Below are 57,671 nucleotides of genomic sequence, written 5' to 3' on the forward strand. Positions count from 1 at the left end.
CGGATCACCGTCGCGCCCAGTTCCGGCGCCGCAATCTTTGCCAGCGAGCCGCCGAATTTGCCGACCGCGGTCCGCGCAGCCGATACGATCACTACATCCGTCATTTCCCTTTCCTCCAGGCCCGCACGACACGGCGCGTCGTTACCGGCCCCGTTAAAAAACTGCGGTGCGCCGGACAGCGTGCGCCGCTGTCCGGTTTTCGTCAATCGCGCTGCAACACGTAGCGCCCGGGCGCCGGCTCGATCGCCGGGAATTGCGCTGAACCCGGCTGGGCCGGCGGCGCGACCTTACGGCCGCCGTACGCGTCGAGCCACTCGACCCATGTCGTCCACCAGCTTCCGGGCTGCTCGGTCGCCGCGGCGAACCAGTCGTCCGCGGATTCGGGCAGGTCGTCGTTGACCCAGTAGCTGCGCTTCTTCTTCGCCGGCGGGTTGATCACGCCCGCGATGTGCCCCGACGCGCCGAGCACGAACTTCAGCGGGCCCGACAGGATCGACGTCGATGCGTAGGCCGTCTGCCACGGCACGATGTGATCCTCGCGCGAACCGTAGATGAACGTCGGCACGTCGATCAGCGACAGGTCGACCGGTTCGCCGCAGACGGTCAGCGCCCCCGGCTCGCGCAGCTTGTTTTCGAGATAGGTATGGCGCAGGTACCACGCGTACATCGGGCCCGGCAGGCTCGTCGAATCGCTGTTCCAGTACAGCAGGTCGAACGGCGCGGGCGTGCGGCCCTTCAGGTAATTGTCGACGACGTAGTTCCACACGAGATCGTTCGGCCGCAGGAACGAGAACGTGTTCGCGAACTCGACGCCGCGCATCAGCCCCGGTTGCGTACCGTTCTTGCCGCCGATGGTCTGCTCGCGCATCTGCACGTGCGCCTCGTCGACGAACACGTCGAGGATGCCCGTATCGGTGAAGTCGAGCATCGCGGTGAGCAGCGTCATCGACGCGGCCGGATGTTCGCCGCGCGCGGCGAGCACCGCGAGCGCGGTCGCGAGCATCGTGCCGCCGACGCAGAAGCCGAGCGTGTTGATCTGCTCGCGCCCGCTGATCTGCTGCACGGCGTCGATCGCCGCGAGCAGCCCTTCGTTCATGTAGTCGTCCCACGTCTTGTGCGCGACCGATGCATCCGCATTGCGCCACGACACGAGAAATACCTGATGACCGTTCGACAGCGCATGCGCGACGAGCGAATTCTCGGGTTGCAGGTCGAGGATGTAGAACTTGTTGATGCACGGCGGGACGATCAGCAGCGGCCGCTCGAACACCTTGTCCGTCTTCGGCGTGTACTGGATCAACTGGATCAGGTCGTTCTCGTACACGACCGCACCCTCGGTACACCCGAGATTCTTGCCGACCACGAACTGCGATTCGTCGGTCTGCGAAATCTTGCCGCGCTGCAAGTCGCCGAGCAGGTTCATCATCCCTTGCCGCAGGCTTTCGCCCTGCGTTTCGAGGATCGATTTCTGTGCGTCGGGATTGAGCGCGAGGAAGTTGCTCGGCGCGGCGGCGGCCGTCCATTGCTGGACCGTGAAACGAATGCGCTCGCGCGTCTTCGGATCGGTCTGAAGCGCGTCGGCCAGCTCCTGCAGATAGCGCGCGTTGAGCAGATACCACGCGGCCGCGAAGGCATGCGCAGGCGATGCCTTCCACGCGTCGCCGCTGAAGCGGCGGTCTTTCAACTCCGGGGGCTCGAGCTTCGCGGCGGCCGCCTGCTGCATCAGCGTCATGCAGTCGCGCGCGTAGTCGGCCTGCAATGCCTGGAGCCGTTCGGGCGGAATCGCGGCAACCGGCAGCTTCAGCCCCGCGAACGGCGACGCCATCGCGCCGAGGTCGGGCATCGACGGCATCTGGAACGGAAACGACGTCGGGAACTGGAATGTCGCGAACGGGTTGACGGAGGCCGATGCCGTCGCGGCGCGTGCCGGATCGGCAAAACCGCGCCACGCGTTCAACCACGACTCGAACATCTGCTGCATCGGCTGGGCCGCCGGATCGAAGCCGGCACTGCCCGCGGAAGTGCCCGCATGAGCGGACGTCGACGAATTTTTCGATGCTGTCATTACCTGCCTTACCGGTGATTCGTGAGCGTCAATCGTGAAATCCTGCTCGCGCGCGGCGTGCCGGCTGCGAGCCGGGCCGTCATGCTCTGGAGAGGCGTCTCCAGATTCTGCCGCAGTGCGGTATTTTTATCATTATCGTTTTCCCCATGTGAAGCGCCCGGTCAAACCACTGAACATTTCCGCGCGGAGATAATCCGCGCACGATAGACGGGACAAGGGTTCCGGCGAAACATAAAATGTTTTGCCTGACTTGACGTCGGGATTTTTCATTCAGTCGCGCATGCAACGCCGCATTGCCGCCTCAATATCGAGATAACCCGATTTCGCGGCGCAACAAAACCGGCGCGCATGCGCATGCAATCAATCGGCCAGCCAGATCGCCGCGGCCATGCGGCCCGTCACGCGGTCGCGCCGATACGAATAGAAGCGCGCGCGCTCGGCGACCGTGCAGGCCGTCCCGCCGCTCACGTGCACCACGCCCGCACGCGCGAGCCGCAGGCGCGCGAGCGCGTAGAGATCGGCAAGAAACTTGCCGGGCGCGCCGTCTCTCGCGACGAACGCACGACGGGTTTCATCATGCTCCGACTGCGGAGCCGTGTCGAGAAACGCGTCGCGCACGTCGGCGCCGACCTCGAACGCCTGCGGGCCGATCGCCGGCCCGAGATAGGCATGCAGCGTGTCCGCCGTCCCGCCCGCGAGCGCCGCGACGCGCGCGGCCGTCTGCTCGACGATGCCGGCCGAGAGCCCGCGCCAGCCCGCATGCGCAGCGCCGACCGCGCGGCCCTGCGCGTCGCACAGCAGCACGGGCAGGCAATCGGCCACCATCACCACGCAGACGGCGCCGGCCCGATCCGTGACGCTCGCGTCGGCCTGCACCGGCGCCGTGGCGGCAGGCGCCGCGGCGATCACCTCGTCCGCCCGCACGATCTGCGCGCCGTGAACCTGCTCGAGCCATGCGGCGCCCGACTGGCCAGCGAGGGCGAGCAGGCGCGCGCGATTGACGGCGACATGGTCGGGATCGTCACCGGTATGCAGGCCGAGATTCATCCCGCCCGCCAATGCCGCCCCATCCTGCCAGCGCCCGTACGGGCCTTCGCTCACGCCGCCGTCGCGCGTCGTGATCAGCGCACGCACGCGCGGCGACACGCGCCAGTCGGGCTGCACGCAGTCCTGCCACGTCAACGGCGCCAGATTCGTCATCGGCACTCACTCCTCCTCATCGTCCAGGTACGGCTCGTCGTCGTGATACTCGCCGCCGAAATCGTCATCGTCGTAGGGATTGTCGTCGTCGAATTCCTCGTCGCCCTGCCCGAAGCCGAGCGCCGCGACCAGTGCGTTCATGTCGTCCGGCAGCGGGCAGCGCCACTGCATCGCCTTGCCCGTGACCGGATGCACGAGACCGAGCCGCCACGCATGCAGCGCCTGTCGTGCGAACCCGTCCGGCAGCGGCGCGACCGAGCGCTTGCCGCGCGCACGCCCGTAGACCGGATCGCCGAGCAGCGGATGCCCGGCGTGCGCGCAGTGCACACGGATCTGATGCGTGCGGCCGGTTTCGAGATCGCATTGAATCGCCGAAACCGGCTGACGTTGCCACAGACATGTGTCAACCGTGCGGAAATGCGTGCGCGCGGGCTTGCCCGAGGCGCCGGTGACCACGGCCATGCGCGTGCGCTCGCGCGGGTCGCGGCCGATCGGCGCGTCGATCGTGCCTTCCTCTGGCATCGTGCCCCACACCAGCGCGAAATAGCGGCGCTTCACCGTGCGGGCCTGCAACTGGCGCACGAGGTCCGTCTGCGCGGCCAGCGTGCGGGCGACCACCATCAGGCCGGACGTTTCCTTGTCGAGCCGGTGGACGATCCCCGCGCGCGGCAGGCCGGCCGCCGCGTCGCCGTAGCGATGCAGCAGACCGTTGAGGATCGTGCCGCTCCAGTTGCCGGCGGCCGGATGGACGACGAGACCGGCCGGCTTGTTGATGACGACGAGCGCGTCGTCCTCGTAGATCACGTCGAGCGGCACGGGCTCCGGCGTGAACGCGAGCTGCTCGGGCAGCAGATCGGGCACGAGCTCGATCTTCGCGCCCAGCGGCACCGGCTGGCGGATCTTCGCCGGCGCGCCATCGACGAGCACGCGCTGCGCCTCGATCCAGCTCTGCAGGCGGCTGCGCGAGAATTCGGGGAACAGTTGGGCGAGCGCCTTGTCGAGACGTTCGCCCGCGAGCGACAGCGGCACTTCGACGATGCGCGGCGCGTCGTCGTGCGCTGCGGACGGCACCACGGGCGGCTGCATGGCGTCGCCGGCCAGATCGTCATCGAGGGAATCCCCCGACGCAGCGTCGGCGGGCCGATCGCTTGGGCTATAATCTTCGCGATTTGGTGTGCCCGGCTGGGCATTCTGCGAACTTGAACGGGTCATTTAGACTGGGTCACCGAGACTTGAAGCTAGGACATGCGAGCATGATGAATTCGACCAAACGCACGGCCAGAACCGTCGCCGCCCGGGCTGCGGCGGTAGCGGCCGCGGCCCTCATCGCCGGCTGCCACGGCTTGCCGCAGAAGCAGGACGAGACGGCTACCTGGTCGAACAACAAATTATACTCAGAGGCCCAGGACGCACTGTCCGGCGGCGACTGGGGCAAGTGCGCGAAATATTTCGAATCGCTGCAAGGCCGCGATCCGTTCGGCCATTTCGCGCAACAGGCGCAGATCAACGTTGCATACTGCAACTGGAAGGACAACGAAGCGGCGGCCGCCGACCAGGCCGTCGATCGCTTCATCCAGCTCCACCCCGATCATCCGGATATCCCATACGCGTACTACCTGAAGGGGATGATCCACTTCAACGACGATCTCGGGCTGTTCGGTCGCTTCTCCGGCCAGGACATGAGCGAACGCGATCCGCAGGCGCTGCGCGAATCGTACGATGCGTTCAAGGTCGTCGTCGACCGCTTCCCGAAGAGCAAGTACGCGCCCGATGCGGCCGCGCGGATGCGCTATATCGTCAACGCGCTCGCATCGCACGAAGTGCATGCGGCCGACTACTACTATCGCCGTGGCGCGTATGTCGCGGCGATCAACCGTGCCCAGCTCGCGATCAAGGACTACAAGGGCGCGCCGGCGATCGAGGACGCGCTGCACATCATGATCCTGTCGTACGGCAAGCTGAACCAGCCGGAACTCGCCGAGGACACCAAGCGCGTGCTCGCGGGCACGTTCCCCGACAGCCCGTACGTGACGGGCCATGCGCGCCCCGGTGCGAAGAAGTCGTGGTGGCAGTTCTAACGCACGGCGCGCTGCAACACCCGTTGCGCATACGAAAAACCCGGCCATCGAGCCGGGTTTTTTATTGGCGCCGCATTCGGTTGACGCCAAGGCGTTCACGCGGCAAGCGCCGCGCGTGCGCTCACGCGCGCTTGTCCGCGCGGTGCTCGTCGAAGAAATCCTGCACGACCGCGATCTCGCGTGTGCGCTTGAACGGCGGCAGGCTTTGCCAGATCCGGCGCCCGTAAGGCTTGTCGACGAGCCGCGTATCGCAGATCATCAGCACGCCGCGATCCGTCTCCGCACGAATCAACCGGCCCGCGCCCTGCTTCAGCGTGATCACGGCCTGCGGCAGTTGATGCACGGCGAACGGACTCAGCCCCTTCTTCGTCAACGCATCGAGCCGCGCGGCCAGCACCGGATCGTCCGGCGGCGCGAACGGCAGCTTGTCGATCACGACCAGCGACAATGCATCGCCGCGCACGTCCACGCCTTCCCAGAAACTCTGGCTGCCGACCAGGATCGCATTGCCGTACGCGCGGAAGCGGTCGAGCAGCTCGGTGCGGCTCGCGTCGCCCTGCACGAGCAGCGGCATGTTCCAGCCGCGCGACTCGATCGCGTCGCGCAGCTTCGACGCGATCCGGTCGACCGCGCGCAGCGTCGTGCACAGCATGAACACGCCGCCGCCGGATGCCTCGATCGCCGGCAGCGCGGCATCGAAGACGGCGTCGGTAAATGCCGGCGAAGACGGCTGCGGGAGGTTGCGCGGCACGTACAGCAGCCCCTGCGACTGGTAATCGAACGGACTGGCGAGCGTCATCGAACGACGCGAGCTCAGGCCCATCTGCGCCGCGTAGTGCGTGAAATCGCCGCGCACCGACAACGTCGCCGACGTGAATACCCATGCACGCGGTACGCCCGCACGCTGTTTCGCGAAAATCGGCGCGACCGACAGCGGCGTTTCATGGAGCTGGACGGTATGCGCGAACACCTCGACCCAGCGCACCTTCTCGTTCGGATCGCCGTCGGCGGCCGCATTGTCGCCGGCCGCCGACGCATCGGCCTTCGCTGCCGCTTGCGCCGCGCCGGGCGCGACCCAGCCCGCCAGCAGGTCCTGCAGCTCGCGGGCGCGCCGCAGGCACGCGCCGAGCGATTCCGCGCGCTCGGCCTGGCTCGCGAGCGCCGATGCGAGCGCATCGAGCGCAACGTCGAGCGCGTCGAGCGCACCGAACATCGGGTGATCGTCGCCGAGCTGTGCGAGCGACATGCGCACGATCTGGTCGTTCGCGAACGCGAGACGCAAGTCGCGCGCCGCGCGCTCGAGATCGCCGCCGAGCTTCACCCACTCCACCGCGTCGCGCGCATGGCTCAGGCCTTCGGCGACCGTGTCGCGCGCGAGCTCGAGGATCTGCGTCGTCGACAGCGTCTCGCCGAAGAACAGCGTCGCCGTTTCCGGCAACTGGTGCGCTTCGTCGAAGATGATCGTGTTCGCGTTCGGCAGCAGTTCGGCCATCCCCGTGTCGCGCAGCATGATGTCCGCGAAGAACAGGTGATGGTTGACGACGACGACGTCGGCCTGCTGGGCCTCGCGCCGCGCCTGCATCACGAAGCATTCCTTGTAGTGCGGGCATTCCTGGCCGAGGCAATTGTCGCGCGTCGACGTGACCATCGACCACACGGGCGCCGTTTCCGGCACGCTCGCGAGTTCGGCCTTGTCGCCGCTCTTCGTGATTTTCGCGAAGCGGACGATTTCCTGCAGATACGCGGTATCCTGCCGCGACGGCAGCCGGCCGTTGTCGGCCGTGCGTTGCAGGTAGTAATGGCACAGGTAGTTCGAGCGTCCCTTGAGCATCGCGACCGTCACCGGCACCGCGAGCGCGTTGCGCACGGTCGGGATGTCGCGCTGGAACAACTGGTCCTGCAGGTGCTTCGTGCCGGTCGACACGATCACCTTGCCGCCCCACAACATGGCAGGCACGAGATACGCGTAGGTCTTGCCGGTACCCGTGCCGGCCTCGACGATCAGCGTGTTGTCGCCTGCGTCGTTGTCGGATTCGGCCGCTGCGGCGTCATCCGCGGCCGGCCCGGCCGCCTTGTCGCCGTCGCCGAGGCGGCGCGCCGGCCGCTTGCGGGTTTCGAAGATCTCGGGATCGGGCATCCGGCGTGCGGACGCCTCCATCGCGGACGCGACCGCGCGCGCCATCTCGATCTGCGACGTACGCGGCCGATAGCCGTCGAGCGCGCGCGCCAGCAACCCGCCTTCGCCGAAGATCGTGTCGAGTTCGTCGACGCGCTTGCGGCTCAGCTCGAAAGTGCCTTCGGGCGCACGAACGCGCCCGGCGGACGTCGTGTCACGCCGGGCATCGGGGGTGGCTTCAAGCGGTGAATTCAAGGCAAGCGTTCCTGTGTCCAGCGCCCGAGCGGCGCCGGCGCTTGCCAGGCCGCGCTCAGGCGCGCTTATCCGGTTCGAGCTGCGATTGCAGCAAAATGATTTTGTCCTTGGCGGCCAGCTTTTCCTTCTTCAGCCGGTGCAGCGTGATGTCATCGATGTCGGAGTGCCCTTCCTTCAGCTCGATCTCCCGAGCGAGCTGCTGGTGCTGCTCCTGCAATGCAGCCAAACGGTTGTGCAATTCCTGCTGCTGTTCCGTGTGACGGTTTTGCATACCTGCCTCCTCATCGAAGCAGCGCGACGGCTGGCGTGCCGACGCGCCCGAGACTGAGCCCGATCAATTCAACACGTTACTGCCCCTGCTGTTGCTGCCTGGCCTTCTCGGCCGCTTCCTGCTGACGCCGCTCGACATCGGCCTTGTGCTGCGCGGCTGCCTTCTGCTTCTGCTCGTAGCGCGTGGCGTTGTCCGCCCGCTCCTGCGCCTTCTGCGCCGCCTGCTGGTGCGCCTGGTCGAGCTTGCGCTGGAAATCCGCCTGCTTCTGGTCGTATGCCTGCCTGTTCGCCGCGCGTTGCGGGCCTTCCGCGCCGCGCTGCGCCTGCTTCAGTGCATTCTGCTCCTGCTTGTCGCGGAATGCAGCCGCGTTCGCCGCGTCGGTCGCCGCCCGCTGCGGCGCTTCCGCCGCGTTCCGGGCCTGCTTCAGCGCCTGCTGCTGGTCGCGCTGCTGCGCCCGCACCGCGCGCTGCTCGTCGTTGAGCGCAAGCTGCTCCTGGCGAATGCTCGCGCGCTCCTCGCGCATCCGATCGCGCGCCTTGCCGAGACAGTGGTTGACGAAGAACTTGCTGTAACAATCGTGCTCCGCCACCGCATAACGATAATCGTTTTCCGCGGAGCGTTGATTGAGCACTTTTTGACGGGCGTCGAAATCCGGGGCGGCGGAGGCTGCAACGGGCGCGGACGCGGCGGCGTCCGGCGCGCTGGCGCCCTGGGCCTGCGCGAATGCGCCGGAAGGCCCGGCAGACAAAGCCGCGGCGAGCGCTGCGCCGAGCGCGACGAGAGAAATACGGGAAGTTGGCAACGTCGTAGGAAAGCTGCGGGACATGTGTCAAATTCTATCACCCCCGGCTGGACGCTCCGCCATTTATGGCAAAATGCCCCGCTTCATTCACCCGCGGCCTCTGGCCCGGCGGGCCAGCCGGGCAGCCCGCCGCTCCGGGCCTGCCGGCCCGCGCCGCGATTTCAGCAGGCAGACCATCCACGACATGACGGAAACCGTAGCACTCAAGATCGTACAGCGCATCGCCACCGAACTGTCCGTCCAGCCGCGCCAGGTCGCGGCGGCCGTGCAACTCCTCGACGAAGGCTCGACCGTTCCGTTCATTGCCCGGTACCGCAAGGAAGTGACCGGCAACCTGGACGACACGCAGTTGCGCCAGCTCGAGGAACGCCTCCTGTACCTGCGCGAGCTCGAGGATCGCCGCGCCGCGATCCTGTCGAGCATCGACGAACAGGGCAAGCTGACCGACGAACTGCGTGCCGCGATCGACGCGGCCGACAGCAAGCAGGTGCTCGAGGACCTTTATCTGCCGTACAAGCCGAAGCGCCGCACGCGTGCGCAGATCGCCCGCGAGGCCGGCCTCGAGCCGCTCGCGCAGGCGCTGCTCGCGAATCCGCTGCTCGACCCGCAGACCGAGGCGGCCGCGTATGTCGATGTCGACAAGGGCCTCGCCGACGTGAAGGCCGCGCTCGACGGCGCGCGCGACATCCTGTCCGAACAGTTCGGCGAGACGGCGGAATTGCTCGGCAAGCTGCGCGACTACCTGCACGCCCAGGGCGTCGTGTCGTCGGCGGTCGTGGAGGGCAAGGAAAACGAGGAAGGCGAGAAATTCCGCGACTATTACGACTACGCGGAAACGATCAAGACCGTGCCGTCGCACCGCGCGCTCGCGCTGTTCCGCGGCCGCAACGCGGGCGTGCTGACGATCAAGCTCGGCCTCGGCGAAGAGCTCGACGCGCAGGTGCCGCATCCCGGCGAGGCGATGATCGCGCGCCATTTCGGCATCGCGAACCAGAATCGCCCGGCCGACAAATGGCTGTCCGACGTCTGCCGCTGGTGCTGGCGCGTGAAGGTGCAGCCGCATATCGAAAACGAACTGCTCACGCAACTGCGCGAAACGGCCGAAACCGAAGCGATCCGCGTGTTCGCGCGCAACCTGAACGACCTGCTGCTGGCCGCACCGGCCGGCCCGAAGGCCGTGATCGGTCTCGACCCCGGCTTGCGCACCGGCGTGAAGGTCGCGGTCGTCGACCGCACCGGCAAGGTGCTCGCGACCGACACGATCTACCCGCACGAACCGCGCCGCGACTGGGACGGCTCGATCGCGAAACTCGCGCGCCTCGCCGCGCAGACGCGGGCCGAACTGATCAGCATCGGCAACGGCACCGCGTCGCGCGAAACCGACAAGCTCGCGAGCGAACTGATCGCGAAACACCCGGAGCTGCGGCTGCAGAAGATCGTCGTGTCGGAAGCCGGCGCGTCGGTCTACTCGGCGTCCGAGCTCGCCGCGAAGGAATTCCCGGAACTCGACGTTTCGCTGCGCGGCGCCGTGTCGATCGCCCGCCGCCTGCAGGACCCGCTCGCGGAGCTCGTGAAAATCGAGCCGAAGGCGATCGGCGTCGGCCAGTACCAGCACGACGTGAACCAGCGCGAACTTGCCCGCTCGCTCGACGCGGTCGTCGAGGATTGCGTGAACGCGGTCGGCGTCGACGCGAACACGGCGTCGGCCCCGCTGCTCGCCCGTGTGTCGGGCCTGAACGCGACACTCGCGCGCAACATCGTCGACTATCGCGACGCGAACGGCCCGTTCCCGTCGCGCGAGCACCTGCGCAAGGTGCCGCGCCTCGGCGACAAGACCTTCGAACAGGCCGCCGGCTTCCTGCGCATCAATGGCGGCGAGAATCCGCTCGACCGCTCGTCGGTGCACCCGGAAGCGTATCCGGTCGTCGAACGGATGCTCGCGAAGATCAACAAGCGCATCGACGACGTGCTCGGCAACCGCGAGGCGCTAGCGGGCCTGTCGCCGGCGGAGTTTGTTGACGAACGTTTCGGCCTGCCGACCGTGCGCGACATCCTGGCCGAACTGGAAAAGCCGGGCCGCGATCCACGCCCGGAATTCAAGACGGCCACGTTCCGCGAAGGCGTCGAGAAGGTCTCGGATCTCGTGCCGGGCATGACGCTCGAAGGCGTCGTGACGAACGTTGCCGCATTCGGCGCGTTCGTGGATATCGGCGTGCACCAGGACGGCCTCGTCCACGTGTCCGCGATGTCGACGAAGTTCATCAAGGATCCGCACGAAGTCGTGAAGGCCGGCCAGGTCGTCAAGGTGAAGGTGATCGACGTCGACGTGAAGCGCCAGCGCATTGCGCTGACGATGCGCCTCGACGACGACGCGGCAGCACCCGGCACGTCGTCGCGCGGCGGCCAGGATCGCGGCAACGCGGGGCGCGGCGCAGCCCGTCCGCAGCGTACGCGCGAGCCGGAACCGGCCGGCGCGATGGCCGTGGCATTCGCGAAGCTGAAACGCTGAGTCGAAGGCGTCGAAGCAATAAAAAACCCGCCGAAAGGCGGGTTTTTTTATTGCTTCGGCGAAGCGCGCAGCCCGATTCGGCATGGGCCGCATACGCGGCCCGCTCGCGCCCGTCAGATCTCGATCTTCGTCCCGAGCTCGACGACGCGATTCGCCGGAATCGAGAAGAAATCGGTCGGTTTCGCCGCGTTCTGATGCATCCACGCGAACACGCGCTCGCGCCAGATCGACATGCCGGGCAGATGCGTCGGCACGACCGTTTCGCGCGCGAGGAAGAACGACGTGTCCATCAGCTCGAACGTCATGTCGTGCGTGCGGCCGAATTCCTCGAGCACGGCCTTCACGTCCGGCGTCTCGTTAAAGCCGTACTCGGCCTTGACGATGTACAGTCCGCCGCCCGCATCACGCGAACTCAGGCGCCTGTCGTCGCGCACGTACGGAATGTCGCGCGTGACGAACGTCAGGAAAATGGTCCGCTCGTGCAGCACCTTGTTGTGCTTCAGGTTGTGCAGCAGGCTGACGGGCACGAGCTTGTCGTTGCCGGTCAGGTAGATCGCGGTGCCCGACACGCGGTGCGGCGGATGCGCGAGCAGCCCCTGCAGGAACGGTTCGAGCGGAATACCGTCGGCCGCCGTGCGCTCCTTGACGATGTGACGCCCCTTGTACCAGGTCATCAGCAGGAAGAACAGCAGCGCGCCGATGCCGAGCGGCAACCAGCCGCCCTGCGCGACCTTCAGCAGGTTCGCGCCGAAAAAGCCGAGGTCGATCGCGAGGAACACCGCGATGATCGCGCCGACCAGCAGCCGGTTCCAGTTCCACACTTTCACCATCACGACGCACGCGAGCACGGTCGTGATCACCATCGTCGCCGTCACCGCGATACCGTACGCGGCCGCGAGGTTGTCCGAACTCTTGAAACCGACGACGATACAGAGGATCACGAACAGCAGCAGCCAGTTCACGACCGGCACGTAGATCTGGCCGATCGCGAGCTCGGACGTATGCAGCACCTTCATGCGCGGCACGTAGCCGAGCTGGATCGCCTGCGACGTCAGCGAATACGCGCCGGAGATCACGGCCTGCGACGCGATCACGGTCGCGACCGTCGACAGCACGACGAGCGGCAGCAGCCCCCATTCGGGCGCCAGCAGGAAGAACGGGTTTTCGATCGCTTTCGGATTCTGGATCAGCAGCGCGCCCTGGCCGAAGTAGTTCAGCACGAGCGACGGCATCACGAGCCCGTACGCAGCCAACCGGATCGGCTTTGCACCGAAGTGGCCCATGTCCGCGTAGAGCGCTTCCGCGCCGGTCAGCACCAGCACGACCGAGCCGAGCACGACGTACGCCTGCAGCAGGTGGTCGGCCATGAACGACGCCGCGTAATACGGATTGATCGCCGCGATGATGCCCGGCACGCGAACGATGTGGTACACGCCGAGCGCCGCGATCACGACGAACCACAGCACCATGATCGGGCCGAACAGCTTGCCGACCAGCGCGGTTCCGTGCCGCTGGATCCAGAACAGCGCGATCAGGATCACGATCGTGATCGGCAGCACGAGATGGGACAGGTGCGGCGTCGCGATCTCCAGACCTTCGACGGCCGACATCACCGAGATCGCCGGGGTGATCACCGCGTCCCCGTAGAACATGCACGCGCCGAATATCCCGAGCGCCATCAGCGCGCCCGCGACCCGCGTTTTCGAGTCGAGCGGCCGCAGCGACAGCGCCATCAGCGCGAGCACGCCGCCTTCGCCGTTGTTGTCCGCCCGCATCACGAACAGCAGGTACTTGACGCCGACCACCAGCACGATGGCCCAAAACAGCAGCGAGATCACGCCGAGAATCGACCCTTCGGTCAGCGGAATGCCGTGCGCGGGGCTGAACGCCTCCTTGAGCGAATACAGCGGGCTGGTGCCGATGTCGCCGAACACGACGCCGATGGCTGCTATCGCTAGCGCCCGCATCGAGTGTTGTTGCGTCGAATGCGGCGCGTGTGCGGCGTCGGTCGCGTGAGTCGTGTCGTTCATATGAAGCGTAATAATCGGGTCCGGGTCGGACAAAACGAGCGCTATTCTACTCGCGCCCCCGTGAAACGCCGCCCTGCCGTGTTGCCGTGGAGCCACGTGATCCACGCCGCGCATGCAATCCGGCGCGACCTGTGGCAGGGCTGCCATCATAGCCGGCGCCGCGCCGCCTGCCTATCGGGTCCGCGGCGCGGCCGCGCGGCGCCCCGGCGCGCCAATGAAAAACGGCGCCGCAAGCGGCGCCGTACAAGGCTTTCGTTCGATCGGCCGGCCGCTTACGCGCCCGAACCGTCGCGCTGCGCGCGACCGCGCTTGATCCACGCCTCGAGGTTGTGCGGCCGAACCGTATCCCACTCCTCGAACGGCTGATGAATCCACGGATTCGTCGGCAGGAACTGCGTGTGATAGTCGGGCTTGACCTTCGAGCAACCCTTGTACCAGAGCACCGCCGAACGCACGGCCGTCACGGACGGATAGCGCTCCTTCAGGTGCTCCTGCACGCGCGCGAGCGTGACGCCCGAATCGACGAGATCGTCGACCAGCAGCACGTTGCCCGCCAGGTTGCCGCGCGTCATCGTGATGTACTGCGCGATGTCGAGCTCGCCCTGCTCGGTGCCGGCCGCTTCCCGGTACGAACTCGTCGCGAGAATCGCGAGCGGCACGTCGTAGATGCGCGACAGCTGGTCGCCGACGCGCAGGCCGCCGCGCGCGAGGCACAGGATCTGGTCGAACTTCCAGCCCGAGGCGTGCACCTGGAGCGCGAGCAGCTCGATCAGCCGGTGGTACTCGTCCCAGCCTACCCACAGGTTCTTGTCGTCGTTGCGCGGATCGGTCATCAAGTCTGCCGCCGTCATCGTGATTTGCTGCGTCATCTGGGAATTACACCTTGAACGGATGGCGGAGCAGGATCGTTTCGTCGCGGTCCGGGCCCGTCGACACCATGTCGACCGGCACGCCAGCCACTTCCTGGACGCGGGCGAGGTATGCCTGCGCGTTCGCCGGCAGTGCGTCCCACGTATTGATCCCGACGGTGCTTTCCTTCCAGCCGGCGAACGTCTCGTACACCGGTTCGCAACGCGCGACATCGACCGCGCCGCGCGGCAGGATGTCGACGTCCTTGCCGTCGACCTGGTAGCCGACGCACAGCTTGACTTCGTCGAGGCCGTCGAGCACGTCGAGCTTCGTCATGCACAGGCCCGACACGCCGTTGATCTGGATCGAGCGGCGCAGCGCGGCCGCATCGAGCCAGCCGGTGCGGCGCGGACGGCCGGTGACCGAACCGAATTCCTTGCCGACGTTCGCGAGCGTGACGCCGATCTGGTCCTGACGCTGCGGGTTGTCCGCATCGTACAGTTCGCTCGGGAACGGACCCGAACCGACGCGCGTGCAATACGCCTTCGTGATGCCGAGGATGTAGTTGAGCTTCTGCGGACCGACGCCCGCGCCGGCCGATGCCGCACCTGCGACGCAGTTGCTCGACGTGACGAACGGATAGGTGCCGTGGTCGATGTCGAGCAGCGTGCCTTGCGCGCCTTCGAACAGCAGGTTCTGGCCCGCATTGTTCGCGTCGTACAGGCGGCGCGACACGTCGGCCACCATCGGCTTCAGGCGGTCGGCATAGCCGAGCATCGTGTCGAGCGTGGCCTGGAAATCGACGGCCGCGCCGCCCAGATACTGGGTCAGCACGAAATTGTGGAAATCGAGATTTTCGCGCAGGCGATCGGCGAAGGTTTTCGCGTCGAACAGATCCTGCACGCGCAGCGCGCGGCGGCCGACCTTGTCTTCGTACGCAGGGCCGATGCCGCGGCCGGTCGTACCGATCTTGCCCGCGCCCTTGCGCGCTTCGCGCGCCTGGTCGATCGCGATGTGGTACGGCAGGATCAGCGTCGTGGCTTCGGAGATGAACAGGCGGTCGCGCACGTTCACGCCGGCTTCTTCGAGCTCGCCGATTTCCTTGAACAGTGCTTCGGGGGACAGGACGACGCCGTTGCCGATGTAGCAGGCGACGCCTTCACGCATGATGCCCGACGGAATGAGGCGCAAGATCGTTTTCTTGCCGCCGATGATGAGGGTGTGGCCGGCGTTGTGACCGCCCTGGAAACGCACGACGCCCTGAGCGTGGTCCGTCAGCCAGTCGACGATCTTGCCCTTGCCTTCATCACCCCATTGCGTTCCCACGACGACGACATTGCGCCCGGGAGTCACGTTCACTGCGCTGGCAGACATGTTGATTCGTTAGCTGGTTAAAAACGTATTCTACCTATGTTCGCGGGCGATTCCGAATTTTTCCGTTTCGCTTCAACGATATGCACGCCGAAGCACGGCCCGCGAGCACCTCTTTATCGGGGTTCGACCACCCACGCGCCGTTGCGCTCGACGAGCGAACGATCGCACGCGAATTCGTCGAGCACGTGATCGTGGCCCGGCAGCGCCTGGATCACGACCTCGCCCGCATCGCGCAGCGCCGCGACGGCCGCGCCCAACGCATCGTCCTGCGCCCACGGCGCGAGGATCGCGGTGCCGCGCGCCTCGACCGGCGAGATTCGTGCGAGCTCGCGCAGGTCGAGCGAGAAGCCGGTCGCCGGACGAGCCCGGCCATAGGCCTGCCCCACGTGATCGTAACGGCCGCCGCGCGCGATCGCGTTCGGCACGCCGTCGATGTATGCGCTGAACATCGCGCCGCTGTGATACGCGTAGCCGCGCAGGTCGGCCAGATCGATCGCGACTTCGACGCCCTTCGCCTGCGACGCAAGCTGCGCGAGATCGTCGAGCGCCCGTGTGATTTCAGGCAGCACCGGCAGGCGCGTGCGCGCCTCGGCGAGCACGCTCGCGTCCCCGTAGAGGTTCGGCAGCGCGCGCAACGCGGCGCGCGTATCGGCGCCGAGATCGTCGGTGAGTTCGTTCAACAGCGGCACATCCTTGCCCGACAGCGCGTCGTACAGCGACTCGCCACGCTCGGCGGCCTGCGCGTCGCGCGCCAGCAGCGCCGCGAGCACGCCCGCGTGGCCGAGGTCGAGACGGATGCGCGACAGGCCCGCGAGATGCAGCGCGTCGAGCATCAGTTGCTGGATCTCGAGATCGGCTTCGAGCCCGGCGTGGCCGTAGATTTCGGCGCCGATCTGGATTTGTTCGCGCGTCGCGTGCAGGCCGCGCGGACGCGTATGCATCACGTGGCCCGCGTAGCAGAGACGCGTCACGCCCTGACGGTTCAACAGATGCGCGTCGATCCGCGCGACCTGCGGCGTGATGTCCGCGCGCAGGCCGAGCGTGCGGCCCGACAGCTGGTCGACCAGCTTGAAGGTGCGCAGGCGCAGATCGGCGCCGCCGCTCGTCAGCAGCGACTCGAGATACTCGAGCAACGGCGGCATCACCATTTCGTAGCCGTACGAACGGAAGCGGTCGAGCAGCCTGCGGCGCAGCTCCTCGATCTTGCGCGCTTCCGACGGCAGTACGTCGGCGATATTCTCGGGAAGTAACCAGGTCGACATCGGTACGGTCCTACGACGGGAAACGGCGCGCGACACGCGCGCCGCGAGTTGAATCGGAACTTCGAAATCGGGCGGAACGAACGGCGGATGCGCCGTCCGGATCGGGGCTACGGTCAGGTCGCGAGCAGCAACAGCGCGAGCCCGAGCACCATCACGATCAGCCCGCCGATCCGGATATGATGCGGCGGCCGCTCGGCTATTCTACGAAACGTGTCGCGCCAGGCGACGGGAAACACAAAGGGGAACGCCCCCTCGATGATCAGCATCAGCGCTACTGCGAGCAACAACGAGCCAGCCAGGTCCATGCGAGCGACGGCGCCGCTCGACGCGGCGCCCCAAGGTCAATGTTTGCGGGGAGCGGGCGCCGCCGGTGCGGCACCGCCCGTCGGGCTGCGCATGAAGCGGAAGAACTCGCTGTCGGGATCGACGACGATGATGTCGTTGCGCTTGAACGTATTCCGGTAGGCCTGCAGGCTCGCGTAGAACTGATAGAACTGCGGATCGCGGCCGAACGCATCGGCGGCGATCGTCGCGGCCTTCGCGTCGCCCTCGCCCTTGATCGTCTGCGCGGACTTGTACGCGTTCGCGAGCACGGCCTGCTGCTCGCGTTCGGCGTCGGCCTTGATCTGCTCGACGTCGGCCGCGCCTTGTGCACGCACCTGGGCCGCCTGATCGCGCAACGCGCCGATCATCCGTTGATAGACGGCGTCCGTCTGCGCAGCCGGCAGGTCGACACGCGTGAGCTGGACGTCGACCACGTCGACGCCGAAACCGGCCGCGCTCGCCTTCGCCGCATCGCGAGCCGCATCGGCGATCGCGCGCTGGCCGCCGATGGCATCGTCGAGCGCGCGCTTGCCGAATGCATCGCCGAGCGCGCTCTTCAGCGTACCGGACAGCCGTTCGCTCGCCGCCGCCGGGTCGCCGCCCGTCGCGGTGAAATATTTCATCGGGTCGCTGATCCGGTACTTCACCGCATACGCGACGAGCAGGTCGTGCTTGTCTTCGGTTGCCAGTTGCAGCGGATCGGACGACTCCAGCGATTGCAGGCGCGTATCGATCAGCGTCGCCGTCTGCAGCGGCGGCGGCAGCTTGAAATGGACGCCGGGGCCCGCGAGTTCCGGCTGCGTGCCGTCGCGGCCCGACAGCACGGCCGTATGGCGCGGATCGACGGTGAGGACCGTCGACGATGCCGCGAAGGCGACAATCACGATTGCGACGACGAGCGCAATGATTCGGTTCATGTTCTGCGCTCCCCGTTACTTCGTATCGTCTTCACGCGACCGGCTGCGAAACGCTTCGCGCGATCGCAGCACGTCGACACCTGACGCGGCGGCGGCCGATGCGGCGCTCGCCGGCGCGGCTGCAGCTGCCGACGGCGCCGTGACCGCCGGTGCCGACGCCGCATCGGCGGCGGACGCGCCGGCCGACGTCGCGGCGTTTTGCCGGCCCTGCTCGACGAGCTTGTCGAGCGGCAGGTACACGACGCTGTTGCCGCCCTTGTTGCCGACGAACACCTTCGTCGCGTTCGAATAGATTTCCTGCATCGTCTCGAGGTACATCCGCTCGCGAATGACCGCAGGCGCCTTCGAGTACTGCGCATAGACTTGCTTGAAGCGGTCCGCGTCGCCCTCGGCTTCCGTGACCACGCGATCGGCATACGCCTTCGCTTCGTCGACGAGCTTCGCCGCATCACCCTGCGCCTTCGGCAGCAGGTCGCTCGCATACGCCTGCGCGGCGCGCTTCGCGGCCTCGCGCTCGTCGCGCGCCTTCGCGACTTCGGCGTAGGCGGCCTGGGTCTGCTCGGGCGCCGCGACGCTCTGCATCGTGACGGCCGTCACTTCGAGCCCCGACTGGTAGCGGTCGAGATCGCGCTGGATCGCGCTGGAAAGCTGCTCGCGCAGCGCATCGCGGTCCTGGTTCAGCATGTCGGCCGCACTGCGCGTGCCGACGATCGCGCGCACCGCGGCCTGCGCGGCCTGCGACACGCTGCGCTCGGGATCGACGCTGCGGAACAGGTAATCGGTGGCGGAACGGATCCGGTACTGGACGATGAAGCGCACGTCGACGATGTCGGCATCGCGCGTCAGCATCGCGGCTTCCTTCACGTTCGCGAGGCGCACGACGTTATTGCGGCCGATCTCGATCGAGCGGACCTGCGACGTGTCGACGATCTCGTGCGACGCGAACGGATACGGTGCGCGCCAGTGCACGCCCTGGCCGACCGTGCCCGACACCTTGCCGAGCTGCAGCACGACGCCCGTCTGGCCTTCCTGCACGACGAACAGCCCGCTTCCCGCATAAACCGCGACCAGCACGCCGATCACGATGCCGACGCCGACCCGTGCGGCCCGGCCATTGTCGGGACGGAAGCCGTTGCCGCCCTTGCCGCCGAACAGGCCGCTCAGGCGCCGGTTGAAATTGCGCCACATCTCGTCGAGATCGGGCGGACCGTCGCCGTCGCCGCCTGGCGGACGCTTCGATTCGTTCGCGCGGGGGCGGGATCCGTCCTTGCCATTGCCTTCGCCGCGTCCCCAGCGGGGATCGTTGATCGACAGCAAGGCGCGCATCCGCCGCCAGGTACTCCGCTCGTTGTATTCGTTCACCAGAGTTTGTTCACCAGATTGGACGCCGGCGAACCGGCCGGGACCGGTTAGCGCCCGTGTTCGGAAATCGTGTGGTCTTCGTGCGATTCAGCGGACGTGCCATCGAGCGCGTCGGGCAACGTCGCGCTGGAAAGGTGTTCCGCGGAGGCGATTTCGGCGATGGCGGCACGCAACGTATCGAGACCCTGACCGGTGCGCGCGCTCAAAAAGACGCGCGAAATATTACCATACTCGTCCCGCTCGACCGCGTCGCCGCGGGCCGCCAGCTCGGGCACGGCGTCGATCTTGTTGAACACCAGCACCTGCCGGATCGTGTCCGCGCCGATCTCGTGCAGCACGCCGTTGACCTGCTCGATCTGCTCGAGCCTGACCGCGCTCGACGCGTCGACCACATGCAGCAGCAGATCCGCATGGATCGTTTCCTCGAGGGTCGCGCGGAACGCCGCGACGAGCTGGTGAGGCAGCTCGCGGATGAACCCGACCGTATCGGACACGACGATCTGCCCGACTTCGTCGCCGAGGTACACGCGCCGCGACGTCGTATCGAGCGTCGCGAACAGCTGGTCGGCCGCGTACGCCTGCGCTTTCGTCAGCGCATTGAACAGCGTCGACTTGCCCGCGTTCGTGTAGCCGACGAGCGACACCGACATCGTGCCGCTGCGCGCGCGCTGCCGGCGCTGCGTGCTGTGCTGGCGGCGCAGCCGGTCGAGCCGCGACTTCAGCATCTTGATGCGTTCGCCGATCAGGCGGCGGTCGGTTTCGAGCTGGGTTTCGCCGGGGCCGCGCAGGCCGATACCGCCCTTTTGCCGCTCGAGGTGGGTCCATGCGCGAATGAGCCGGGTCGACAGGTATTGAAGCTGCGCGAGCTCGACCTGCAGCTTGCCTTCGTGGCTGCGGGCACGCTGCGCGAAGATGTCGAGGATGAGGCTCGTGCGGTCGACCACGCGCCTGTTAAGCGCCTGCTCCAGATTGCGTTGCTGGGCGGGCGCCAGCGCGTGGTTGAAGATGACGATTTCGACGTTGTGCGCGTCGCACGCAAGCCGCAGTTCTTCGGCTTTGCCGCTGCCGATGAACATCTTGGCGTCGGGACTTGAGCGACGGCCCGTGAGGGTGACGGCGGGACGGGCCCCCGCGCTGGAGGCGAGAAGACTGAGTTCTTCGAGACTGGCTTCGAAATCGGTCTTGCCGAAATCGATGCCGACGAGCGCTGCGTTGATCAAATTATCGGGTGTCAAGATAAGGCGGCTGGCATCGGTCGCTCGCGGCGACCGGATGCCGGCCGCTGCAATTGGTTAGGACGAGGCTTCCGCGTCCGGGTGGAAATTCACCGGGCGCGCCGGCACGACCGTCGAGATGGCGTGCTTGTAAACCATCTGGGTCACCGTATTACGGAGCAACACGACGTACTGGTCGAACGATTCAATGTTCCCTTGAAGCTTGATGCCGTTGACGAGATAGATCGAAACGGGAACGTGCTCTTTGCGCAGTGCGTTCAAAAACGGGTCTTGTAACAATTGCCCTTTGTTGCTCATGGCGTACTCCATCTTTTTTTGCAGGTTGATCTGGATTGGCGACGAAGAAAAAGAGATCCGGCGCCAATCGCTACACTATAGCCGATTTTGCCTGCCCCGCCCGGGCATAGGCCATGCGGCCTGGCCGTTGCGGGACATGCGTCAGCCCTTGTCCGCGTACGGGTTGTTCGACGAACGGAACTCTATGCGCAATGGAGTCCCGGTCAGCGAGAAAGTTTCGCGGAATCGGTTTTCGAGGTAGCGCTTGTAGGTTTCCGTCACCGCGTCGAGCGCGTTGCCGTGGATCACGATGATCGGCGGATTCTGGCCGCCCTGGTGCGCGTAGCGCAGCTTCGGACGCACCGGGCCGCGACGGCGCGGCTGCTGGAATTCGACGGCCTCGATCAGCGCGCGCGTGAGCTTCGGCGTCGGCAGCTTCGACATCGCCGCCGCGTAGGCGTCGTCGACCGAGCGCATCAGCGCGCCGATACCCGTCTTCTTCGCGGCGGAAATGAAGTGCGATTTCGCGAAGTCGAGGAATTTCAGCTTGCGGGTCAAATCCGCTTTCGCGCGGTCGCGCGCGTGGTCGTCGAGGCCATCCCACTTGTTGACGCCGATCACGAGCGCGCGGCCCTGCTCGACGACGAAGCCGGCGATGTGCGCGTCCTGGTCGGAAATGTCCTGCTGCGCATCCAGCAGAAGAATGACGACGTTCGCGTCGGAAATCGACTGCAGCGTCTTCACGACCGAGAACTTCTCGATCGCCTCGAACACCTTGCCGCGGCGCCGCAGGCCGGCCGTGTCGATCAGCGTGTATTTCTTGCCGTTACGCTCGAAGTCGACGTAGATCGAATCGCGCGTCGTGCCCGGCATGTCGAACGCGATCACGCGGTCTTCGCCGATCAACGCGTTGACGAGCGTCGACTTGCCGACGTTCGGACGGCCGACGATCGCGATCTTGATGCCGCGCGACGGATCGTCCTCGTCCGCTTCCTCGGGCTGGCCCGCGTACGCGACTTCGAGCGCCTCGTTGATCATGTCGGTCACGCCGTCGCCGTGCGCGGCCGAGATCGCGCGCGGATCGCCGAGCCCGAGCTCGTAGAAATCCGTCGCGACCGCCGTGTACTTCATCCCCTCGGCCTTGTTGACGACCAGGAAGATCGGCCGGCCGGTCTTGCGCAGGTAGTCGGCGATCGACTTGTCCTGCGGCGCGAGCCCGTTGCGGCCGTCGACGATGAACACGACGACGTCGGCTTCCTCGACGGCCTGCCGCGTCTGGCGCGCCATTTCGTGCAGGATGCCGTCCTTCGCGACGGGCTCGAAGCCGCCGGTATCGACGACCAGGTACGGCCGCGCGCCGACGCGCCCTTCGCCGTAATGGCGATCGCGCGTGAGGCCCGGCAAGTCGGCGACCAGCGCATCGCGCGAGCGCGTGAGCCGGTTGAACAGCGTGGATTTCCCCACATTGGGGCGCCCAACGAGGGCAATGACCGGTTTCATCTGTGTTTTCTACGGTGAAGCGCAGCAGCGGGAGGCCCGCTGCTGCGGGCGGCTGCGCTGAATGAAAATATCACGAATTCGCGCCGCGCCGGATGCGCGCGCCCGGCGCGCGTTGCGCGCCGTCGTCTTTCGTCTCGAACTGCCTTTCAAATACCGAGCGGCCGGGAACACCGGCCGCTGTCAAGTCGCGTGGCCGCGGCGCGCGGGACCCGCCCGCCACGCCACGGCCACGCCGGTTTCCTGCGCGTCAGCGCGGGCGGAACCCGTACAGGCCGCCGTCCTTCGTCTGCACGACGAGCGTATTGCCCGCGAGGACCGGCGCCGCCGTAATCGCGCTGCCGTCGGTCTTCATCCGCGCGATGAAGCTGCCGTCCTCGCGCGACAGGAAGTGCACGAAGCCCTTGTAATCGCCCATCACGACCGCATGCCCGAGCAGGTACGGCACGCCGACGTCGCGGCTCTTCAGCTTGTCGTTGCGCCAGAGCTGGTTGCCCGTGGCCGCGTCGTATGCGGTCACGACCGACCAGTCGTCGCCGCCGGCGACCACCGAATCGTCCTGCGCGAGGCCGCTGCGGCTCGAGAACGGCTTTTCCCACAGCGGACGGCCCGAGTTCGCATCGAAGCAGCCGAGCTGACCCTGGAACGTCACCGCGCAGGCTTGCGCACCCACGAGCGTCGGCGGGCCGCTGACGTCATTGATGCGCTCGACCTCGGTCACGCCCTTGGGGAACGACACCGGAGTCTGCCAGAACGGCTCGCCCGTCTGCAGGTTGATCGCGACGAGCCCGCCGCCCGGGAAGCCCGCCAGCACGGCCGCGTCGCCCGCGAACGTCATGCCGGCCGACACGCGCAGGTTCAGCGGCACCGCACGGTTGCGGTAGGCCCACTTCTGCTCGCCCGTCTGCGCGTTGAACGCGATCACCTGGCCGTCGATCGTGCGGACGATCACGAGACCGTTACCGACGAGCGGCGGCGAGAAGATCTCGCCCTGCACGCTGGTCTTCCACAGCTGCTTGCCGTCCGGGCCCAGCACGAACACGCCGCCCTTCAACGCACCGACCGCGGTCAGGTTGCCATCGCTGCCGACACCGGCCGACAGGTCCGAACCGACCTTCGAGCGCCAGAGCGTCTGGCCCGTCTTCGCGTCGATCTTCTCGACCGAACCGTTTTCGCCCGCCGCATAGACGGCGTCGCCCACGGCTACCGGCGAGAACAGGTAGCGCCCGCCCTTGCCGACGCTCGCCTTCCAGACCTGTTGCACGTCCAGGACAGGCTTGAACTCGGTGAGCGGCGTCGGCACGCGGCGCGCGTCCTTCGACGACGAGCAAGCCGCCAGAGCGAGGACAGCCGCCGCGCAGGCAACGGGCACAGCGTAACGTTTCAGCAAATTCATCGGTTAGCGAAGCAGAGTTAAGAGGTTGAGGGGACCGGGATTCAGCCGCCGAGCGCGTCCAGCTTGAACTGCACGAGCTGGCGCGCGGACTGGTCGTCCTTCGACAGGCCGTCGAGCGCGAGCTTGTAAGCGGCGCGCGCATCGTCGGTCTTGCCTTGCGCGGCCAGCAGATCGCCGCGGCGATCGGCCACGAGGCCCTTGAATGCATCGACCGGCGTACCCGACAGCAGCGCGAGGCCCGCATCGTACGCCTTCTCGTCGAGCAGCAGCGACGCGAGGCGCAGCTTCGCGATCTGCTTGTACTCGTCGTCCTTGGCGTGATCGACGGCCCATTGCAGCTGCGCCTTCGCGCCTGCCGCATCGCCGGCCGCGTACAGCGTCTTCGCGGCCGCAAGCGCCGTCATCTGCGCATACGGCGTGCTGCCGAACTTGTCCTCCATGTCGGCAGCCGCGCGGGCCATCGTTGCCTTGTCGTTCGCGGCGGCAGCCTTCTGGACTTGCTCGTACAGCCCGGACGCCTCGGCAGCCTGACGGCGCTGCCAGTAATTCCAGCCGTTGAAACCGGCCGCGACGACGAGCGCCGCGAGCACGATCCACGTGGTGAGGTTGCCCCAGCGGGCCCACCACGCCTTGAGATTTTCAATCGATTCTTGTTCGTCGTGATAACTCATCGGCGAGCGATTCCTTCCTGTTCAGGCTTTTCTTGTCGAGCGAATGCGAGCGCGATCAGTCGTCGCCGTCTTCGGCGGATGCAACCATCGCATTGATTAGGAATTCGGTCAAGCTTTCGACCGGTACGGTCTGCTGAACGTTCTTTTCCCCTTCCGCACCCGCGCCGCGCAACGCTTTCACACCTACCGTGCCGTTCGCGACCTCTTCTTCGCCGAAGATCACCGCGAACGCGGCGCCGCTTGCATCGGCCCGCTTCATCTGCGACTTGAAACTCGCCGGCGCGCCGTCGGCGCTGCAGTGGAAGATCACGTCGAGGCCCGTGTCGCGCAGGCGTTCGGCCGCGATGAACGCCTGTTCGCGCGCGGTTTCGCCCTGATGCACCACATATACGTCGACGCCTTCCTGCTCGGGCGCCAGATCCTCTTCCTTCAACAGCTCGAGGATGCGCTCGATGCCCATCGCCCAGCCGCACGCGGCGGTCGGCTTGCCGCCGAGCTGCTCGATCAGCGGATCGTAGCGGCCGCCGGCCGCAACCGTGCCCTGCGCGCCGAGCTTGTCGGTCACCCATTCGAACACGGTCAGGTTGTAGTAATCGAGGCCGCGCACGAGACGCGGGTTGATCTTGAACGGAATATTGTTCGCGAGCAGCAGGCGCTGCAGCCCTTCGAAGTGCGCACGCGATCCGTCGCCGAGGAAGTCGATCAGCTTCGGCGCGTTCTGCGCGATTTCCTGCAGCGCGGGATTCTTCGTGTCGAGCACGCGCAGCGGGTTCGTATACAGGCGGCGCTTTGCGTCTTCGTCCAGCACGTCGACGTGCTGCTCGAGGTACTTGATCAGTTCGACGCGATGCGCGGCACGCTCTTCGGCGAGACCGAGCGAGTTGATCTCGAGCTTGATGCCGGTCAGCCCGAGGTCGTCCCACAGGCGCTGGCACATCATGATGATTTCGGCATCCGCATCGGGGCCCGCGAAGCCCAGCGCCTCGACGCCGACCTGATGGAACTGCCGGTAGCGGCCGCGCTGCGGACGCTCGTGACGGAACATCGGGCCGATGTACCACAGGCGCTTCGGGCCGTCGTACAGCATGTTGTGCTCGATCGCCGCGCGCACGACGGCCGCGGTGTTCTCCGGACGCATCGTCAGGTGTTCGCCGTTCAGCGCGTCGGTAAAGCTGTACATCTCCTTCTCGACGATGTCGGTGACTTCGCCGATGCCGCGCGTGAAGAGCTGCGTGTGCTCGACGATCGGCGTGCGGATGTTCTGATAGCCGTACGCGCGCAGCAGCGATTTCACGGTAGCTTCGAAGAATTCCCACAGGCCGGCATCCTGCGGAAGGATGTCGTTCATGCCTTTGACGCCGGTGAGCTTCTCGATCTTGCGTTTCTGTTCAGTCATCGTTCGTGTGTGTGGACGAATTAGTTCAGGGCCTCGGTGCGGCCGTAATTGCGCGCGACGTAGTCGCTGACGATCTGCTGGAATTCCTCGGCGATCCGCTCGCCGCGCAGCGTCTTGACCTTCTCGCCGTCGATGAAGACGGGCGCGGCCGGGTTTTCGCCCGAGCCCGGCAGGCTGATGCCGATGTTCGCGTGCTTCGACTCGCCCGGGCCGTTGACGATGCAGCCCATCACGGCCACGTTCATCTTCTCGACGCCCGGATATTCCTTGCGCCAGACCGGCATCTGCTCGCGCAGATACGTCTGGATCTGCATCGCGAGTTCCTGGAACAGCGTGCTCGTCGTGCGGCCGCAGCCCGGGCATGCGATCACCATCGGCGCGAACGAGCGCAGGCCCATCGTCTGGAGGATTTCCTGGCCGACGATCACTTCGCCCGTGCGCGGCGCGCCCGGCTCCGGCGTCAGCGAAATGCGGATCGTGTCGCCGATCCCTTCCTGCAGCAGCACGCCGAGCGCCGCCGTCGACGCGACGATTCCCTTCGAGCCCATGCCGGCCTCGGTCAGCCCGAGGTGCAGCGCGAAGCCGCAGCGGCGGCCGAGTTCGCGGTACACGGCGATCAGGTCCTGCACGCCGCTGACCTTGCAAGACAGCACGATGCGGTCGCGGCCGAGGCCAAGCTCCACCGCGCGTTCGGCCGAGCCGATCGCCGACTGGATCAGCGCCTCATACATCACGCTCTGCGCGTCCCACGGCTGCGCGCGCGCACCGTTCTCGTCCATCATGCGTGCGAGCAGATCCTGGTCGAGGCTGCCCCAGTTCACGCCGATCCGCACCGGCTTGTCGTACTTCGCCGCAGCTTCGATCATCTGCGCGAACTGCGTGTCGCGCTTCGCGCCCTGACCGACGTTACCGGGGTTGATCCGGTACTTCGACAGCGACTCCGCGCAGCCCGGGTAGTCACGCAGCAGCAGGTGGCCGTTGTAGTGGAAATCGCCGACGAGCGGCACGGTCACGCCCATCCGGTCGAGCTGCTCGCGAATCGCCGGCACGGCGGCCGCGGCCTCCGGCGTGTTGACCGTGATGCGCACCAGTTCGGAGCCCGCGTTCGCGAGTTCCTTGATCTGGATCGCCGTGCCGATCGCATCGGCCGTGTCGGTATTCGTCATCGACTGCACGCGCACCGGCGCGTCGCCGCCGATCGTCACGAGTTGCCCGCCCCAGCGGACATCCACCGCATGCGATACACGGCGCGGCTGATGCCCGCCGAACACCGGTTCGGTTGAACAAATCTGACTGCTGCGTGGGGATTGAGCTTCGGATTGCATCGATAGATCCATTTACGCGGAATGCGCCGCGACGCGGCGCATGAATTGAAAAAGCGCCGTGCCCTCACGGCCTGCCGATATGGACGGCAGGCCTTCGCCACGGCGCTTGACGTCAGGGCAACGTGAACCGCGCCACGTTACCCCGCGCTGCCGAATATTTTGCCGGATCGACCGGTTTTCCGTCGAACGCAACCGCGTCGAGACCGGCCTTGTTGCCGATCGTGACCTTGAACGGCCCGTCACCGGCAACCTGCTTCGTTTCGCCGGCACGCACCAGCGCCGAGAACAGCTCCTTGCCGTTCTTGTCGCGCACGCTGAACCAGCAATCCTGCTTGACCTTCAGTTCGACCATCGACTGGCCTGCCGCCACCACGACGCTCGCCGGCTGGGCTGGCGCGGCCGTGCTTGCCGCCGCCGTTGCCGCCACCGGCTGCGATGCGGCAGCCGTCGCGACCGGGGCCGCAGGCGCCGGAACAGCCGACGCAATCGGCTGCGCCGGGGCAGCCGATGCCGATGCGGCAGCCGGGGCCGGAACCTCATTCGCCACCGCCGCCGACGCGCCGGTCGCGGCCGCTTCTTCGGCAGACGACGATGCCGCCGCCGCACTCGCGGCCGACGCATGTTCGGCGTCGCCGCCCTTCAAGCGTGCGAGCAGACTCGACGAATCGCCGCCAGTGTGCCACATCAGTACGGCGACCACCGCGACGATGACGATCCCCGTTCCCCACAGCCACGGATGGTGGCGCGACGAGCCGCCCAGCGGAATCGACACGCGGCCGCGCGGCAGATCCGTGCCCGACGACGCAGGCATCGACAGATCGACTTCCGGCACCCCGCGCTCGCGGCGCAACGCCTGCGCGAACGGTTCCGGATCGACGCCGAGCATCTTCGCGTAGCTGCGCACGACCCCGAGCGCGAACGTCACGCCGGGCAAATGGCTGATGTCGCCGGCCTCGAGCGCCCGGAGCTTTTGCGGTGCGACCTTGAGTCGCGCCGACACGTCGTCGACCGACCAGCCCTTCGCCTCCCGAAGCTGCGCCAGCCGGCTGCCGACCGCCGCCAGCGATTCCAGTCCCGCCGGTGCCGGCTTCGCGGCATTCGTCTCTGCGCCGTTAGACGGCTGCGGCTCACTCATCCTTGTCCTCGCGTCGATTCTTCTTCACTGGCGGCTGCCGCCGGCTCCCGCCGGCCGGCATCCGCAACGGTTCATACCATGCGCGGCGCCGAGGCGCCGCGACCGATCGCTATTCGCGTGTTGCACCGCCAAAGGGTTCGGGCACCCCGGCCAGGCGCCCCCGTCAAACTGCCCGAACTTCGATGATTTTTCCTGCTGCGCCCGTTCGTTCCGCAAGGCGCGTACGATCCTTCACCGCGCCGGCCAGTTGCCCGCACGCGGCGTCGATGTCGTCGCCGCGCGTCTTGCGCACGGTCGTGACGACACCCGCGTCGATGAGGACCTGCGCGAAGCGCTTGATCTGCTCCGGCTTCGAGCGGATGAGGCCCGACTCCGGAAACGGATTGAACGGGATCAAGTTGAACTTGCACGGCACGTCGCGCGTGACGGCCAGCAGTTCGCGCGCATGCGCTTCGGTGTCGTTGACGCCGTCGAGCATGCAGTATTCGAACGTGATGAAGTCGCGCGGCGCGACTTGCAGATAGCGCTGGCACGCAGCCATCAGCTCGCGAAGCGGATACTTCTTGTTGAGCGGCACCAGCTCGTCGCGCAGCGCATCGTTCGGCGCATGCAGCGAAACGGCCAGCGCGACCGGCAACTCGGCGCCGAGGCGGTCCATCATCGGCACCACGCCGGACGTCGACAGCGTGACGCGACGGCGCGACAGGCCGTATGCGTTGTCGTCGAGCATCAACCGCATCGCGGACACGACCGCGCTGTAATTCAGGAGCGGCTCGCCCATGCCCATCATCACCACGTTGGTAACGACCCGTTCGGCCTTGCCGTTCGGACCGGGCGCGCGGCCCAGCGACGCTCGCAATGCAAATTCGGCCATCCGGAGCTGGCCGATGATTTCGGCTGTCGACAGGTTGCGGGAGAAGCCCTGCTTGCCCGTCGAACAGAAGCGGCAGTTCACCGCGCACCCGGCCTGCGACGACACGCACAGCGTGCCGCGCGTCTCTTCCGGGATGAACACGGTTTCGACCGCATTGCCGTTTCCGACGTCGATCAGCCACTTGCGCGTGCCGTCGGTGGAAACGTGATCGCTGACGATGTCCGGCATCACGATCGATGCGCGGCCCTTGAGCTTCTCCCTCAGGGACTTCGCGAGATCGGTCATGCCGTCGAAATCGCCGGCGTTGTACTGGTGGATCCAGCGCTGCAACTGCTTGGCGCGGAACGGCTTCTCGCCCAGGCTGCCGCAGTACGCGACAAGACCCTCGGCGTCGAAGTCGAGAAGATTGACGGAAGTTTCGCTCGTCATGATGTGCTGCCTTGCCGCGTGCGCTGAATCCTGCCTACTTGCTGTCAGCCAGGGCTTAACGCGAGTAAACGTTCATTTCCGGGAAGAAGAACGCGATTTCGACCGCTGCCGTTTCCGCAGCGTCCGAGCCGTGCACGGCGTTCGCGTCGATGCTGTCGGCGAAGTCGGCGCGGATCGTGCCCTTTTCCGCCTTCTTCGGATCCGTTGCGCCCATCAGGTCGCGGTTCTTCAGGATCGCGCCTTCACCTTCCAGAACCTGGATCATCACCGGGCCCGAGATCATGAAATCGACGAGATCCTTGAAGAACGGACGTGCTGCGTGAACTGCGTAGAACTTCTCTGCGTCGGCACGCGACAGGTGCGCCATGCGCGCTGCGACGATCTTCAGGCCGGCGCCTTCGAAACGGCTGTAGATCTGGCCGATCACGTTCTTTGCCACCGCATCCGGCTTGATGATCGACAGGGTGCGCTCGATTGCCATAAAAACTCCAAAAAATTAAGAAGTTACAGGTTCAAATGAATCCGCTATTGTAGCACGATCCCGTGTATCATTGCGATTGAACCCTTACACGAATGAAAGGTTCAGAATCCATATGTTTTGTGCCGCCGATCCATTGAAACCTCGCGGCACGGAACGTATCTTAGCCATAGCTGCCCCGGTTTGCTGCGCCGCACATCGCGCGCGCCGAACCGGCCCCGGACGCCCACGCGTTCAATGTTAGGAGAAACCATGAACGACTATCCGTACAATTTCGGCCGCGGCGGCTCCGTCAGCACCGCCGCGGTTCGCAACCGCGTGCTGCGGAACACGTACTGGCTGCTCGCGCTGTCGATGGTGCCGACCGTGCTGGGCGCCTGGGTCGGCGTCGCGACGGGCTTCTCGCTGTTCGCGGCCACGAGCCCGATGATGAGCCTGCTCGCGTTCTTCGCGATCGCGTTCGGCTTCATGTTCGCGATCGAGCGGACCAAAAACAGCGCGGCCGGCGTGTTCGTGCTGCTCGGCTTCACGTTCTTCATGGGCCTGATGCTGTCGCGGCTGCTGAGCTTCATCCTCGGCTTCTCGAACGGCCCGTCGCTGATCATGCTCGCGTTCGGCGGCACCGGCATCATCTTCGCCGCGATGGCGACGATCGCCACCGTCAGCAAGCGCGACTTCTCCGGGCTCGGCAAGTGGCTGTTCATGGGGGTGATCGTGATCCTGCTCGCCTCGGTCGCGAACATCTTCCTGCAACTGCCGGCGCTGATGCTCACCGTGTCGGTGCTCGCGATCGCGATCTTCTCGGCCTACATGCTGTTCGACGTCCAGCGCGTCGTGAACGGCGGCGAGACGAACTACATCTCGGCCACGCTCGCGATCTACCTCGACCTGTACAACGTGTTCACGAACCTGCTCGCGCTGCTCGGCATCTTCGGCGGCAACCGCAACTGACGTTCGCGGCGCACCATGAAAAAACCGGCCCGCGGGCCGGTTTTTTTACGTCCGCCGCCCGGCTCAGTCGCGCTCGAACAGCGCGATCGATTCGACGTGCGACGTATTCGGGAACATGTTCACGACCCCGGCACCCTTCAGCCGGTAACCGGCCTCGTGCACGAGCAGGCCCGCATCGCGCGCGAGCGTCGACGGGTTGCACGACACGTAGACAATGCGCTTCGGCAGCGGGCCTGCGCCACTCTGCGCGATCTCGGCCAGCGCCTTCGACACCGCGAGCGCGCCTTCGCGCGGCGGGTCGATCAGGAACTTGTCGAATGCGCCCAGTGCGCGGAGGTCGTCGCCCGTCACTTCGAACAGGTTCCGGCATGCGAACGTCGTGTGGCCGTCGACACCGTTCTCGCGTGCATTCGCCAGCGCGCGCGTGGTCAGCGTGTCGCTGCCCTCGATACCCATCACTTCGCGCGACAGCCGCGCGAGCGGCAGCGTGAAGTTGCCGATCCCGCAGAACAGGTCGAGCACGCGATCGTCGCGCGACGGCGCGAGCAGGCGCAGCGCCCGCCCCACCAGCACGCGGTTGATCTGGTGGTTCACCTGCGTGAAGTCGGTCGGCTTGAACGGCATGCGGATGCCGAATTCCGGCAACGTGTAATCGAGCGAGACGTCGAGCGGATAGAACGGCGTCACCGTGTCGGGGCCCTTCGGCTGCAGCCAGAACTGCACGTGGTGCTCGTCCGCGAACGCGCGCAGCAGCGCTTCGTCGTCCGCGTTGATCGGCTCCAGCACGCGCAGCACGAGTGCGGTGACTGCCGAGCCGACCGCGAGTTCGATCTGCGGCATCCGGTCGCGAATCGACAGCCCTTCGACGAGCCGGCGCAGCGGCACGAGCATTGCCGACACGTGCGGCGGCAGCACTTCGCAGCTCGTCATGTCGGCGACGTAGCTGCTCTTCTTCTCGTGGAAGCCGACCAGCACACCGCCCTTCTTCGCCACGTTGCGCACGGTCAGGCGCGCACGGTAGCGATAGCCCCACGACGGACCGTGGATCGGCGCGAACATCGTTTCCGCACGCAGCTTCGCCAGATGCCACAAATTGTCTTCGAGCACGCGCTGCTTGACCGCCACCTGCGCGCGCATGTCGAGATGCTGCATCGAGCAGCCGCCGCAGGTGCCGAAGAATTTGCACTTCGGCTGCGTGCGCATCACGCTCGGGCGCAGAATGTCGACTACCGTCGCCTGCTCGTAGCTCGGCTTGCGGCGATAGCTCGAATAGGTCACGCGCTCGCCCGGCAGCGCGCCTTCGACGAAGATCACCTTGCCCGGCTGACCGTCCTCGGTCATCGTGCGGCCGACACCGCGCGCTTCCATGTCGAGCGATTCGATCTCGAGAACCGGGGCGGGCCCGGGCGCGACGGGCGCGTTTTTCGATTTGCGCGCAGAAGTGGGGACGGCTTCGGACACCAGCTTTTCCTGACAAACGTTGAAGAAGGCGAGATTGTAGACGACGAAGGCCCCCGTCGCGTGCTTTGGATGAGGCAGGCGTCGAACTTGCGCACAGACAGCCCTGTGGTGCGCCCGCGCCGCCATGCAATGCGGCTTCGGGATGCACGTGCGGCGAGCGGAGCCGCAAACCGGCCGGGGCAACGCCCAAGCCCCGACATTCCGCCCAACAGGAGATTCGACCATGCGATTGATCGACTGGAACATCCAATGGGGTCGGGACGCGGACGGCGTCGTCGATCTTTCCCGTACCGTCTCGGCCATCCGCCAGCTCGGCGATTTCGACGTGCTGTGCCTGCAGGAAGTCACGCGCGGCTTCGACGCACTGCCCGGCCGGCCACGCGCCGACCAGTTCGCCGAACTCGCGGCGCTGCTGCCCGGCTATACGATCGTCGACGCCATCGGCGCGGACCTGCCGGCCGTCCAGCCGGACGCACCGCGCCGCCAGTTCGGCAATGCGATCGCGACGCGACTGCCGGTCGGGCGCGTGCTGCGCCGATCGCTGCCGTGGCCGGCCGACGCCGGCGCGCCGTCGATGCCGCGCGTCGCGCTCGATATCGAATTACACGCGCCCTTCGGGCCGTTGCGCGTGGTCACCACGCATCTGGAGTATTACTCGGCGCGCCAGCGGCTTGCACAGGTCGATGCGTTGCGCGACCGGCATCGCGAGGCTTGCGCGCACGCGAACCAACCCGCCCCCGCCGAAACCGCCGAGGGGCCATTCAGCGCGACCGGGCAACCGCGCGATGCGATCGTCTGCGGCGATTTCAACAGCGCCTTCGACGGCGAGGCGTACCGGCGCTTCCTGGAGCCGATCGCCGACGCGCCGGGTTTCGTCGACGCGTGGGTCGCACGGCATCCCGGTCGTACGCCGCCGCCGACGGCCGGCGTCTACGATACGGCGCAATGGTCGGACGGGCCACTCGCGTGCGATTTCGTGTTCGTGACCGACACACTGTTGCCGCGCGTCATCGGCTGCGAGATCGACGGCGACGTACGCGCGTCCGATCACCAGCCGGTGCTGCTCGAACTGGCCTGATCGCACCGATTGCGGGCATGAGCCGCCCGCGCTACGCGTCGAAACCCGCCAGGTATTCGACCCAGTGCGCGGCCGGTTCCTGCGCAAGCGCGTTCTTCACGAGCAGGATCTCGTCCGCGTACTCGCTCGGCGTCAGGCCGCCGCGCATCAACTGGAACCGGCAATACAGCAGGTAGGTGTTGACGACGTCGGTTTCGCAATAGTTGCGGATTTCGTCGATCCGCCCGTCCTGGAACGCCGGCCATACCTGGCTGCCGTCCATCCCGAGCTTGCCCGGAAAGCCGCACAGCTTCGCGAGCGCATCGAGCGGCGCGTTGGCGCGCGCCTGATACATCGCGAGCACATCCATCAGGTCGGTATGCCGCGAGTGATAGCGCGAGATGTAGTTGTTCCACTTGAATTCGCGGTCGTCCTCGCCGAGATCCCAGTAGCGGGTGGCGGGAATGCCGTGCACGAGCGCGCGGTAATGGAGGACCGGCAGATCGAAACCGCCGCCGTTCCACGATACGAGCTGCGGCGTGTATTTCTCGATCACGCGGTAGAACGACTGGATCAGCGTGGCTTCGTTGTCCTGCGGCGTCCCGAGGGAGCGCACGCGAAAACCGTTGTTGTCGCGGAACACGCACGAGATCGCCGCGATCCGCTGCAGGTGGTGCGGCAGGAAATCGCTGCCGGTCTTCTCGCGACGTGCGGCGAATGCGTGTTCGGCCACTGCTGCATCGTCGAGCGTCGCGGGCAGGTCTTCCAGACGGCGAATGCCGTCGACATCGGGAATCGTCTCGATGTCAAAAACAAGAATCGGAGTCATCGGTTACAGAACGGCGTCCTTGCGCACGCCGTTGGAGGCGAAGAACCGCTTGAGGCGCACCAGCGCTTCCTGCTGGATCTGCCGCACGCGCTCGCGCGTGAGCCCCATCTCGTCGGCCAGCTCCTCGAGCGTCGCCGGTTCGATGTGGTTCAGCCCGAAGCGGCGCTCGATCACGTGCCGGTGCTTGTCGGACAGCCGTGACAGCCATGCACGCGTCAACGTTTCGAGCTCGCGGTGCTGCACCTCCGCGTCGGGCGACTGGCTCTGGTCGTCGGGCAGCAGGTCCAGCAGGCTGCTCGCGGGATCGAGGTCGAGCGGCGCGTCGAGCGACGCCGTGTGTTCGTTGAGTGCGAGGATATCGGTGACTTCCTCGGCGGTCTTGCCGGTGAGATAAGCGATGTCGTCGATGCTGGCTTCGCGGCGCTCGGCCGCCTCGCCCGTCGACATCGAATTCTTTTCGAGGTGGCGCTTCGCGCGCAGCACCTGATTCAGTTCGCGGATCACGTGCACGGGCAGGCGCACCGTGCGCGCCTGGTTCATGATCGCGCGCTCGATGCTCTGCCGGATCCACCACGTCGCGTAGGTCGAGAAACGGAAACCGCGCGTCGGGTCGAATTTCTCGATCGCATGCATGAGGCCGAGGTTGCCTTCCTCGATCAGGTCGAGCAGCGGCACGCCGCGGTTCAGATACCCCTTCGCGATACTCACGACGAGACGCAGGTTGCGCTCGATCATCACCTGCCGCGCCTCGAATTCGCCGGCCTTCGCGAGGCGCGAATAGCGCTGCTCTTCCTCGACGGTCAGCAACGGCTTCACGCTGATGCGGTTCAGGTAATGCTGGATCGTATCGGCCGTGAGCTCGGCCTGCAGCAGCGTGCGGAAATCGTCGACGTCGGGCGCTACTTCCGGGCGGCCTTCGCGCTCGTCGTCGCCACCGTCCGCTTCGCCGTCGCGTACATCGAGATCACGTTCGTTTTCCGCGACGTCATCTTCGTCGTCCGTCGAAGCAGCTACTCGCCCCACCGATGCTTGCGTGGCACGACTGATCTTCTCAGACTCGGCTTGCGGCTCGTGGCGCTTCGATTTCGGCATGGTCGTCTCGGTTATTGAGGCGGCAAATACTTCAGCGGATCGACAGGCTTACCCTGCCGGCGAACCTCGAAATGCAGCATCACGCGGTCGGCATCGCTGTTACCCATCTCGGCGATCTTCTGCCCCTTCGTTACCGCGTCCCCCTCTTTTACCATCAAAGCGCGATTGTGTGCATACGCCGTGAGGTAAGTTGCATCGTGTTTGATGATAATGAGGTTGCCGTAGCCGCGCAGACCGTTGCCGGAGTAAACGACGCGGCCGTCTGCCGCCGCCTTCACGGCCTCGCCGGCCGTCCCGCCGATATTGACTCCCTTGTTCTTCGCATCGTCGAACCCGTTCAGCACGGGTCCGCGCGCGGGCCATGCGAACGTCACGGGGCCGCTCGGCGCGGCCGCCGTATCGCTCGAGCCAGTGGCCGCAGCCGGCGGCGTGGCGGCGAGTGCGGACGACGTGCCCGCGGCCGGCGTGGCCGGACCGCTGCTCAGCGGTGCGGTCGCGACCGTGCCACCGGCGATCGGCGCGCCCGCAGCCGGTACGCCCGCAACCGTAGCGCCGCCTGGCGGCGCCACGCGCAGCAACTGATCGACTTCGATCTGGTTCGGGTTCGCCAGATTGTTCCACGACGCGATGTCGCGATAGTTCTGCCCGTTCTCGAGCGCAATCCGGTACAGCGTGTCACCCGGCTTCACGCGATAGAAGCCCGGCGGCGGCGGGCCGAGCGGCACCGCGGGCTGTGCGGCGGCGGTCGTGCCGAGCGACCCGGAGCGGTCGACGACGGGCGCGTTGTCGAGCCGCGTCGCACAGGCGGCCAGTAGCGTGGAGAACGCAGCCACACAGATCGCGCGCTGGGCGAGCGTGAGCGGTTCCCTGGATCGGTTGTTTTGCATCGCGCGCAACATACTCATCGGTTTCAAATCACTCCGGATTTTAAAGGGACAAAGAAAACGCGATCAAGCCGGGACTCTCGCCATTGCGCGTGCGCGACGCGCTCGACGAGCGTGAGCACCTGGTGCTGCCCGCTCTGTGCGCCGACCGGCGCGACGAGCCGCCCGCCGATCGCGAGCTGCTCGAGCAGCGCCTGCGGCACGTCGAGCCCCGCAGCCGCGATCACGATCGCGTCGAACGGGGCCGCGGACGGCAGGCCGACACGCCCGTCGCCGTAGTGCAGACGGATGTTCGGCACGCGCAGCGGCCGCAGGTTCAGCTTCGCGCGCTCGTAAAGCGGCTTGATGCGTTCAATCGAATACACGTCGCGTGCCACGTGGCTCAGCACGGCGGCCTGATAGCCGCAACCGGTGCCGATCTCGAGCACGCGCTCGAGCGTGCGGCCGGCCATCGCGAGCTCGATCATGCGCGCGACGACCGACGGCTTTGAAATGGTCTGCTGGTGGCCGATCGGCAACGCCGAATCCTCGTAGGCCTGCGTCGCGAGGCCGGGATCCACGAACATGTGGCGCGGCACCGCTGCCATCGCGTCCAGCACGCGCGCATCGGTCACGCCGTTCGCGCGCAGGCGTTCGACCATCCGCTCGCGCACACGTTCCGACGTGAGCGCGAACGCGCCGGCCGGCGCGACGCTCGGCGCCGCCGGCTTCGGCAGCGCCGGCTTCAGCACGGTCGGCTTCGGTGCGGTCGCCGGCTTCGCGGCGGCGACACCCGGCAGCGGCGCCCGCACGGCGGCCGGCTTCACCGCAACGGGTTTCAGCACGGCCGCGGGTTTGTCGGCGGCCTTCGACATCGCGCCCGCCGCCTGGCGTTCACCGGCCCGACCTTCCGACTTGCGTGGCGCTCGCTTGAGATCTTCGAGCGCGAGCGGGAACCGCTTCGCGCGCTCGCCGCTCATGAAGCCCGCCCTCCGGCGCGCGCCCATTCGCGTGTCGCGGGCAGCATCTGCGTATGCGTGAGATCGAGCTGCAGCGGCGTGATCGACACGAAACCGTTTGCGACGGCATGGAAATCGGTGCCCTCGCTGGCGTCGAGCGCCTCGCCCGCGGCACCGATCCAGTAAATCGGCTCACCGCGCGGGTCGGTCTGGCGAATCACCGGCTGCGACGGATGACGCTTGCCGAGGCGCGTGACTTGCCAGCCCTTCAGTTGGTCGTACGGCAGGTTCGGAATATTGACGTTCAGCAGCGGCTGGCCGGGCAGCGGGTGCGCGAGGTAGTGCGCGACGATTTCCGCGGCGACGCGCGCGGCGTCGGCCAGGTGGGCCCAGCCCTTGTCGACCAGCGAGAACGCGATCGCCGGCACACCGAACATGATGCCTTCGGTGGCGGCTGCAACTGTCCCCGAATAGAGCGTGTCTTCGCCCATGTTCTGGCCGTTGTTGATGCCCGACACGACGATATCCGGCCTCGCATCGGCCATCCCGGTCAGCGCGACGTGCACCGAATCGGTCGGCGTGCCGTTCACGTAGAAGAAACCCGTACCCGCTGCGCGCTGCACCGACAGCGGCCGCGACAACGTGAGGGAATTCGACGCGCCGCTGCAGTTCTGCTCGGGCGCGATCACCGTAAGCTCGGCCAGCGGCTGCAACGCTTCGCTGAGCGCGGCGAGACCGGGGGCGAGATAGCCGTCGTCGTTGCTGAGTAGGATTCGCATCCGGCGATTGTAACCGAGGAAAGATGGCGCGAGAGCGACAGTCCGGCCACCGTGGACGGGCGGGTATACGCATGGGCACGCGATGCGCCGCCGCACTGCGCGGCGGCGTTCTGCACATCGGGGAAAACGCCGGGCCGCCCGCTTTTCCGCGCGGAGAAAATCTCCTCGGGGATACCATCGCCGAGAAGCCCGGCGCGAAGCGCCAGGCCGGGTGCGCTCAGATCGCGCCCGCCTCGCGCAGTGCGGCAATCGCCTGCGCGTCGTAGCCGAGGCCGCGCAGCACCTCGTCGGTGTGCTCGCCGAGCGCGGGCCCGAGCCAGCGCGTTTCGCCCGGCGTGTCGGACAGCTTCGGCGTGATGTTCGGCAGCGGAATGTCGGTGCCGTCGGCCAGCTTGAAATGCTGGATCATCTGGCGCGCGACGAACTGCGGATCGGTGAACATGTCGGCGGCGCTGTAGATGCGCCCGGCCGGCACGTCGGCCGCGTTGAGCACGGCGAGCGCCTCGTCGATCGTGCGCGGCGCGAGCCACGCGGCGATCGCGTCGTCGATTTCCTGCGTGCGCGGCACCCGCCCGTCGTTTTGCGCGAGCGCGGGATCGTCGGCGAGGTCGTCGCGCTCGATCGCCTTCATCAGCCGCTTGAAGATCGGATCGCTGTTGCCGCCGATCACGATGCTGCCGTCGCGGCATGCATACGTATTCGACGGCACGATGCCCGGCAGCGATGCGCCGGTGCGCTCGCGCACCATCCCGTACACGCCGTACTCGGGCACCACGCTTTCCATCATGTTGAAGACGGCTTCATACAGTGCAACGTCGACCACCTGCCCCGCGCCGCCGTTGACCTTGCGGTGATGGAGCGCCATCAGCGCGCCGATCACGCCGTGCAGCGCGGCGATCGAATCGCCGATCGAGATGCCGATGCGCGGCGGCGGCAGATCCGGATAGCCGGTGATGTGGCGCAGCCCGCCCATCGATTCGGCGATCGCGCCGAAGCCGGGCCGGTCGCGGTACGGGCCCGTCTGCCCGTAGCCGGACAGGCGCACCATCACGAGGCCCGGATTGTCGGCCGACAGCACGTCGTAGCCGAGCCCGAGCTTTTCGAGCAGGCCCGGACGGAAGTTCTCGATCACGATGTCGGCCTCGCTCGCGAGCTGCCGCGCAATCGCCTTGCCGGCGTCGGCTTTCAGATTGAGCGTGACCGATTTCTTGTTGCGCGCCTGGACGGACCACCACAGCGACGTGCCGCCCTGCTCCGGATGGAGTTTGCGCCACTTGCGCAGCGGGTCGCCGCCGTTCGGATCCTCGATCTTGATCACTTCCGCGCCGAATTCGGCGAACAGCCGCGACGCGAACGGCCCCGCGATCAGCGTTCCGAATTCGAGCACTTTGACGCCCGCGAGCGGGCCCTGGCTGACGCTCATGTGTCTCCCTGGCATGAGGAACGGCGCCGCCGGCAGGCGGCGCCCGGCTTACATCGTGCGGCGGTCGAGCATCGCGCGGGCGATGGTGCCCGCGTCGACGTACTCGAGCTCGCCGCCCACCGGCACGCCGCGCGCGAGGCGCGTGACCGCCAGCCCGCGCGCCTTGAGCGTCTGGCCGAGGTAGTGGGCGGTGGCTTCGCCTTCGTTCGTGAAGTTGGTCGCGAGCACGACCTCCTTGACGACGCCGTCGGACGCGCGCCGCACGAGGCGGTCGAAATGGATTTCCTTCGGGCCGATTCCGTCGAGCGGGCTCAGTCGCCCCATCAGCACGAAATACAGCCCGCGGTAGGTCATCGTCTGCTCCAGCATGATCTGGTCGGCAGGCGTTTCGACGACGCACAGCAGCGTCGGATCGCGCTCCTCGTCGCTGCAGACCTCGCAGATCCGCGCTTCGGTGAACGTGTTGCACTTCTCGCAGTGCTGCAGGTGCTCGGTCGCGAACAGCAGCGAGCGGCCGAGCCGCTCGGCACCCTCACGGTCGTGCTGCATCAGGTGAACCGCCATGCGCTGCGCGGATTTCGGCCCGACGCCGGGCAACACGCGCAACGCTTCGACGAGCGCGGACAAGGCGGACGGCTGTTTCATACGGCGGCAAACAGTGACAAGGACGCTGCGCTCAGAACGGCAGCTTGAAGCCCGGGGGCAGCGGCAGGCCCGACGTCATCCCGCTCATCTTTTCCTGCGACGTTGCTTCGGCCTTGCGCACCGCGTCGTTGAACGCGGCGGCGACGAGATCCTCGAGCATGTCCTTGTCGTCCGCGAGCAGGCTCGGGTCGATCGACACGCGGCGCACTTCGTTGCGGCACGTCATCGTCACCTTGACGAGGCCGGCGCCCGACTGCCCTTCGACTTCGATGAGCGCAAGCTGCTCCTGCATCTTCTTCATGTTTTCCTGCATTTGCTGCGCTTGCTTCATCAGTCCGGCGAGGTTGCCTTTCAACATGGGAATACTCCTTCTGGATCGTGTGAAAACCGGCACGCGGCGCGTGCCGGCCAATGTGTGCGGGGCGTGATTGTGCCTGTCGACGGGCGCTCGGTTCAATGCAGCGTCGGCGGCGCGCCGTCCGGCGCCGAATCTGCGAGCGGGCGCACCGAGCCGTCGACGATGCGCGCACCGAACTCGCGCACGAGCTGCTGGACGAACGGATCGCCGTGAATCTCCTGCTCGGCTTCGCGCTGGCGCGCCGCGCGGGCGGCCGCATCGAGCGCCGCCGCCGTGCGCCGCGCAGGCCCGACCTCGACGCTCACCTCGACCGGCTTGCCGAGCGCATCGGCCAATGCCGCCTTCAACTTCGCCACCTGCGCGGCGTCCGCATACTGCGGCACCGGCACGGACAATTTCAATGCCGTCGCATCAACGGCCGTCAGCTCGCTGTTGAACGCGAGCTGATACGCGACACCCTTCAGCGGCAGCCGCGCGGCCAGCGCCGGCCATTCGCCGTCGAAGCCGATCGGATCGAGCGCGATCGCCGGCGGCAACGGGCGCGAGTCGATCGGCGCGGCCGGACGCGCGTCCGCCAGCTTCGGCGTCACGCGCACATCGTCGGGACCGCTGTCGAATGCCGGCACGAAGCCGTCGTCGGAACCGCCGAACATCTCGTCGGCGCTGAGCGGTACGTATTCGTCGGGCGGGATGTCTTCCCAAGGCGGCGACGGCTGACGCGAATCGGCTGCCTGCGGCGCACGCGCAACGGCACGCGGCGTCGGCACCTGGACAGCCGGACGCGGCGCGGCCGGCTTGTCGACAGCCGGCTGGGCTGCCGCCGGCTTGGCGGCAGCGCCTGCGCGGCCGCGGTCCGACGACACGCGCATCCCTGCATTGCGCAGCACGTCGAGCGCGGCGGCGGCACCGCCTGCGCGTGCCGTCGACCGCGCGGCGGCGGGCTCGGGCGATGCGGCGCGCGGCGCCGGTTCGCCCGCTGGAGCCGGTTCGTCGTTTCGCTGCACGGCGGCAACGGCAGGCGGCTCGGGTTCCTTGCGCGCGGGAGGCGGCATGTCGCCTGCGGGCGCCGCCTTCGCTTCCGGCTGCGGCGGCTCGATAGCTGGTGCGTCGGACGCTACCGATGCCGCCGACTCTGCCGGTGCTGCCGACTCTGCCGATGACGGGACGGCAGCCGGCTTGGCGGCCGGCCGCTCGGCTTCGTCGCTTGATTGCGCCGACGCCGAACGTGCGACCGGCACGGCCGGCGCCGCGGCGGGCGGCCGTGCTGCGGCAGCGGGCGCGGCCGATACCGGCTTCGCCGCAGCGGCGGGTGCCGCGGCTGCACGCGACGTCGGCGCCGGCATCGCACGCGGCGGCACGGACGGCTGGCCGCCCGGCGCACTGCCGGCGCCAACGGCCGGCTCGAACGCGAGCATGCGCAGCAGCGTCATCGTGAAACCGGCGTATTCGTCCGGCGCCAGGCCGAGTTCGGCGCGCCCGACGGTCGCGATCTGATAAAACAATTGAACCTGTTCGGGGCTCAGCGTCTGCGCAAAACGACGCAGGTCGGCCGCTTCCGGCCATTCGTCGAGCACCGAGCCCGGCGCGAACTGCGCCCATGCGATCCGGTGCAGCAGGCTCGCGAGATCCTGCAGCGCGGTCGAGAACGACAGGCTGCGCAGCGACATCTCGTCGGCGATCGCGAGGATTTCCGGGCCGCTGCCGGCCGCGAGCGCGTCGAGCAGGCGCACCATGTAAGTCTGGTCGAGCGCGCCGAGCATGCCCGACACCGCCGACTCGGTCACCTCGTTCGCCGAATAGGCGATCGCCTGGTCGGTCAGCGACAGCGCGTCGCGCATGCTGCCCTGCGCGGCGCGCGCGAGCAGGCGCAGCGCCTGCGGCTCGAACGCGATCCGCTCTTCGCCGAGGATCCGCTCGAGATGCGACACGATGTGCCCGGCCGGCATCTGCTTCAGGTTGAACTGCAGGCAGCGCGACAGCACGGTGACGGGGATTTTCTGCGGATCGGTCGTCGCGAGGATGAACTTGACGTGCGGCGGCGGCTCTTCGAGCGTCTTCAGCATCGCGTTGAACGCGTGGTTCGTCAGCATGTGCACTTCGTCGATCATGTAGACCTTGAAGCGCGCATCGACGGGCGCGTACACCGCACGCTCGAGCAGCGCGGCCATCTCGTCGACACCGCGGTTGCTCGCCGCGTCCATCTCGACGTAATCGACGAAACGGCCCTCGTCGATCTCGCGACAGGCGCGACACACGCCGCACGGTTGCGACGTGACGCCGGTTTCACAGTTGAGCGCCTTCGCGAAGATCCGCGACAGCGTCGTCTTGCCGACGCCGCGGGTTCCGGTAAACAGATAGGCGTGATGGAGACGCCCGCCGTCGAGCGCGTGCGTGAGCGCCCTGACGACGTGCTCCTGGCCGACGAGCGAAGCGAAATCCTTCGGACGCCACTTGCGTGCGAGAACTTGATAGGTCATCGGGAAATTGTATCAGTAACGCTGCGTCGCGCCGACACGCGAAACGGTGCGGAACACGGGCAAGGCGCAGGTCGAACGGAGTGTGACGCAGAAATAAAAAACGCCCTGCGAACGGGGCGAGAAGGAAGGTGACGAGCCCAACCCTCGGCACTGGCGGAAAACGATTGTGGCTGCTTCGTTCCCGACCTGACCAGGTTCACCGCCCCACCATGCGAGGAGGCCCGTCACGGCATATTCTATCACTGCTTCCGGACGAATGCGACCGTTTGTTCGCATCCATGCGAATGTCGCCGGACAAACCGGCACGTCGTTCGATCGGACACGTTGAATGCGGCGCGCCCCTTGTAATTCGCGGACCGGCCTCCACCTGCATGGCACAACGGTCGAACGTCGCGTCGTACCCCTACTCGCGTAGCGGCTACTATCGCCGCCCGCAGCAGATAGCAATTTAGGCTAATATGACGCCCGAACGACCCGCGAGCCGCGGCATGCAGCGCTTACGCCCCCTTTCCGGAAGGCGGAGTGACCTGCCGCAGCGGCCGGCAGCCTACGGCGGCCGGTACGCCGCAACGCGCAAGCAGGCAGTCCCCGAACCGTAAGAGGTATTGACCCAATGAGCGAACAGATCAAACACATCAGCGACGCATCGTTCGAACAGGACGTCGTCAAGTCCGACAAGCCCGTACTCGTCGATTTCTGGGCCGAATGGTGCGGCCCGTGCAAGATGATCGCCCCGATCCTCGACGAAGTCGCGAAGGACTACGGCGACAAGCTGCAGATCGCGAAGATCAACGTCGACGACAACCAAGCCACGCCGGCGAAATTCGGCGTGCGCGGCATCCCGACGCTGATCCTGTTCAAGAACGGCGCGGCCGCCGCGCAGAAGGTCGGCGCGCTGTCGAAGTCGCAGCTCACCGCATTCCTGGACAGCCACCTGTAATACCGGCAGTTCCGCGGACGTGTTGTCAGTCGGCAACACGTCCGTCGTCAAGCCGCCGATCGCTCGCTCAAGCGCGAATCGGCCTATGCTAGAATTAAAAAACGTCGGCAAGACGCATTTAAGTCTCTGAGCGCCTCCGCTCGCCCTCCTCCCTTATTTTCTTTCGTCGCTTCTCCTCCCTGGCGGGTTCTCCGTATGCATTTATCCGAGCTCAAGTCTCTGCACGTGTCCGAACTGATCGAAATGGCCAATGGCCTGGAGATCGAAAACGCGAACCGCCTGCGCAAGCAGGAGTTGATGTTCGCCATTCTCAAAAAGCGCGCCAAGACGGGAGAGACGATCTTCGGCGACGGCACGCTCGAAGTGCTGCCGGACGGCTTCGGCTTCCTGCGCTCGCCGGAAATGTCGTACCTCGCGAGCACCGACGACATCTACATCAGCCCGTCGCAGATCCGTCGCTTCAACCTGCACACCGGCGACACCATCGAAGGTGAAGTCCGTACGCCGAAGGACGGCGAGCGCTACTTCGCGCTGGTGAAGGTCGACAAAGTCAACGGGCAGCCGCCCGAGGCCTCGAAACACAAGATCATGTTCGAGAACCTCACGCCGCTGCATCCGAACAAGCCGCTGTCGCTCGAGCGCGAAATGCGCGGCGAAGAGAACGTCACCGGCCGCATCATCGACATGATCGCGCCGATCGGCAAGGGCCAGCGCGGCCTGCTCGTCGCGTCGCCGAAGTCGGGCAAGACCGTGATGCTCCAGCACATCGCGCACGCGATCAAGCAGAACCACCCGGACGTGATCCTGTTCGTGCTGCTGATCGACGAGCGCCCGGAAGAAGTGACCGAAATGCAGCGCTCGGTCGCCGGCGAAGTGATCGCGTCGACGTTCGACGAACCGGCAACGCGTCACGTCCAGGTCGCCGAAATGGTGATCGAGAAGGCCAAGCGCCTCGTCGAAATGAAGCATGACGTCGTGATCCTGCTCGACTCGATCACGCGTCTCGCGCGTGCGTACAACACCGTGATTCCGGCGTCGGGCAAGGTGCTGACGGGCGGTGTCGACGCGAACGCGCTGCAGCGTCCGAAGCGCTTCTTCGGCGCCGCGCGCAACATCGAGGAAGGCGGCTCGCTGACGATCATCGGCACCGCGCTGATCGAAACCGGCAGCCGCATGGACGACGTGATCTACGAAGAGTTCAAGGGCACCGGCAACATGGAAGTGCACCTCGAGCGCCGCCTCGCGGAAAAGCGCGTGTATCCGTCGATCAACCTGAACAAGTCGGGCACGCGCCGCGAGGAAATGCTGATCAAGCCCGAGATCCTTCAGAAGATCTGGGTGCTGCGCAAGTTCATCCACGACATGGACGAAGTCGAGGCCATGGAATTCCTGCTCGACAAGATCCGCCAGACGAAGAGCAACTCCGAGTTCTTCGACCTGATGCGCCGCGGCGGCTGATCGCCCCCGCTCTGCGACACGGCCGCCCGCGCATCCTTGCCGGCGGCCGTTTTTCGATCCAAACCTGAACGTGAACGTACAGGTTGATCTATAATCGCGTCATTGTCCCGCCGAATCTCCCTGACCGATGCCGAACGATGCCTCCACCCCGCTATTGACCGTCAGCGACGCCGCCTCGCGGCTCGGCGTCACGCCGCGCACGCTCAAATATTACGAAGAGCGCGGGCTCGTTACGCCGTCGCGCAGCGAAGGCCGCTACCGCCTTTACGACGAAGCCGACCTCGAACGCTTCGCGCGCATCCTGCGGTTGCGTGCGCTCGGCTTCTCGCTGCACGGCATCACCGAAATGCTGAAGCGCCCGCTGGAAGAAACAGGCGACGGCCGGCGCCGCTATTCGGAGGCGTCGCTGCGCGAGATCCGCGCCGGCCTCGCCGGGCAGATCGAGACGCTGGACCGGCGGATCGCGGCCGTTCAGCGCGAGCTGAAGGAGGCCGTCGCGCTGCGCAAGGAGTTGCAACACGACATCGACTACGTCGAACGGCGCCTCGCCGGCGAAAACGCCGACGCGCTGATCGCGCAGCGGCAGGCCGAAGCCGGCACGCGGCGCGCACGCAAGGATCGCGAATGAACGCGGTGCCCGGCCGGCCGCCGCTGTGGAGCCGCGCGAACCTGCGCGGGGACCTGTTCCCGTGGGCCCTCGCGCTCGTCACCGGCATCGACTACTTCGACAACGCCGTCTTCTCGTTCTTCGCGAGCTACATCGCGGGCGGCATCAACGCGTCGCCCGACGAACTCGTCTGGTCGTCGAGCGCCTACGCGGTCGCGGCCGTGCTCGGCATCCTGCAGCAGCAATGGTGGGTCGACCGGCTCGGCCATCGCCGCTACGTCGCGGGCTGCATGCTGATGTTCTCGCTCGGCGCGATCGCGTCGGCGCTGGCCGACACGTCGCTGGCGCTCGCGTTCGCGCGCGGCTTCCAGGGCTATTTCATCGGCCCGATGATGGGCGCGTGCCGGATCCTGATCCAGATCAGCTTCAAGCCGCAGGAACGGCCGCCTGCGACGCGCGCGTTCCTGATCATGATCCTGCTCGGCAGCGCACTCGCACCGATCGTCGGCGGGCTGCTGGTCGCGCATTCGACGTGGCGCGCCCTGTTCGCGTGCACGGCGCCGGCCGGCATCGCGTTCGCGATCCTCGCGTTGCTCACGCTGCCCGATTCGGGCCGCACGCCGGACGACGAACGCGGTTCCGGACACTTCTGGCCGTACGTGGTGTTCGCGCTCGCGCAAGGCGCGCTGCAGATCGTGCTGCAGCAGGTGCATTACCAGCTCTACAGCGGCTCGCCGATGCTGATCGTGCTGACGATCGCGGGGCTCGGCGCGCTCGCGTGGTTCGCGTATCACCAGTGGCATCACCCGACGCCGCTCGTGCGGCTGCACGCGTTTCGCGAGCGGACGTTCCAGATCGGGCTGCTGCTCTACATGTTCTATTACTACGAGACGACGGGCTTCAGTTACCTCACGTCGCGGTTCCTCGAGGGCGGGCTCGGCTACCCGGTCGAGAACGCCGGGCGCCTGGTGGGCACGATGTCGCTGATCTCGGCCACCGCGCTGTTCGCCTACCTGCGCTACGCGAAATTCGTCACGCACAAGAAGTGGTTCGTCGTGCCGGGGTTCGCGATCGCCGTCACGGCCGCGCTGTGGATGACGCGGATGACGCCGCAGGTCGGCGAAGCCGCGCTGATCGTCCCGCTGCTGCTGCGCGGGTTGCTGCTGCTGTTCATCGTGCTGCCGGTCGCGAACCTCACGTTCCGGATTTTCGCGATCGACGAATACACGCACGGCTACCGGCTGAAGAACATCGTGCGGCAACTGACGATCTCGTTCGCGACGTCATCGGTGATCATCGTCGAGCAGCACCGGCTGGCCGTGCACCAGACACGGCTCGTCGAACGCGCGAACGCGTTCGATCCGCTGTTCCAGCAGACCGTCGATGCGCTGACGCGCGGCTTTGCGGCCGCCGGCCATGCACCGAACGATGCGCACGGCCTCGCGATCGCGTCGATCGCGCGGATGGTGGCGCAACAGGCGTCGTTCCTCACGTCGCTCGACGGCTTTTACTTCCTCGCGGGCGTGGCGCTCGTCGGCGGCCTCTTCGCGACATGGCAAAAACAGATCGATTGAGTTAAAAGACAGGCTTTGGATTTTCGTCCGCAGCCTCCATGCTTTCGAAACTGACCCGCTGGTTCGACGACCGCCGCCGCGACCGCGCGCTGCGCAGCCACCCGATTCCCGACGCGCTGTGGCACGAAACCGTCGAGCGCCTGCCGTTCCTCGCGACCTTGTCGCCCGACGCGCTCGGCCGGCTGCGCGAGCTGACGAGCCTGTTCGTCGCGAAAAAATCGTTTTCGACCGCGCACGGGCTCGAACTGACCGACGCGATGATCGTCGCGATCGCCGCGCAGGCCTGCCTGCCCGTGCTGAATCTCGACCTGTCGCTGTACGACGGCTGGGTCGGCGTCGTCGTGTATCCGGGCGAATTCGTGATCCGCAAGACCGTGCAGGACGAGGACGGCGTCGTCCACGAAGTCGAGCAGGATGCGAGCGGCGAGGCTTGGGAAGGCGGCCCCGTGATCTTGTCGTGGGAAGACGCGCAGATGACGGACGGCCGGGACGCGTACAACGTCGTGATCCACGAGTTCGCACACAAGATCGACATGGTCAACGGCGCGGCCGACGGCTATCCGCCCCTTTTTCGCCGCTGGCATGCGCCGCATCTCGACGCACAGGCATGGGCCGACGTGTTCGAGCACGCGTACGACCAGTTCTGCGCGCGCGTCGACGCGGTGCCGGACCGCGCGTGGGCACGCTTCGAGCGGGACTCGCTGATCGATCCCTATGCGGCCGATCACCCGTCGGAATTCTTCGCGGTGTGCAGCGAGGCGCTGTTCGTGCGGCCGAAAGCGTTCGAGTCCGAATTTCCGGAGCTGTACCGGTTGCTCGCGCGCTACTACCGGCAGGATCCGGCCGGCACCGGCGCACTCGACGCGCCATGAAAATTATTCGTCAACCGTCTGATTTTCTGGCATAATCGCCGTTTTTCGACCTTAGGCAAGTGGCTCGCGCCGGGCTTGACGGCGGCCGAATCGCTCCCATCGGGGCGGCTCGACACGGCAAGCGGCGGGTTGGCTACCGCTATCACCAAGGAAAATCATGAAACCTGGCATTCACCCGGACTACCGCGAAGTCGTCTTCCAAGACATGTCGAACGGCTTCAAGTTCATCACGCGCTCGACGATCCAGACGCGTGAAACCATCGAACACGAAGGCAAGACCTACCCGCTCGCCAAGATCGAAGTGTCGTCGGAATCGCACTCGTTCTACACGGGTCAGCAAAAGATCATGGACACGGCAGGCCGTGTCGAGAAGTTCAAGAACAAGTTCGGCGCACGCGCGAACGGCAAGGCTGCAGCAAAGTAAGCTTTGCACCGATCCGGTGGTTGCAACGCACCGGTACCGCACGAAAGGGCAGCCCAGGCTGCCCTTTTTTGTCTCTGCTCGCCCGGCAGCCGCCACCCCGCGCCCGGGCAACGACCTGACGCACAACAGCGGGCGCGACTACAATGCCGGATGCTCGAAACCGGCTCGACCGCGCGCGACCGCGCCGGCCGCCCGCCCATAACAAATCGCTCATCTGCATGAAGCCTGTCGTCCGTCTCACCGCCTCCGCCACGCGTGCGCTGCCGCGCTGGCTGCTGCTCACGCTCTGCTTCGTCTACGCGGCGTTCGGCCTGTTCGGCCGCGACCCGTGGAAAAACGAGGATGCGGCGGGCTTCGGCGTGATGTGGACGATGGCCAAGGGCGGCTGGCACGACTGGCTGCTGCCGAACCTGGTCGGCAAGTTCATCACGACCGACGGGCCGCTCGGCTACTGGCTCGGCGCGCTGTCGATCCGCGGCCTCGGCCCGTGGGTCGACGCGAGCAACGCGTCGCGCGTCGACACCGGCGTGCTGTTCTGCGTCGCGTGCGCGTTCGTCTGGTACGCGGCCTACCTCCTCGGCCGGCGCGCCGAGGTTCAACCGTTCAAATATGCATTCGGCGGCGAACCCGAGCCGCGCGACTACGGCCGTACGCTCGCGGACGGCGCGCTGCTGGTGCTCGTCGCCTGCTTCGGCCTCGCGGAACGCGGGCACGAAACGACGCCGCAGCTTGCGCAGTTCGCGTGGATCGCAATGCTCGTCTACGGGATCGTGCGCGGCATCGACAAGCCGCTGCAAGGCGCACTGTGGTGGGGCCTCGCGATCGGCCTCGTCGCGCTGTCCGGCAACCCGGTGCTGGTCGTCGCGCTGCTCGCGGGCACGGCCGCGCTGTGGCTCGTGACGCCCGAGATGCGCAACCTGCGCCTGCCGCTGGTCGGCGTGCCGCTCGCGGCCGCGATCTTCGCGCTCTGGCCGCTCGCCGCCTTCGTCGCGGCGCCGGACGACGCCGCGTGGTTCTTCAACCAGTGGATCCACGGCAGCCTGATGCGCTTTTCGGGCCCGCCGACGGCCGTGCTCGGCTATGCGGCGAAGAACCTGCCGCTGTTCACGTGGCCCGCGTGGCCGCTCGCGATCTGGGCGTGGTGGAGCTGGGCCGGCATGCGCCGTCGCGCGCACATCGCGATTCCGCTGTCGGTCGCCGTGCCGCTCGTCGCGCTCGTGATCCTGCAAAGCCAGCAATCGAACCGCATGTACATGCTGCTGCTGCCCCCGCTCGCGGTGCTCGCGACGTTCGCGCTGCCGACCCTCAAGCGCGGCGCGATCAACGCGATCGACTGGTTCGCCGTGCTGAGCTTCACGATCCTCGGCACCTTCGTGTGGCTCGTGTGGCTCGCGTCGCTCACCGGCTTCCCGCATCCGCTCGCACGCAACCTCGCGCGCCTCGTGCCCGGCTACGAGCCGCATTTCAAGATCCTGTCGTTCGTCTGCGCGGTGATCGTCACCGTGTGCTGGTGCTTCCTCGTGCGCTGGCGCGTCTCGCGGCAGCCGAAGGTGCTGTGGCGCAGCGTCGTGCTGTCGAGCGCGGGCACCACGCTGATGTGGGTACTGCTGATGACGCTGTGGCTGCCGATCGTCAACTACGGCCGGACCTATCGCGATGTCGCGCAACAGATCGCCGTGCATCTGCCGTCCGACTACGAATGCATTTCGCCGGTGCGGCTCGGCGACGCGCAGATCGCGACTTTCGCGTACTTCGGCAACATGCACTTCGATTTCTCCGGCGACTGCGACGTGATCCTGCGCCAGGACCGCGCCGACTTCGGCGAGCCGAGCGCGATGTCGCAATACGTGTGGCGTCTCGTCTGGGAAGGCCGCCGCGTCGCCGACCGCGACGAGCGCTTCCGCCTGTACGAGCGCATCGAGCGGCCGAAGACGCCCGTCAAGCGGCGTCCGCCGCGCCGCCAGGCGGCCGATTGACGATGCTCGGCGACATCCGCCGGATCGTCGGTCTCGCATGGCCGGTGCTGGTCGGCCAGCTCGCGATCATCGCGTTCGGCGTGATCGACACCGCGATGGTCGGCCGCTACTCGGCCGTCGATCTCGCCGCGCTCGGGCTCGGCTCGTCGATCTACGTATCGATCTACATCGGCCTGACCGGCATCCTGTCCGCGCTGCAGCCGATCGCCGGGCAACTGTACGGCGCGCGGCGCTATGCCGAGATCGGCGAGGAGGTGCGCCAGGCGCTGTGGCTCGCGCTGCTGCTCTCGATTCCGGGCTTCCTGCTGCTGCATTTTCCCGAGCCGCTGCTGCGCGTCGCGCACGCACCCGCCGCGCTGCACGACCGCACCGTCGACTACCTGCGCATCCTGTCGTATGGGCTGCCCGCCAGCCTCGTCTTCCGCATCTACAACGCGCTGACCAACGCGGCCGGCAAGCCGCGGCTCGCGATGATCCTGCAGATCGGCGCGCTGCTGCTCAAGTTTCCGCTGAACGTGTGGTTCATCTTCGGCGGCTTCGGCGTACCGGCGCTCGGCGGCCCCGGCTGCGGGCTCGCCAGCACGCTGATCAACTGGGCGCTCGCGCTGATCGGCTACGCGCTGCTCGCGAAGCTCGACGTGTTCGCGCCGCTCGCGATCTTCTCGCGCTTCTGCTGGCCCGTGTGGGCGCGCCAGAAGGCGATCCTGAAGCTCGGCGTGCCGATGGGCCTGTCGTACCTGATCGAGGTCACGTCGTACACGTGCATGGCGCTGTTCATCGCGCAGTTCGGCACGACGACGCTCGCCGGTCACCAGATCGCCGGCAACATCGGCGCGGTGCTGTACATGACGCCGCTGTCGATCGGCGTGGCGGCGTCGACGCTCGTCGCGCGCGCGCTCGGCGCCGGGCGCGCCGAGGAAGCCCGGCTGCTCGGCCGGCACAGCGTGATGTTCGCGTGCGGCGTGGCGGCCGCCTACGGCGTGCTCGTCTTCGCACTGCGCCCGCTGATCATCGACGGCTATACGCCGAACCCGGCCGTCGCCGAGGCCGCGATGCCGCTCGTCGCGATCGTCGCGTGCTACCACGTGTTCGATGCGCTGCAGGTCACGTCGGCGTTCGTGCTGCGCGCATACAAGGTGGCGGTCGTGCCGACCGTGATCTATGCGGTCGCGCTGTGGGGCGTCGGACTCAGCGGCGGCTACGTGCTCGGCTTCGACGTCGGCGGCATCGCGCCCGCGTGGCTGACCGGCGCGCGCGGCTTCTGGTTCGCGAACACGGTCAGCCTGATGCTGGCGGGCGCAGGGCTCGTGCTGTACCTGCGCCGCGTCGGCCGCGCGCACGCCACCGCCGCGGCCTGACGCGCGGCGCGCTACGCGTCCTCCAGCACGTCGGCCGCGTGATACGACGACCGCACGAGCGGGCCGGCGACGACTTCCCTGAAACCGAGCGCGAGCGCCTCGTCGCGCCAGGCGGCGAAGGCATCCGGACTCACGTAGCGCCGCACCGGCAAATGGTGCACCGACGGCGCGAGATACTGGCCGAGCGTCAGCACGTCGACCTCGTGCGCGCGCAGGTCGCGCAGCGTGTCGTGCACCTCGTCGTCGCGTTCGCCGAGCCCGAGCATCAATCCCGATTTCGTCACGAGCGTCGGCCGCGCGGCCTTCGCCTGCGCGAGCAGTTCGAGCGAGCCGCGATAGTCGGCACCCGGCCGCGCCGCGCGGTACAGCGACGGCACCGTCTCGATGTTGTGATTGAACACGTCGGGCCACGCCGACGACAACGCGTCGAGCGCACGGGCCACGCGGCCGCGGAAGTCCGGCGTCAGCACCTCGACGCCGATGCCCGGCACGCTCGCGCGCACCGCCGCGATGCACGCGGCGAAATGCGCGGCGCCGCCGTCGCGCAGGTCGTCGCGGTCGACCGACGTGATCACGACGTAGCGCAACCCGAGCGCCGTCGCCGCATCGGCCAGCCGCGCGGGCTCGTCGGGATCGAGCGGCTCGGGACGGCCGTGCGCGACATCGCAGAACGGGCACCGCCGCGTACACAGCCCGCCCATGATCATGAAGGTCGCGGTGCGCTGCGTGAAGCATTCGCCGATGTTCGGACACATCGCCTCCTCGCAGACGGAATGCAGCCGATGCTCGCGCAGCACGGCGGCCATGTCGGCCACCGCCGCGCTCATCATCGGCCGTGCGCGCAGCCACGGCGGCTTCGGCAAGACCGCGCCGACCGCGGGCTCGACGCGCACCGGAATGCGCGCGAGCTTGTCGCGACTTCGCGCGCCGGGCTGGCCGAGCGCCGTGAGACTGGGTCGTTCGAGCGCGGCGGCCATCGTCAGTCTCCGAGGAACGCGACGATCAGGCGATTCACGTCGGCGGCCGCCTCCATCTGCACCATGTGGCCGCTGCCGGCGATCACCTCGGCGCGCACGCCGTCCGGCAAACCCTGCGCATGCTGCGCGGGAATCACCTGATCGCGCTCGCCCCAGATCACGAGCGTGCGCGGCGCAAGCGTCGCGAGCCGGTCGCGGAACACGCGCCGCTGCGCGGCGCCGTCGAACGCGGCATGCGCGATTTTCTCGAGCGCGGCCTGCACGCCTTCGAGCCGCTTGTACTTGACGAGATCCTCGACGAGCTGCCGCGTAACCAGCGCGTTGTCCGCGAACAGCGCGCCGAGGTGCGGCTTCAGCGTGTTGCGGCTGTTGCCGGCGACGAAGCCGTCGATGTACGCGCGATTGATGTCGGTGCCGAGCCCCGCGCTCGCGATCAGCGTAAGCGATGCGACGCGTTGCGGCGCACGCTCGGCCGCCGCCATCGCAACCGCGCCGCCCATCGAATGGCCGATCAGATGCGCGCGCTCGATGTGCTGCGCATCGAGCAGCGCGAGCACCGCGTCGGCCAGTTCGTCGAGGCTGCCGGTCTCGACCGCCTTGCCCGACTCGCCGTGGCCGGGCAGATCGAGCGCCCACACCGGCCGGTGCGCGGCGAGATCCGCGTGATTGAACAGCCAGTTGTTCAGGTCGCCGCCGAAGCCGTGGATCAGCACGGCCGGCGTGCCCGCACCGTCGCCCAGCTTCAGAAAGCGGATCGTGCGGCCGCCGATCTGCGCCTTCTCCGGCTGCGGGCCGGCCGCCTCGTCGGCAGCCGCGCTCGGCACGAAATCGCGCTGGAACTCGGCGATCGCCGCATCGATGTCGGCGTCGCTCGCATCGGCGGCCGCGACGACGCCGAGCAGCGCGCCGACGGGCAGCGTCTCGCCCGCCTGCGCGACCTGCCGGCGCAGCGTGCCGTCGAACGCGCACTCGACGCCCGACGAGATCTTGTCGGTCTCGACGTCGAGCACCTCGTCGCCCTTCGCCACGCGTTCGCCGATCGCCTTCAGCCAGCCGTTGACCTGCCCCTGCTCCATCGACAGCCCCCACTTGGGCATCGTGATCATGTGAATCGACATCGTGTCAGCTCCTCGTCTTCAGGACCGCCTGCGCAATCGCATCGGCGGACGGGATATACAGGTCTTCCAGCACGCCGGCGAACGGCGCGGGCGTATGCGGCGCCGTGACGAGCCCGATCGGCGCCTTCAGCGAGCGGAACGCGCGCTGCGCGACGAGCGCGGCGATGTCGGTCGCGATCGAGCAGCGCGGGTTCGCTTCGTCGACGACCACCACGCGCCCGGTACGCTCGGCGCTCTCGAGAATCGTTTCCTCGTCGAGCGGAGACGTCGTGCGCAGGTCGATCACGTCGCACTGGATGCCGTCCTTCGCGAGCGTCGCGGCCGCGTCCATCGCGAGATGCACCATCCGGCCGTACGTGACGATCGTCGCGTCGTCGCCGTCGCGCATCACGTTCGCCTCGCCGAACGGAATCGCATAGGATTCCTCCGGGACATCGCCCTCGCGCGTATAGAGCAGCTTGTGTTCGAGGAAGATCACGGGATCGTTGTCGCGGATCGCCTGGATCAGCAGCCCCTTCGCGTCGTACGGCGTCGACGGGCACACGACCTTCAACCCCGGGATGTGCGTGAACAGAGACGTGAGCATCTGCGAGTGCTGCGCGGCCGCGCGCAGGCCGGCGCCGTACATCGCGCGGATCACGACCGGCGTCACGGCCTTGCCGCCGAACATGTAGCGGAATTTCGCGGCCTGGTTGAAGATCTGGTCGAAGCACACGCCCATGAAATCGACGAACATCAGTTCCGCGACGGGCCGCATCCCGCACGCGGCCGCGCCGACCGCCGCGCCGATGTAGCCGCCCTCCGACAGCGGCGTGTCGAGCACGCGGCCCGGAAACTTGTGGAACAGCCCCTTCGTCACGCCGAGCACGCCGCCCCATGCGTCGTCCTCGCCCGGCGCGCCCGCGCCGCCCGCGTTGTCCTCGCCCATCACGATCACGCTGTCGTCGCGCGCCATTTCCTGCGCGAGCGCCTCGTTGATCGCCTGCGAATAAGTGATCTTCCTTGCCATGTCTGTCTCCTGGAATGTTCGTTTCGCCGTGCCGGCCGCCGGGTCAACCCGCGCTCACGGATACGACACGTAGACGTCGGCGAGCAGGTCGGCAGCATCCGGCAGCGGTGCCGCCTTCGCCTGCGCGACCGCGTCGTCGATCAGCGCCTTGACCTGGGCGTCGATCGCGCGCAGGTCGGCGGCGGTCAACGCTTCGGCGCGCACGACGCGCGTTTCGAAATGCTTCAGGCAGTCCTTCTCGTCGCGCAGCTTCTGCACTTCGCCCGGTGCGCGGTAGGTTTGCGCATCGCCCTCGAAGTGACCGAAATAGCGTGTGAACTTCACCTCGACGAGCGTCGGGCCGCCGCCGTTGCGCGCACGCTCGACGGCTTCGCCCAGCGCCTCGTACACCGCGAAGAAGTCGAAGCCGTCGACGATCACGCCCGGCATCCCGAACCCGTTCGCCCGATCGGCGATGTTGTCGGTCGCAACCGACCAGCTCGACGACGTCGCTTCCGCATAGCCATTGTTTTCGGCGACGAAGATCGCGGGCAGCCGCCACACCGACGCGAGGTTCATCGATTCGAAGATCACGCCCTGGTTCGACGCGCCGTCGCCGAAGAAGCACACGCCGACGCCGCCCGTCTTCTTGTGCTTGGCCGCGAGCGCCGCGCCGCACACGAGCGGGCCGCCCGCGCCGACGATCCCGTTCGCGCCGAGCATCCCCATCGACAGATCGGCGATGTGCATCGAGCCGCCCTTGCCGTGGCAGACGCCCGTCTTCTTGCCGTAGATTTCGGCCATCATCCCGTGCACGTCGACGCCCTTCGCGATGCAATGGCCGTGGCCGCGGTGCGTGGTGGCCACGTAGTCGTCGAGGCCGAGGTGCAGCATCGTGCCGACGGCGGACGCCTCCTCGCCCGCGTACAGGTGAACGAAGCCGGGGATCTCGCCGGTCGCGAATTCGACGTGCAGGCGTTCCTCGAATTCGCGGATCGTGCGCATCAGCCGGTAGGCATCCAGCAGCTTGTCCCTGCTGAGCTGTGTCGAAGCGGTCATGTGTGTCTCCTGGGTAGGTCTGACTGCGAATGCCGCCCCGGCCATGCCATGGCGGCGGATTGCACGGTTTGCGGCCGTCAGTGGAACGTGAAGCCGCCGTCGACGTTCACGGCCTGGCCCGTCACGTTGTCCATCGTCGCGAAGAACAGCGCGAGTCGGCCCATGTCTTCCGGCGTCTGCGCGCGGCCCTGCGGAATCAGCGTCACCTGGTGCCGCTGCCACGATTCCTCGACCGATTCGCCGTCGGTCTTCCATGCGTCGGACAGCCGGTCCCACATGTAGGTACGGACGATGCCGGGGCAGATCGCGTTGACGGTCACGCCGTCGCGCGCGAGCTCCTTCGCCAGCGCGTTGGTGAAGCCGACGACCGCGAATTTCGATGCGCTGTAATGCGCGAGATTCGGAAAGCCTTCCTTGCCCGCAATCGACGCGACGTTGATGATCCGGCCGCGGCCCTGCGCCTTCAGATGCGCGAGCGCCGCGCGGCAGCCGAGGAACGTGCCCTTCGCGTTCACGTCCATCACGAAATCCCAGTCGCGCTCGGTCAGTTCGGCGACCGGACGAATGCTGATCACGCCCGCGCAGTTCACGAGAATGTCGAGCCCGCCGAGCTCGGCGAGCGCCTGTGCGACCATCGCGTCGACCTGCGCGACCTGCGTGACGTCGACTTTCGCGACCGCCACCCGGCGACCGAGCGCGCGCACCTCGCGCGCGGTGGAATCGAGCGCGTCGTCGAGCAGATCGGCCAGCAGGATGTCGGCGCCGGCACCGGCGAGCGTCAGCGCGATGCCGCGGCCGATGCCGCGCGCGCCGCCCGTGACGATGGCGACCTGTCCTTCGAGAGGGGCTGTCATGGCGATGTCTCCTTGATGATCGTGACGGATGCCGAAATACCGTTGCGCCGGTCGTCAGTCGTGCCGCACACCGGCGTCGCGCAGCAGTTGCCGCGACGATGCGTAGCGCAGCGTGCGGCCGACGTCGACCGTCAACGGCCCGCGCCAATCGAGCGAAATCTCGTAGCGATCGCCGCGTGCGACCTCGATCTCGCGCTCGCCGTCGAACGCGAGCGTGCCGCGCTCGAACGGAATCGCGTGCCATGCGCCCGGTTCGAGCCGCTCGCAACTGCGCATCACGACACGGTCGACGCGCCCCGGCGCGATCGGCGCGACGAGCGGTGTGCCGGCCGCGTTGCCGGCTTGCGCGAAGCGCATCGCGAGCCCGTGCGGCGCGCTGCGTTCGAGCGGCGCCCATGCGCCGCCGAGCGCGGACAGGCCGATGCCGTCCGGTTCCGCGAACGTCA

51 protein-coding genes, 1 other RNA gene and 1 pseudogene (1 of these 53 running past the window's edge) are annotated in these 57,671 nt (G+C 67.0%); 12 read left to right on the top strand and 41 right to left on the bottom strand.

Annotation, left to right across the window (positions count from 1 at the left end; genetic code table 11):
* The 4 genes and pseudogenes from WS61_RS35060 to WS61_RS26510 form a co-directional block, all read right to left on the bottom strand.
* Positions 1–206 (bottom strand): annotated as a pseudogene (locus WS61_RS35060) (hypothetical protein); the annotation flags it as partial.
* A complete protein-coding gene (gene phaC / locus WS61_RS26500; RefSeq protein ID WP_059504902.1) occupies positions 203–2,065 on the bottom strand; it encodes a class I poly(R)-hydroxyalkanoic acid synthase in 1,863 nt (620 codons plus the stop codon). The pseudogene WS61_RS35060 and the gene phaC, both read right to left, overlap by 4 nt.
* A gap of 360 nt (positions 2,066–2,425) precedes the next feature.
* Positions 2,426–3,265, bottom strand: coding sequence for a peptidoglycan editing factor PgeF (pgeF, locus tag WS61_RS26505; RefSeq protein ID WP_059505031.1), 840 nt, complete (start codon positions 3,263–3,265; stop codon positions 2,426–2,428).
* Between the two features lie 6 nt (positions 3,266–3,271).
* Positions 3,272–4,477, bottom strand: coding sequence for an RluA family pseudouridine synthase (locus WS61_RS26510; protein ID WP_059504903.1), 1,206 nt, complete (start codon positions 4,475–4,477; stop codon positions 3,272–3,274).
* 41 nt (positions 4,478–4,518) lie between these two features.
* Here WS61_RS26510 and WS61_RS26515 point away from each other — a divergent pair, with 41 nt between their 5' ends.
* Positions 4,519–5,343: an outer membrane protein assembly factor BamD gene (locus WS61_RS26515; RefSeq protein ID WP_034207426.1), complete on the top strand. Its 825-nt coding sequence runs from the start codon at positions 4,519–4,521 to the stop codon at positions 5,341–5,343.
* A gap of 121 nt (positions 5,344–5,464) precedes the next feature.
* Here the strand turns inward: WS61_RS26515 and WS61_RS26520 are convergent, their stop codons facing one another.
* The 3 genes from WS61_RS26520 to WS61_RS26530 form a co-directional block, all read right to left on the bottom strand.
* A complete protein-coding gene (locus WS61_RS26520) occupies positions 5,465–7,714 on the bottom strand; it encodes an ATP-dependent DNA helicase (RefSeq protein WP_059504905.1) in 2,250 nt (749 codons plus the stop codon).
* Positions 7,715–7,769: 55 nt separating this feature from the next.
* Complete coding sequence (locus tag WS61_RS26525) at positions 7,770–7,985, bottom strand: YdcH family protein (protein ID WP_006478692.1); 216 nt, start codon at positions 7,983–7,985, stop codon at positions 7,770–7,772.
* A gap of 76 nt (positions 7,986–8,061) precedes the next feature.
* Positions 8,062–8,811, bottom strand: coding sequence for a hypothetical protein (locus WS61_RS26530; protein WP_059504907.1), 750 nt, complete (start codon positions 8,809–8,811; stop codon positions 8,062–8,064).
* A 160-nt stretch (positions 8,812–8,971) separates the two neighbouring features.
* On the opposite strand from WS61_RS26530, the gene WS61_RS26535 reads away from it, so the two are divergent.
* The gene (locus WS61_RS26535; RefSeq protein WP_059504909.1) at positions 8,972–11,296 is read left to right on the top strand and encodes a Tex family protein; all 2,325 of its coding nucleotides are present in this window, start codon (positions 8,972–8,974) and stop codon (positions 11,294–11,296) included.
* A gap of 113 nt (positions 11,297–11,409) precedes the next feature.
* Here WS61_RS26535 and WS61_RS26540 read toward each other — a convergent pair whose 3' ends face one another.
* The 17 genes from WS61_RS26540 to ndk all read right to left on the bottom strand — a co-directional run bounded on the left by WS61_RS26540 (position 11,410) and on the right by ndk (position 30,129).
* A complete protein-coding gene (locus WS61_RS26540) occupies positions 11,410–13,326 on the bottom strand; it encodes a potassium transporter Kup (RefSeq protein ID WP_034207430.1) in 1,917 nt (638 codons plus the stop codon).
* 272 nt (positions 13,327–13,598) lie between these two features.
* The gene (locus WS61_RS26545; RefSeq protein ID WP_006485899.1) at positions 13,599–14,195 is read right to left on the bottom strand and encodes a phosphoribosyltransferase; all 597 of its coding nucleotides are present in this window, start codon (positions 14,193–14,195) and stop codon (positions 13,599–13,601) included.
* Positions 14,196–14,202: 7 nt separating this feature from the next.
* The gene (locus WS61_RS26550) at positions 14,203–15,549 is read right to left on the bottom strand and encodes an adenylosuccinate synthase (RefSeq protein WP_059504911.1); all 1,347 of its coding nucleotides are present in this window, start codon (positions 15,547–15,549) and stop codon (positions 14,203–14,205) included.
* A gap of 113 nt (positions 15,550–15,662) precedes the next feature.
* Positions 15,663–16,811 (bottom strand): ATP phosphoribosyltransferase regulatory subunit, encoded by a 1,149-nt coding sequence (locus WS61_RS26555; protein ID WP_006496416.1) that lies wholly within the window; start codon positions 16,809–16,811, stop codon positions 15,663–15,665.
* Positions 16,812–16,924: 113 nt separating this feature from the next.
* Positions 16,925–17,116 carry a DUF2065 domain-containing protein gene (locus WS61_RS26560; RefSeq protein ID WP_034207433.1) on the bottom strand — a complete coding sequence of 64 codons (192 nt, stop codon included), beginning with the start codon at positions 17,114–17,116 and terminating at the stop codon, positions 16,925–16,927.
* A gap of 36 nt (positions 17,117–17,152) precedes the next feature.
* Positions 17,153–18,052, bottom strand: coding sequence for a protease modulator HflC (gene hflC / locus WS61_RS26565; protein WP_059504913.1), 900 nt, complete (start codon positions 18,050–18,052; stop codon positions 17,153–17,155).
* Positions 18,053–18,067: 15 nt separating this feature from the next.
* A complete protein-coding gene (gene hflK, locus WS61_RS26570) occupies positions 18,068–19,414 on the bottom strand; it encodes an FtsH protease activity modulator HflK (RefSeq protein ID WP_059504915.1) in 1,347 nt (448 codons plus the stop codon).
* A 47-nt stretch (positions 19,415–19,461) separates the two neighbouring features.
* A complete protein-coding gene (hflX, locus tag WS61_RS26575; RefSeq protein WP_179949341.1) occupies positions 19,462–20,634 on the bottom strand; it encodes a GTPase HflX in 1,173 nt (390 codons plus the stop codon).
* 72 nt (positions 20,635–20,706) lie between these two features.
* Complete coding sequence (hfq, locus tag WS61_RS26580) at positions 20,707–20,946, bottom strand: RNA chaperone Hfq (RefSeq protein ID WP_006399927.1); 240 nt, start codon at positions 20,944–20,946, stop codon at positions 20,707–20,709.
* A 141-nt stretch (positions 20,947–21,087) separates the two neighbouring features.
* Positions 21,088–22,425 (bottom strand): ribosome biogenesis GTPase Der, encoded by a 1,338-nt coding sequence (der, locus tag WS61_RS26585; RefSeq protein ID WP_052100298.1) that lies wholly within the window; start codon positions 22,423–22,425, stop codon positions 21,088–21,090.
* A 247-nt stretch (positions 22,426–22,672) separates the two neighbouring features.
* Positions 22,673–23,818, bottom strand: a complete 1,146-nt coding sequence (gene bamB, locus WS61_RS26590) for an outer membrane protein assembly factor BamB (RefSeq protein WP_059504919.1) — start codon at positions 23,816–23,818, stop codon at positions 22,673–22,675.
* A gap of 41 nt (positions 23,819–23,859) precedes the next feature.
* Positions 23,860–24,489 carry a tetratricopeptide repeat protein gene (locus WS61_RS26595; RefSeq protein ID WP_059504921.1) on the bottom strand — a complete coding sequence of 210 codons (630 nt, stop codon included), beginning with the start codon at positions 24,487–24,489 and terminating at the stop codon, positions 23,860–23,862.
* Between the two features lie 55 nt (positions 24,490–24,544).
* Positions 24,545–25,885, bottom strand: a complete 1,341-nt coding sequence (gene hisS / locus WS61_RS26600; RefSeq protein ID WP_059504922.1) for a histidine--tRNA ligase — start codon at positions 25,883–25,885, stop codon at positions 24,545–24,547.
* Between the two features lie 20 nt (positions 25,886–25,905).
* Positions 25,906–27,210 (bottom strand): flavodoxin-dependent (E)-4-hydroxy-3-methylbut-2-enyl-diphosphate synthase, encoded by a 1,305-nt coding sequence (gene ispG / locus WS61_RS26605; RefSeq protein ID WP_034207441.1) that lies wholly within the window; start codon positions 27,208–27,210, stop codon positions 25,906–25,908.
* Positions 27,211–27,322: 112 nt separating this feature from the next.
* Complete coding sequence (locus WS61_RS26610) at positions 27,323–28,345, bottom strand: helix-turn-helix domain-containing protein (RefSeq protein WP_059504924.1); 1,023 nt, start codon at positions 28,343–28,345, stop codon at positions 27,323–27,325.
* A 163-nt stretch (positions 28,346–28,508) separates the two neighbouring features.
* Entirely contained in the window at positions 28,509–29,648 is a 1,140-nt protein-coding gene (gene rlmN, locus WS61_RS26615) for a 23S rRNA (adenine(2503)-C(2))-methyltransferase RlmN (protein ID WP_059504926.1), read from the bottom strand.
* Between the two features lie 55 nt (positions 29,649–29,703).
* Positions 29,704–30,129: a nucleoside-diphosphate kinase gene (ndk, locus tag WS61_RS26620; protein ID WP_040144283.1), complete on the bottom strand. Its 426-nt coding sequence runs from the start codon at positions 30,127–30,129 to the stop codon at positions 29,704–29,706.
* 249 nt (positions 30,130–30,378) lie between these two features.
* Here ndk and WS61_RS26625 point away from each other — a divergent pair, with 249 nt between their 5' ends.
* On the top strand, positions 30,379–31,077 hold the full coding sequence (locus tag WS61_RS26625) for a Bax inhibitor-1/YccA family protein (RefSeq protein WP_034207445.1): 699 nt from the start codon (positions 30,379–30,381) through the stop codon (positions 31,075–31,077).
* A 63-nt stretch (positions 31,078–31,140) separates the two neighbouring features.
* Here WS61_RS26625 and rlmD read toward each other — a convergent pair whose 3' ends face one another.
* Positions 31,141–32,538, bottom strand: coding sequence for a 23S rRNA (uracil(1939)-C(5))-methyltransferase RlmD (gene rlmD / locus WS61_RS26630; RefSeq protein WP_059504928.1), 1,398 nt, complete (start codon positions 32,536–32,538; stop codon positions 31,141–31,143).
* A gap of 223 nt (positions 32,539–32,761) precedes the next feature.
* On the opposite strand from rlmD, the gene WS61_RS26635 reads away from it, so the two are divergent.
* Positions 32,762–33,616 (top strand): endonuclease/exonuclease/phosphatase family protein, encoded by an 855-nt coding sequence (locus tag WS61_RS26635; protein WP_059504930.1) that lies wholly within the window; start codon positions 32,762–32,764, stop codon positions 33,614–33,616.
* Between the two features lie 31 nt (positions 33,617–33,647).
* On the opposite strand, the gene WS61_RS26640 is transcribed toward WS61_RS26635, so the two are convergent.
* The 10 genes from WS61_RS26640 to ffs form a co-directional block, all read right to left on the bottom strand.
* A complete protein-coding gene (locus WS61_RS26640; RefSeq protein ID WP_059504932.1) occupies positions 33,648–34,424 on the bottom strand; it encodes a 3'-5' exonuclease in 777 nt (258 codons plus the stop codon).
* 3 nt (positions 34,425–34,427) lie between these two features.
* A complete protein-coding gene (gene rpoS / locus WS61_RS26645; RefSeq protein WP_059504934.1) occupies positions 34,428–35,516 on the bottom strand; it encodes an RNA polymerase sigma factor RpoS in 1,089 nt (362 codons plus the stop codon).
* 11 nt (positions 35,517–35,527) lie between these two features.
* Positions 35,528–36,421 (bottom strand): peptidoglycan DD-metalloendopeptidase family protein, encoded by an 894-nt coding sequence (locus tag WS61_RS26650; RefSeq protein ID WP_059504936.1) that lies wholly within the window; start codon positions 36,419–36,421, stop codon positions 35,528–35,530.
* 5 nt (positions 36,422–36,426) lie between these two features.
* Positions 36,427–37,359: a protein-L-isoaspartate(D-aspartate) O-methyltransferase gene (locus WS61_RS26655; protein WP_059505033.1), complete on the bottom strand. Its 933-nt coding sequence runs from the start codon at positions 37,357–37,359 to the stop codon at positions 36,427–36,429.
* Complete coding sequence (surE, locus tag WS61_RS26660; protein ID WP_034207450.1) at positions 37,356–38,117, bottom strand: 5'/3'-nucleotidase SurE; 762 nt, start codon at positions 38,115–38,117, stop codon at positions 37,356–37,358. The genes WS61_RS26655 and surE overlap by 4 nt, the downstream gene beginning before the upstream one ends.
* Positions 38,118–38,334: 217 nt before the next feature.
* Positions 38,335–39,540, bottom strand: coding sequence for a CaiB/BaiF CoA-transferase family protein (locus WS61_RS26665; RefSeq protein WP_059504938.1), 1,206 nt, complete (start codon positions 39,538–39,540; stop codon positions 38,335–38,337).
* A gap of 48 nt (positions 39,541–39,588) precedes the next feature.
* Positions 39,589–40,185, bottom strand: coding sequence for a recombination mediator RecR (gene recR, locus WS61_RS26670; RefSeq protein ID WP_034207452.1), 597 nt, complete (start codon positions 40,183–40,185; stop codon positions 39,589–39,591).
* 31 nt (positions 40,186–40,216) lie between these two features.
* Positions 40,217–40,543, bottom strand: coding sequence for a YbaB/EbfC family nucleoid-associated protein (locus WS61_RS26675; protein ID WP_006482124.1), 327 nt, complete (start codon positions 40,541–40,543; stop codon positions 40,217–40,219).
* A 95-nt stretch (positions 40,544–40,638) separates the two neighbouring features.
* Positions 40,639–43,020 carry a DNA polymerase III subunit gamma/tau gene (locus WS61_RS26680; protein ID WP_059504940.1) on the bottom strand — a complete coding sequence of 794 codons (2,382 nt, stop codon included), beginning with the start codon at positions 43,018–43,020 and terminating at the stop codon, positions 40,639–40,641.
* A 127-nt stretch (positions 43,021–43,147) separates the two neighbouring features.
* An RNA gene (gene ffs / locus WS61_RS26685) (signal recognition particle sRNA small type) lies at positions 43,148–43,246 on the bottom strand.
* A 387-nt stretch (positions 43,247–43,633) separates the two neighbouring features.
* Between ffs and trxA the strand changes: the two genes are divergently transcribed.
* The 8 genes from trxA to WS61_RS26725 all read left to right on the top strand — a co-directional run bounded on the left by trxA (position 43,634) and on the right by WS61_RS26725 (position 52,229).
* Positions 43,634–43,960, top strand: coding sequence for a thioredoxin TrxA (trxA, locus tag WS61_RS26690; protein WP_006402348.1), 327 nt, complete (start codon positions 43,634–43,636; stop codon positions 43,958–43,960).
* Between the two features lie 195 nt (positions 43,961–44,155).
* The gene (gene rho, locus WS61_RS26695; RefSeq protein WP_006478662.1) at positions 44,156–45,418 is read left to right on the top strand and encodes a transcription termination factor Rho; all 1,263 of its coding nucleotides are present in this window, start codon (positions 44,156–44,158) and stop codon (positions 45,416–45,418) included.
* 127 nt (positions 45,419–45,545) lie between these two features.
* Complete coding sequence (locus WS61_RS26700) at positions 45,546–46,046, top strand: MerR family transcriptional regulator (protein ID WP_059504942.1); 501 nt, start codon at positions 45,546–45,548, stop codon at positions 46,044–46,046.
* Positions 46,043–47,599 (top strand): MFS transporter, encoded by a 1,557-nt coding sequence (locus WS61_RS26705; RefSeq protein ID WP_059504943.1) that lies wholly within the window; start codon positions 46,043–46,045, stop codon positions 47,597–47,599. Before WS61_RS26700 ends, WS61_RS26705 begins: the two co-directional genes overlap by 4 nt.
* Before the next feature lie 38 nt (positions 47,600–47,637).
* Entirely contained in the window at positions 47,638–48,471 is an 834-nt protein-coding gene (locus WS61_RS26710; protein WP_059504945.1) for a zinc-dependent peptidase, read from the top strand.
* A 157-nt stretch (positions 48,472–48,628) separates the two neighbouring features.
* A complete protein-coding gene (locus WS61_RS26715; protein ID WP_011549676.1) occupies positions 48,629–48,895 on the top strand; it encodes a type B 50S ribosomal protein L31 in 267 nt (88 codons plus the stop codon).
* A gap of 143 nt (positions 48,896–49,038) precedes the next feature.
* The gene (locus WS61_RS26720; protein ID WP_095211837.1) at positions 49,039–50,871 is read left to right on the top strand and encodes a glycosyltransferase family 39 protein; all 1,833 of its coding nucleotides are present in this window, start codon (positions 49,039–49,041) and stop codon (positions 50,869–50,871) included.
* Positions 50,872–50,873: 2 nt separating this feature from the next.
* Positions 50,874–52,229 carry an MATE family efflux transporter gene (locus WS61_RS26725; RefSeq protein ID WP_059504949.1) on the top strand — a complete coding sequence of 452 codons (1,356 nt, stop codon included), beginning with the start codon at positions 50,874–50,876 and terminating at the stop codon, positions 52,227–52,229.
* Positions 52,230–52,240: 11 nt separating this feature from the next.
* On the opposite strand, the gene lipA is transcribed toward WS61_RS26725, so the two are convergent.
* The 6 genes from lipA to WS61_RS26755 form a co-directional block, all read right to left on the bottom strand.
* Positions 52,241–53,206 (bottom strand): lipoyl synthase, encoded by a 966-nt coding sequence (lipA, locus tag WS61_RS26730; protein WP_059504951.1) that lies wholly within the window; start codon positions 53,204–53,206, stop codon positions 52,241–52,243.
* A gap of 2 nt (positions 53,207–53,208) precedes the next feature.
* On the bottom strand, positions 53,209–54,324 hold the full coding sequence (locus WS61_RS26735; RefSeq protein WP_059504953.1) for an acetoin dehydrogenase dihydrolipoyllysine-residue acetyltransferase subunit: 1,116 nt from the start codon (positions 54,322–54,324) through the stop codon (positions 53,209–53,211).
* A gap of 4 nt (positions 54,325–54,328) precedes the next feature.
* Positions 54,329–55,333 carry an alpha-ketoacid dehydrogenase subunit beta gene (locus WS61_RS26740; protein WP_059504955.1) on the bottom strand — a complete coding sequence of 335 codons (1,005 nt, stop codon included), beginning with the start codon at positions 55,331–55,333 and terminating at the stop codon, positions 54,329–54,331.
* Between the two features lie 54 nt (positions 55,334–55,387).
* On the bottom strand, positions 55,388–56,371 hold the full coding sequence (locus tag WS61_RS26745; RefSeq protein ID WP_059504957.1) for a thiamine pyrophosphate-dependent dehydrogenase E1 component subunit alpha: 984 nt from the start codon (positions 56,369–56,371) through the stop codon (positions 55,388–55,390).
* 77 nt (positions 56,372–56,448) lie between these two features.
* Positions 56,449–57,225: an SDR family NAD(P)-dependent oxidoreductase gene (locus tag WS61_RS26750; protein ID WP_059504958.1), complete on the bottom strand. Its 777-nt coding sequence runs from the start codon at positions 57,223–57,225 to the stop codon at positions 56,449–56,451.
* A 54-nt stretch (positions 57,226–57,279) separates the two neighbouring features.
* A protein-coding gene (locus WS61_RS26755) for an ATP-NAD kinase family protein (RefSeq protein WP_059504961.1) crosses the window boundary here: on the bottom strand, positions 57,280–57,671 show its end. The gene runs 667 nt beyond the window's last position; only the last 392 of its 1,059 coding nucleotides appear in the window; the start codon falls outside the window, past its right edge; the stop codon is at positions 57,280–57,282.

Origin of the sequence: Burkholderia sp. ABCPW 11 (assembly GCF_001523445.1) — a bacterium.
GTDB lineage: Bacteria > Pseudomonadota > Gammaproteobacteria > Burkholderiales > Burkholderiaceae > Burkholderia.

Coding starts and splice junctions, on each gene's coding strand:
- ispG (WP_034207441.1), bottom strand. CDS start 27,210: ATGCAATCCGAAGCTCAATCCCCACGCAGCAGTCAGATTTGTTCAACC.
- hfq (WP_006399927.1), bottom strand. CDS start 20,946: ATGAGCAACAAAGGGCAATTGTTACAAGACCCGTTTTTGAACGCACTG.
- hisS (WP_059504922.1), bottom strand. CDS start 25,885: ATGACTGAACAGAAACGCAAGATCGAGAAGCTCACCGGCGTCAAAGGC.
- phaC (WP_059504902.1), bottom strand. CDS start 2,065: ATGACAGCATCGAAAAATTCGTCGACGTCCGCTCATGCGGGCACTTCC.
- ndk (WP_040144283.1), bottom strand. CDS start 30,129: ATGGCAATCGAGCGCACCCTGTCGATCATCAAGCCGGATGCGGTGGCA.
- WS61_RS26655 (WP_059505033.1), bottom strand. CDS start 37,359: ATGAGCGGCGAGCGCGCGAAGCGGTTCCCGCTCGCGCTCGAAGATCTC.
- WS61_RS26680 (WP_059504940.1), bottom strand. CDS start 43,020: ATGACCTATCAAGTTCTCGCACGCAAGTGGCGTCCGAAGGATTTCGCT.
- WS61_RS26675 (WP_006482124.1), bottom strand. CDS start 40,543: ATGTTGAAAGGCAACCTCGCCGGACTGATGAAGCAAGCGCAGCAAATG.
- WS61_RS26725 (WP_059504949.1), top strand. CDS start 50,874: ATGCTCGGCGACATCCGCCGGATCGTCGGTCTCGCATGGCCGGTGCTG.
- rlmN (WP_059504926.1), bottom strand. CDS start 29,648: ATGACGAGCGAAACTTCCGTCAATCTTCTCGACTTCGACGCCGAGGGT.
- WS61_RS26640 (WP_059504932.1), bottom strand. CDS start 34,424: ATGACTCCGATTCTTGTTTTTGACATCGAGACGATTCCCGATGTCGAC.
- recR (WP_034207452.1), bottom strand. CDS start 40,185: ATGAAACAGCCGTCCGCCTTGTCCGCGCTCGTCGAAGCGTTGCGCGTG.
- pgeF (WP_059505031.1), bottom strand. CDS start 3,265: ATGACGAATCTGGCGCCGTTGACGTGGCAGGACTGCGTGCAGCCCGAC.
- WS61_RS26650 (WP_059504936.1), bottom strand. CDS start 36,421: ATGAGTATGTTGCGCGCGATGCAAAACAACCGATCCAGGGAACCGCTC.
- WS61_RS26710 (WP_059504945.1), top strand. CDS start 47,638: ATGCTTTCGAAACTGACCCGCTGGTTCGACGACCGCCGCCGCGACCGC.
- WS61_RS26715 (WP_011549676.1), top strand. CDS start 48,629: ATGAAACCTGGCATTCACCCGGACTACCGCGAAGTCGTCTTCCAAGAC.
- WS61_RS26545 (WP_006485899.1), bottom strand. CDS start 14,195: ATGACGCAGCAAATCACGATGACGGCGGCAGACTTGATGACCGATCCG.
- WS61_RS26635 (WP_059504930.1), top strand. CDS start 32,762: ATGCGATTGATCGACTGGAACATCCAATGGGGTCGGGACGCGGACGGC.
- WS61_RS26735 (WP_059504953.1), bottom strand. CDS start 54,324: ATGTCGATTCACATGATCACGATGCCCAAGTGGGGGCTGTCGATGGAG.
- WS61_RS26700 (WP_059504942.1), top strand. CDS start 45,546: ATGCCGAACGATGCCTCCACCCCGCTATTGACCGTCAGCGACGCCGCC.
- WS61_RS26560 (WP_034207433.1), bottom strand. CDS start 17,116: ATGGACCTGGCTGGCTCGTTGTTGCTCGCAGTAGCGCTGATGCTGATC.
- lipA (WP_059504951.1), bottom strand. CDS start 53,206: ATGGCCGCCGCGCTCGAACGACCCAGTCTCACGGCGCTCGGCCAGCCC.
- WS61_RS26535 (WP_059504909.1), top strand. CDS start 8,972: ATGACGGAAACCGTAGCACTCAAGATCGTACAGCGCATCGCCACCGAA.
- der (WP_052100298.1), bottom strand. CDS start 22,425: ATGAAACCGGTCATTGCCCTCGTTGGGCGCCCCAATGTGGGGAAATCC.
- WS61_RS26610 (WP_059504924.1), bottom strand. CDS start 28,345: ATGAGTGAGCCGCAGCCGTCTAACGGCGCAGAGACGAATGCCGCGAAG.
- rpoS (WP_059504934.1), bottom strand. CDS start 35,516: ATGCCGAAATCGAAGCGCCACGAGCCGCAAGCCGAGTCTGAGAAGATC.
- WS61_RS26550 (WP_059504911.1), bottom strand. CDS start 15,549: ATGTCTGCCAGCGCAGTGAACGTGACTCCCGGGCGCAATGTCGTCGTC.
- WS61_RS26740 (WP_059504955.1), bottom strand. CDS start 55,333: ATGGCAAGGAAGATCACTTATTCGCAGGCGATCAACGAGGCGCTCGCG.
- WS61_RS26510 (WP_059504903.1), bottom strand. CDS start 4,477: ATGACCCGTTCAAGTTCGCAGAATGCCCAGCCGGGCACACCAAATCGC.
- WS61_RS26555 (WP_006496416.1), bottom strand. CDS start 16,811: ATGTCGACCTGGTTACTTCCCGAGAATATCGCCGACGTACTGCCGTCG.
- WS61_RS26705 (WP_059504943.1), top strand. CDS start 46,043: ATGAACGCGGTGCCCGGCCGGCCGCCGCTGTGGAGCCGCGCGAACCTG.
- WS61_RS26665 (WP_059504938.1), bottom strand. CDS start 39,540: ATGAGCGTCAGCCAGGGCCCGCTCGCGGGCGTCAAAGTGCTCGAATTC.
- WS61_RS26530 (WP_059504907.1), bottom strand. CDS start 8,811: ATGTCCCGCAGCTTTCCTACGACGTTGCCAACTTCCCGTATTTCTCTC.
- WS61_RS26625 (WP_034207445.1), top strand. CDS start 30,379: ATGAACGACTATCCGTACAATTTCGGCCGCGGCGGCTCCGTCAGCACC.
- WS61_RS26525 (WP_006478692.1), bottom strand. CDS start 7,985: ATGCAAAACCGTCACACGGAACAGCAGCAGGAATTGCACAACCGTTTG.
- hflC (WP_059504913.1), bottom strand. CDS start 18,052: ATGAACCGAATCATTGCGCTCGTCGTCGCAATCGTGATTGTCGCCTTC.
- WS61_RS26720 (WP_095211837.1), top strand. CDS start 49,039: ATGCCGGATGCTCGAAACCGGCTCGACCGCGCGCGACCGCGCCGGCCG.
- WS61_RS26540 (WP_034207430.1), bottom strand. CDS start 13,326: ATGAACGACACGACTCACGCGACCGACGCCGCACACGCGCCGCATTCG.
- WS61_RS26750 (WP_059504958.1), bottom strand. CDS start 57,225: ATGACAGCCCCTCTCGAAGGACAGGTCGCCATCGTCACGGGCGGCGCG.
- bamB (WP_059504919.1), bottom strand. CDS start 23,818: ATGAATTTGCTGAAACGTTACGCTGTGCCCGTTGCCTGCGCGGCGGCT.
- WS61_RS26595 (WP_059504921.1), bottom strand. CDS start 24,489: ATGAGTTATCACGACGAACAAGAATCGATTGAAAATCTCAAGGCGTGG.
- trxA (WP_006402348.1), top strand. CDS start 43,634: ATGAGCGAACAGATCAAACACATCAGCGACGCATCGTTCGAACAGGAC.
- WS61_RS26745 (WP_059504957.1), bottom strand. CDS start 56,371: ATGACCGCTTCGACACAGCTCAGCAGGGACAAGCTGCTGGATGCCTAC.
- rho (WP_006478662.1), top strand. CDS start 44,156: ATGCATTTATCCGAGCTCAAGTCTCTGCACGTGTCCGAACTGATCGAA.
- WS61_RS26515 (WP_034207426.1), top strand. CDS start 4,519: ATGATGAATTCGACCAAACGCACGGCCAGAACCGTCGCCGCCCGGGCT.
- surE (WP_034207450.1), bottom strand. CDS start 38,117: ATGCGAATCCTACTCAGCAACGACGACGGCTATCTCGCCCCCGGTCTC.